The organism is Paraliobacillus sediminis, assembly GCF_003426055.1.
In genome coordinates, this window is sequence record NZ_QJSI01000001.1 from 115343 (window position 1) to 173013 (window position 57671).

General features: G+C 36.2%; 49 protein-coding genes and 1 riboswitch (1 of these 50 cut by a window edge). Of the genes, 36 read left to right on the forward strand and 13 right to left on the reverse strand.

From position 1 onward, the window contains the following. The first annotated feature begins 200 nt into the window (after nt 1-200). A riboswitch (cyclic di-GMP riboswitch) is annotated at nt 201-289 on the forward strand. A 256-nt stretch (nt 290-545) separates the two neighbouring features. After that, the gene (locus D2K60_RS00565; RefSeq protein ID WP_117169057.1) at nt 546-2627 is read left to right on the forward strand and encodes a pectate lyase family protein; all 2082 of its coding nucleotides are present in this window, start codon (nt 546-548) and stop codon (nt 2625-2627) included. Nucleotides 2628-2721: 94 nt separating this feature from the next. Here D2K60_RS00565 and D2K60_RS00570 read toward each other — a convergent pair whose 3' ends face one another. Next, nucleotides 2722-3903: an ROK family transcriptional regulator gene (locus D2K60_RS00570; RefSeq protein ID WP_162880655.1), complete on the reverse strand. Its 1182-nt coding sequence runs from the start codon at nt 3901-3903 to the stop codon at nt 2722-2724. A gap of 186 nt (nt 3904-4089) precedes the next feature. Here D2K60_RS00570 and uxaC point away from each other — a divergent pair, with 186 nt between their 5' ends. Further along, nucleotides 4090-5487: a glucuronate isomerase gene (gene uxaC, locus D2K60_RS00575; RefSeq protein ID WP_117168057.1), complete on the forward strand. Its 1398-nt coding sequence runs from the start codon at nt 4090-4092 to the stop codon at nt 5485-5487. Between the two features lie 57 nt (nt 5488-5544). Continuing rightward, a complete protein-coding gene (gene gndA, locus D2K60_RS00580) occupies nt 5545-6954 on the forward strand; it encodes an NADP-dependent phosphogluconate dehydrogenase (RefSeq protein ID WP_117168058.1) in 1410 nt (469 codons plus the stop codon). A gap of 98 nt (nt 6955-7052) precedes the next feature. Here gndA and D2K60_RS00585 read toward each other — a convergent pair whose 3' ends face one another. Beyond that, complete coding sequence (locus tag D2K60_RS00585; RefSeq protein ID WP_117168059.1) at nt 7053-8240, reverse strand: ROK family transcriptional regulator; 1188 nt, start codon at nt 8238-8240, stop codon at nt 7053-7055. A gap of 325 nt (nt 8241-8565) precedes the next feature. On the opposite strand from D2K60_RS00585, the gene larC reads away from it, so the two are divergent. The 15 genes from larC to larE (D2K60_RS00660) all read left to right on the forward strand — a co-directional run bounded on the left by larC (nt 8566) and on the right by larE (D2K60_RS00660) (nt 26616). Further along, nucleotides 8566-9453, forward strand: a complete 888-nt coding sequence (gene larC / locus D2K60_RS00590; RefSeq protein WP_117168060.1) for a nickel pincer cofactor biosynthesis protein LarC — start codon at nt 8566-8568, stop codon at nt 9451-9453. A gap of 401 nt (nt 9454-9854) precedes the next feature. Further along, on the forward strand, nt 9855-10706 hold the full coding sequence (locus tag D2K60_RS00595; RefSeq protein WP_162880656.1) for an AraC family transcriptional regulator: 852 nt from the start codon (nt 9855-9857) through the stop codon (nt 10704-10706). 15 nt (nt 10707-10721) lie between these two features. Beyond that, on the forward strand, nt 10722-11882 hold the full coding sequence (locus tag D2K60_RS00600; RefSeq protein WP_205418566.1) for a Gfo/Idh/MocA family protein: 1161 nt from the start codon (nt 10722-10724) through the stop codon (nt 11880-11882). 102 nt (nt 11883-11984) lie between these two features. Further along, nucleotides 11985-12995 carry a Gfo/Idh/MocA family protein gene (locus D2K60_RS00605; RefSeq protein ID WP_117168063.1) on the forward strand — a complete coding sequence of 337 codons (1011 nt, stop codon included), beginning with the start codon at nt 11985-11987 and terminating at the stop codon, nt 12993-12995. A 3-nt stretch (nt 12996-12998) separates the two neighbouring features. Beyond that, nucleotides 12999-13859: a sugar phosphate isomerase/epimerase family protein gene (locus D2K60_RS00610; RefSeq protein WP_117168064.1), complete on the forward strand. Its 861-nt coding sequence runs from the start codon at nt 12999-13001 to the stop codon at nt 13857-13859. Between the two features lie 59 nt (nt 13860-13918). Next, nucleotides 13919-14992 (forward strand): Gfo/Idh/MocA family protein, encoded by a 1074-nt coding sequence (locus D2K60_RS00615; protein WP_117168065.1) that lies wholly within the window; start codon nt 13919-13921, stop codon nt 14990-14992. A 264-nt stretch (nt 14993-15256) separates the two neighbouring features. Next, on the forward strand, nt 15257-16525 hold the full coding sequence (locus D2K60_RS00620; RefSeq protein ID WP_117168066.1) for a nickel pincer cofactor-dependent isomerase, group 22: 1269 nt from the start codon (nt 15257-15259) through the stop codon (nt 16523-16525). Nucleotides 16526-16544: 19 nt separating this feature from the next. Next, entirely contained in the window at nt 16545-17315 is a 771-nt protein-coding gene (locus D2K60_RS00625) for an SDR family oxidoreductase (protein WP_117168067.1), read from the forward strand. A gap of 49 nt (nt 17316-17364) precedes the next feature. Beyond that, entirely contained in the window at nt 17365-18174 is an 810-nt protein-coding gene (larE, locus tag D2K60_RS00630; protein WP_117168068.1) for an ATP-dependent sacrificial sulfur transferase LarE, read from the forward strand. Nucleotides 18175-18246: 72 nt separating this feature from the next. Next, nucleotides 18247-19719, forward strand: a complete 1473-nt coding sequence (locus D2K60_RS00635) for a gluconokinase (protein WP_338048321.1) — start codon at nt 18247-18249, stop codon at nt 19717-19719. A 232-nt stretch (nt 19720-19951) separates the two neighbouring features. Next, a complete protein-coding gene (gene larB, locus D2K60_RS00640; protein WP_117168069.1) occupies nt 19952-20704 on the forward strand; it encodes a nickel pincer cofactor biosynthesis protein LarB in 753 nt (250 codons plus the stop codon). Between the two features lie 36 nt (nt 20705-20740). Then, on the forward strand, nt 20741-21217 hold the full coding sequence (gene larC2 / locus D2K60_RS00645) for a nickel pincer cofactor biosynthesis protein LarC2 (protein WP_117168070.1): 477 nt from the start codon (nt 20741-20743) through the stop codon (nt 21215-21217). Between the two features lie 322 nt (nt 21218-21539). Further along, nucleotides 21540-23042 carry an MFS transporter gene (locus tag D2K60_RS00650; protein ID WP_117168071.1) on the forward strand — a complete coding sequence of 501 codons (1503 nt, stop codon included), beginning with the start codon at nt 21540-21542 and terminating at the stop codon, nt 23040-23042. A gap of 242 nt (nt 23043-23284) precedes the next feature. After that, nucleotides 23285-25582, forward strand: coding sequence for a glycoside hydrolase family 2 protein (locus tag D2K60_RS00655; protein ID WP_117168072.1), 2298 nt, complete (start codon nt 23285-23287; stop codon nt 25580-25582). Between the two features lie 200 nt (nt 25583-25782). Then, nucleotides 25783-26616, forward strand: a complete 834-nt coding sequence (gene larE, locus D2K60_RS00660) for an ATP-dependent sacrificial sulfur transferase LarE (protein ID WP_117168073.1) — start codon at nt 25783-25785, stop codon at nt 26614-26616. 65 nt (nt 26617-26681) lie between these two features. On the opposite strand, the gene D2K60_RS00665 is transcribed toward larE (D2K60_RS00660), so the two are convergent. Both D2K60_RS00665 and D2K60_RS00670 read right to left on the reverse strand, forming a co-directional pair. After that, on the reverse strand, nt 26682-27884 hold the full coding sequence (locus D2K60_RS00665; RefSeq protein ID WP_117168074.1) for an AraC family transcriptional regulator: 1203 nt from the start codon (nt 27882-27884) through the stop codon (nt 26682-26684). 194 nt (nt 27885-28078) lie between these two features. Continuing rightward, the gene (locus D2K60_RS00670; RefSeq protein ID WP_117168075.1) at nt 28079-28999 is read right to left on the reverse strand and encodes a DMT family transporter; all 921 of its coding nucleotides are present in this window, start codon (nt 28997-28999) and stop codon (nt 28079-28081) included. 279 nt (nt 29000-29278) lie between these two features. On the opposite strand from D2K60_RS00670, the gene D2K60_RS00675 reads away from it, so the two are divergent. Continuing rightward, nucleotides 29279-30115 carry an HAD family hydrolase gene (locus tag D2K60_RS00675; RefSeq protein WP_117168076.1) on the forward strand — a complete coding sequence of 279 codons (837 nt, stop codon included), beginning with the start codon at nt 29279-29281 and terminating at the stop codon, nt 30113-30115. Nucleotides 30116-30203: 88 nt separating this feature from the next. Here the strand turns inward: D2K60_RS00675 and D2K60_RS00680 are convergent, their stop codons facing one another. Together D2K60_RS00680 and D2K60_RS00685 are read right to left on the reverse strand one after the other, a co-directional pair. Beyond that, nucleotides 30204-30326, reverse strand: coding sequence for a DUF4023 family protein (locus D2K60_RS00680; RefSeq protein ID WP_117168077.1), 123 nt, complete (start codon nt 30324-30326; stop codon nt 30204-30206). Nucleotides 30327-30454: 128 nt separating this feature from the next. Continuing rightward, nucleotides 30455-30964 (reverse strand): DoxX family protein, encoded by a 510-nt coding sequence (locus D2K60_RS00685; RefSeq protein WP_117168078.1) that lies wholly within the window; start codon nt 30962-30964, stop codon nt 30455-30457. A gap of 298 nt (nt 30965-31262) precedes the next feature. Between D2K60_RS00685 and D2K60_RS00690 the strand changes: the two genes are divergently transcribed. The 12 genes from D2K60_RS00690 (at nt 31263) to D2K60_RS00745 (ending at nt 45727) form a co-directional block, all read left to right on the forward strand. After that, complete coding sequence (locus tag D2K60_RS00690) at nt 31263-32690, forward strand: hypothetical protein (RefSeq protein WP_117168079.1); 1428 nt, start codon at nt 31263-31265, stop codon at nt 32688-32690. 373 nt (nt 32691-33063) lie between these two features. Beyond that, entirely contained in the window at nt 33064-34848 is a 1785-nt protein-coding gene (locus D2K60_RS00695) for a glycoside hydrolase family 43 protein (RefSeq protein ID WP_240335202.1), read from the forward strand. Between the two features lie 301 nt (nt 34849-35149). Next, nucleotides 35150-35671, forward strand: a complete 522-nt coding sequence (locus tag D2K60_RS00700; RefSeq protein WP_162880658.1) for a VanZ family protein — start codon at nt 35150-35152, stop codon at nt 35669-35671. Nucleotides 35672-36078: 407 nt separating this feature from the next. Next, nucleotides 36079-37128, forward strand: coding sequence for an iron-siderophore ABC transporter substrate-binding protein (locus D2K60_RS00705; protein WP_240335203.1), 1050 nt, complete (start codon nt 36079-36081; stop codon nt 37126-37128). After that, nucleotides 37121-38161, forward strand: coding sequence for a FecCD family ABC transporter permease (locus D2K60_RS00710; protein WP_117168082.1), 1041 nt, complete (start codon nt 37121-37123; stop codon nt 38159-38161). Before D2K60_RS00705 ends, D2K60_RS00710 begins: the two co-directional genes overlap by 8 nt. Beyond that, nucleotides 38158-39189 carry a FecCD family ABC transporter permease gene (locus tag D2K60_RS00715; RefSeq protein ID WP_117168083.1) on the forward strand — a complete coding sequence of 344 codons (1032 nt, stop codon included), beginning with the start codon at nt 38158-38160 and terminating at the stop codon, nt 39187-39189. The genes D2K60_RS00710 and D2K60_RS00715 overlap by 4 nt, the downstream gene beginning before the upstream one ends. Beyond that, the gene (locus D2K60_RS00720) at nt 39189-40022 is read left to right on the forward strand and encodes an ABC transporter ATP-binding protein (protein ID WP_117168084.1); all 834 of its coding nucleotides are present in this window, start codon (nt 39189-39191) and stop codon (nt 40020-40022) included. Before D2K60_RS00715 ends, D2K60_RS00720 begins: the two co-directional genes overlap by 1 nt. A gap of 828 nt (nt 40023-40850) precedes the next feature. Continuing rightward, the gene (locus tag D2K60_RS00725; RefSeq protein WP_117168085.1) at nt 40851-42167 is read left to right on the forward strand and encodes an ABC transporter substrate-binding protein; all 1317 of its coding nucleotides are present in this window, start codon (nt 40851-40853) and stop codon (nt 42165-42167) included. A 77-nt stretch (nt 42168-42244) separates the two neighbouring features. Next, complete coding sequence (locus D2K60_RS00730) at nt 42245-43174, forward strand: carbohydrate ABC transporter permease (RefSeq protein WP_117168086.1); 930 nt, start codon at nt 42245-42247, stop codon at nt 43172-43174. Between the two features lie 15 nt (nt 43175-43189). Next, nucleotides 43190-44035 (forward strand): carbohydrate ABC transporter permease, encoded by an 846-nt coding sequence (locus D2K60_RS00735; RefSeq protein WP_117168087.1) that lies wholly within the window; start codon nt 43190-43192, stop codon nt 44033-44035. 35 nt (nt 44036-44070) lie between these two features. Continuing rightward, nucleotides 44071-45084: a LacI family DNA-binding transcriptional regulator gene (locus tag D2K60_RS00740; protein ID WP_117168088.1), complete on the forward strand. Its 1014-nt coding sequence runs from the start codon at nt 44071-44073 to the stop codon at nt 45082-45084. A 31-nt stretch (nt 45085-45115) separates the two neighbouring features. Continuing rightward, on the forward strand, nt 45116-45727 hold the full coding sequence (locus tag D2K60_RS00745) for a YesL family protein (protein WP_117168089.1): 612 nt from the start codon (nt 45116-45118) through the stop codon (nt 45725-45727). A gap of 248 nt (nt 45728-45975) precedes the next feature. On the opposite strand, the gene chbG is transcribed toward D2K60_RS00745, so the two are convergent. Both chbG and D2K60_RS00755 read right to left on the reverse strand, forming a co-directional pair. After that, nucleotides 45976-46677, reverse strand: coding sequence for a chitin disaccharide deacetylase (chbG, locus tag D2K60_RS00750; RefSeq protein ID WP_117168090.1), 702 nt, complete (start codon nt 46675-46677; stop codon nt 45976-45978). A 58-nt stretch (nt 46678-46735) separates the two neighbouring features. Next, nucleotides 46736-47464 carry a GntR family transcriptional regulator gene (locus tag D2K60_RS00755; RefSeq protein ID WP_117168091.1) on the reverse strand — a complete coding sequence of 243 codons (729 nt, stop codon included), beginning with the start codon at nt 47462-47464 and terminating at the stop codon, nt 46736-46738. 243 nt (nt 47465-47707) lie between these two features. Here D2K60_RS00755 and D2K60_RS00760 point away from each other — a divergent pair, with 243 nt between their 5' ends. From D2K60_RS00760 to D2K60_RS00775, 4 genes are read left to right on the forward strand one after another with little or no spacing between them, the layout of a single operon-like run. Continuing rightward, nucleotides 47708-49021 (forward strand): 6-phospho-beta-glucosidase, encoded by a 1314-nt coding sequence (locus D2K60_RS00760; RefSeq protein WP_117168092.1) that lies wholly within the window; start codon nt 47708-47710, stop codon nt 49019-49021. Between the two features lie 56 nt (nt 49022-49077). Beyond that, entirely contained in the window at nt 49078-50364 is a 1287-nt protein-coding gene (locus D2K60_RS00765) for a PTS sugar transporter subunit IIC (RefSeq protein WP_117168093.1), read from the forward strand. A 6-nt stretch (nt 50365-50370) separates the two neighbouring features. Next, complete coding sequence (locus D2K60_RS00770; protein ID WP_117168094.1) at nt 50371-50709, forward strand: PTS lactose/cellobiose transporter subunit IIA; 339 nt, start codon at nt 50371-50373, stop codon at nt 50707-50709. After that, on the forward strand, nt 50706-51011 hold the full coding sequence (locus D2K60_RS00775; protein ID WP_117168095.1) for a PTS sugar transporter subunit IIB: 306 nt from the start codon (nt 50706-50708) through the stop codon (nt 51009-51011). The genes D2K60_RS00770 and D2K60_RS00775 overlap by 4 nt, the downstream gene beginning before the upstream one ends. Before the next feature lie 229 nt (nt 51012-51240). On the opposite strand, the gene D2K60_RS00780 is transcribed toward D2K60_RS00775, so the two are convergent. From D2K60_RS00780 to D2K60_RS00800, 5 genes are all read right to left on the reverse strand, one after another. Further along, the gene (locus D2K60_RS00780) at nt 51241-51915 is read right to left on the reverse strand and encodes an ABC transporter ATP-binding protein (RefSeq protein ID WP_117168096.1); all 675 of its coding nucleotides are present in this window, start codon (nt 51913-51915) and stop codon (nt 51241-51243) included. Nucleotide 51916: 1 nt separating this feature from the next. Next, entirely contained in the window at nt 51917-52951 is a 1035-nt protein-coding gene (locus D2K60_RS00785) for an ABC transporter permease (protein WP_117168097.1), read from the reverse strand. Between the two features lie 93 nt (nt 52952-53044). Next, complete coding sequence (locus D2K60_RS00790) at nt 53045-54424, reverse strand: HAMP domain-containing sensor histidine kinase (RefSeq protein ID WP_117168098.1); 1380 nt, start codon at nt 54422-54424, stop codon at nt 53045-53047. Then, on the reverse strand, nt 54421-55101 hold the full coding sequence (locus tag D2K60_RS00795; protein WP_117168099.1) for a response regulator transcription factor: 681 nt from the start codon (nt 55099-55101) through the stop codon (nt 54421-54423). Before D2K60_RS00795 ends, D2K60_RS00790 begins: the two co-directional genes overlap by 4 nt. 126 nt (nt 55102-55227) lie before the next feature. Then, nucleotides 55228-55797, reverse strand: coding sequence for a TetR/AcrR family transcriptional regulator (locus tag D2K60_RS00800; RefSeq protein WP_117168100.1), 570 nt, complete (start codon nt 55795-55797; stop codon nt 55228-55230). A gap of 140 nt (nt 55798-55937) precedes the next feature. Here D2K60_RS00800 and D2K60_RS00805 point away from each other — a divergent pair, with 140 nt between their 5' ends. Next, a protein-coding gene (locus tag D2K60_RS00805; RefSeq protein ID WP_117168101.1) for an efflux RND transporter permease subunit crosses the window boundary here: on the forward strand, nt 55938-57671 show its 5' portion. The gene runs 327 nt beyond the window's last position; only the first 1734 of its 2061 coding nucleotides appear in the window; its start codon is at nt 55938-55940; the stop codon falls past the right edge of the window.

Here is a 57671-nt window from a genome sequence, read left to right on the forward strand (position 1 = left end):
AAAGTATTATCGCACTAAATTCAATATTTTTAGAATTATTAATTCAAATATTTTAGAATGAAAGAAAAATCCTCAATAAAAGCAGCTCAATATATTTATTAATAGAAATACTATACTATATTTCCAAAAAATAGTACTATCTAATTATTTACTTATTATAGAAAAATTTGTTAAAGTAAATTATACCAAGAAAAACATATTATTATATTTGGCAAACCTATTGAAAAATAGGGACGCAAAGCTACGAATCTAAGGTAAAGTAATTTTCTATGATCGTCGGGTTGCACATAATAATGACTATAGTTATTTAAACGAATGACTTGTGTTGTTTTTGTAATGCAACCTAATGACAAGAAATCGTTAGGTTTTTTGCTCTGTCGAGATGGTTTTGAAAATTGCACTTACTATGAAAGGAGAACTTAGGTTTTCGTTTAAGGAGGTGAATGGACAAGGTCTACTTATTAAGGCAGAAGTTAAGTCATATGAAAAATGCAGTCATGGTGGCAAGCTCAGGGTTTAAAAATTTAAACATTGGAGGAATTTTAATGAAGAATGTAATTACAAAGGTATTTACTCGTTTTTTATTGTATTCTTTTATACTATCGTTAGTGACAGTCGGATTCGCAAATCAGACAGTACACGCTGCAAGTCTAACTATATCTAACAGTGGGGCTTGGTTTGAAACTGCATATGTAGAGTGGTCACCTATAAGTAATACAGAAGGATATAATGTATATGTTAAACCTGCAAGTGCTCCAGATTCTCAATATGAACAAATTGACAATGATTTAATTCGTAACTACGCTTCTTATTGGAGAGCTGACGCCGTAGGTCTTGCAGCTGGAGACTATGTAATGAAAGTGGACGGGTTACTTAAAGACGGCTCTAAGGTAAGCGCTTACACTAATGAACTTTCCGTACAGGAACATGACAGATCTGGATTTGCCTTTGCAGGTAACTCACAATATGGCACAGGTTCAGGTGCTTATAATGAAGATGGAACACTTAAGGATGGAGCTCAAATTATTTATGTAACAGCAGAGACTGCTAAAACAGTTACGCATGATGTGATAATGAATAGCTCGGGTGATGTACAGACGGGTGTTGGAATAGGCGAAATTATGTCATTAAGAAAAAAGGGATATGATAAAACGCCACTTGCAATCAGATTGATTGGAAAAATTACAGATGACGATATGAGTGGACAACTGAATAGTAATGGTTATCTTGAATTGAAAGGTAATACAAGTTATGCAGAAACGAATATTACTTTAGAAGGTATTGGTGAAGATACGTATGCCTATGGATGGGGAATACTTGTAAGATATACTGGTAATCTAGAAATCAGAAACGTAGGCGTAGCGTTATTTCCTGACGATGCTATTTCACTTGATACAGGTAATATGAATGTTTGGATCCATCATAATGATCTTTTCTATGGAACTGCTGGATCTGATTCTGATCAAGCAAAAGGTGATGGTTCAACTGATCTGAAAAAAGGATCCACTTATATTACATTCTCCCATAATCATTATTGGGATGCTGGGAAAGCTTCGTTATGTGGTTTAAGTGAATCTACAGAGTTCTTTGTAACATATCATCATAACTGGTTTGATCATTCAGACTCTCGTCATCCACGAATAAGAGTAGCATCAGTGCACGTGTATAATAACTTTTTTGATGGCATATCAAAATATGGCGTTGGAACGACAACAGGTAGTTCAGCGTTTATAGAATCCAATTATTTTAGAAATGCAAAATATCCTATGATGAGTTCGTTACAAGGAACTGATATGTTAGGAAATGGAACGTTCTCTGGCGAAGATGGAGGTATGATCAAAGCATACAATAATACAATTGTTGATGCTGCGAGTCTAATTTATGCAAATTCAAATGACGGTACAGCTTCAGCTAATGCAAGTTCATTTGATGCATACCTAGCTTCTTCAAGAAACGAAACGGTACCAAGCACGTACAAAACACTAGTAGGCGGAACAACTTATAATAACTTTGATACGAGTATAGATATGGGCGTAAATCTTTCTGATATTGATGAAGTAGGTACTGTAGAACAAAATGTTACAGACGATTCTGGCCGCCTAAATAACGGGGACTTCACATGGGAATTTAATGATGCAGTTGATGATACATCATATAAGCTTAATGCAGAGCTTATGTCAAAAATAAAAAACTACAAAACAAGTCTTGTATCTGTAGGTGGTAATGCAATAGAAATACCGACTGACCCAACTCCAACGGATCCAACAGATCCCGATCCAACGGAGCCAGTAACTGGAGAGTATTCTCATAATTTCACGACTGATGGAAAGGATAGCGATTTCTATACTATCGAAGGAAATTTATCATCAAGTAAAGGAACAGTAGAATATAGCGGCTTAACACTAACGCAGAGTCTAAAAATTGAGAGTTCAACTAGTATTACGTTTACCACTGTTGAAGATGCGACATTAACTCTAGTGTTTAACACGAATGATGATGCAGAAGTTAAGATAGATGGAACAACGCATCAAATGACAGATGGGGTTGTCACTGTAGCACTTAATGCAGGCTCACATGTTATTACAAAAGATGATGTGGCAAACCTGTATTATATGGACCTAAGATAAAAGTATTAGTAATATAACAAGATAAAAAGATGTCAACTGTATGTGATAGTACAGTTGACACTTTTTTTGTCATTATCTAGCAGACTGAGATAATCTAGGTTTTTAATATATCGGAATCTAAGTAATTGTAATCATTAAAATTAATCATAGTTACCCCAAAGAAATTCTTGAGTGCCGATGCAGCTCCGCCTAGTGCAGAAGCATCTGGTCCTAACTTAGAGGCACTGATTTCTCGGTAGTTATTTATTTTTGACGTTAATTTATCTTGTATTTTACTAATGTACGGTGAATTTCCATTTATTATCGAACCACTTAAAATTATTTTCTCTGGATTAAAGATATTAATAACGTTGTTTAAACCAATAGCCAAATAGTTGAGGTAGTCGTCTAGTATAGCAAGGTAATCTTCATCCTGACTAAGATCTTTAATACCGTCTGGTAGTGAAAGAGTAGGGAACCTTTCTAGTAGTTTCTTTGATAAAACTTTTTCAGAAGCATATAATTCCCAACAACCCTTATTACCACACGCACATATACCCCCATCGGATTCAATTATCATATGTCCGATTTCACCTGCAAATCCCTGATAACCACGGTAAAATTTATTTTCACTGATAATACCTAAACCAATTCCTGAATGTAAAGTGATACAAAATAAATCAGATAAGTAATTTTCGTATACCTGTTCCGCGAAGACGGAGAAGTTAGCGTTATTATCTACGAAAACCGTTGTCTGAAATGCTTCTATTAATTTTTCAGTGATATTTATATTGGACCATTGTTGATTCGGAGTAAAAATGATGTCATTTTTATTATTAACTATACCGTGAATACTAACGCCAACTCCTACAAGTCCGATTGGCTGATAGAGTCGATTGAATTTATTGATAATAGGACTAATTGCATCAATTAACTGGTTTGTAATTTGTCCGAGTTGGTAATCTTTTAATACCATCTTGTGAAATGGTTTTCCCATTAAAGTAGTAAATATAATATTGATGTTATCCGCATCAATATCTATCCCTATGCTATATCCAGCATCACCATTAATTTCTAATAGAATGGGTTTTCTTCCTCGCGTCACCAATTCGCCTTCGCTTTTTTCTATTACAATGTTTTCATGAAGGAGATCACTAATTTGAACAGAGACAGTTGCTTTATTTAGCCCGGTTATTCTGGCTAGAGTGCTTCTTGATAAGGATTTATTCCTAATGATCTCTTCAATTAGTATCTTTCTGTTTAATTTTTTTATATAGTTTGCGTCTCCAGTATCCAAACTAATCCCCCTTTGATAGATTAATTAAAAATATTTTATAGAATTCACTTGAAAAGTAAAATGTTTACCTATATCATAATATATGAAATAGTTTGTTTGGTAAACAAAATAATTAATTTGATAGAATTAATGTAATTGAAAAACATGATTAGGTTTTAAAAATCTATTGGAAAGGGTGAATGAACGATGAAAACTTTTATAACCGAAGACTTTTTATTATATAACGAAACAGCAAAAGAGCTCTATCACAACGTTGCGAGAAAAATGCCGATTATAGATTATCATAATCACTTAAACCAAGAAGAAATTTTACAAAATAAGAATTATAAGAACATATCAGAAATTTGGCTTGCCGGCGACCATTATAAATGGAGAGCGATGCGAGCAAATGGCATTAGTGAGGAATATATAACTGGGGACAAGAGTGACTATGAAAAATTTTTAGCTTGGGCTAAGACTGTTCCTAATACAATGGGAAATCCATTATACCACTGGACACATTTAGAATTACTTAGATATTTTGGAATTGATCAAATTTTAAATGAGGAAACTGCACCAGCTATTTGGGAGGAAGCAAATCGTAAATTGGCAACTCCTGAATTGTCGGTTCGGTCAATTTTGAAAAAGGAAAATGTTGTTTTTGTTGGTACAACAGACGATCCTACTGATGATTTGCAATCGCACATTCAACTTCGAGGTGAAGAGTTCCAAACGAAAGTATCTCCTTCATTCCGACCTGATAAAGGATTAAACATTGAGAAAGCTGATTTTCTTGATTGGGTGGAAAAGTTAGCGAAAGCTACGAATAGTTCTATTGATAGTTACAATGCTTTTCTAGATGCTTTAGCACAACGTGTGGATTATTTTGACGAGATAGGCTGCCGAAGTTCTGACCATGGTATAAATGTTATGTTCTATCAAGAAGGAACAAAGGAAGAAGTAGCAACGATCTTCCAAAAACGTTTAAATGGAGAGGAGCTATCTGAAAAAGAGGTAGATCAATTCAGAACCTATACGTTAGTATCTCTAGGTGAGCTATACGCAGATAACGGTTGGGTAATGCAGTTACACATGAACCCGCTTCGTAATAATAATACGCGCATGTTTAATAAGGTTGGCCCTGACAGTGGTTTTGATTCAATTGGAGATCGTCTTCTAGCTGAGCCATTATCTAACTTTTTAGATGCATTAGAGGTAAAAGATAAATTGCCAAAAACAATCTTATATTCCCTAAACTCTAGAGATAATAATGTGTTAGCGGCAATGGCAGGAAATTATCAAAATGATGCGATACCTGGAAAGGTTCAATTCGGGACTGCATGGTGGTTCAATGACCATATCGACGGGATGGAAGACCAACTAAAAACATTAGCGAATACGGGCTTAATAAGTAACTTTATTGGCATGTTGACAGACTCTAGAAGCTTTCTTTCGTTTTCACGTCATGAATATTTCAGAAGAATACTATGTAACTTGATTGGAACTTGGGTTGAGGAAGGCAAAGTACCAAATGATAAAGAACTACTCGAAACATATATTAAAAACATCTGTTATTATAACGCCGAACGTTATTTTAATATGTAAGGAATGGCGAAATTAGATAGGTTAAATAAAAATTCAAATAAAGAGAGGAAATTAGTTATGTCAAAACAACAAATTGGTGTAGTAGGCTTAGCGGTTATGGGGAAAAACTTAGCACTAAACATTGAAAGTAGAGGTAATTCGGTTTCTGTTTTTAATCGTTCATATGCGAAAACGGAAGACTTTTTAGCTAATGAAGCGGCAGGAAAGAACTTTTTTGGTGCAAATACGATTGAAGCGTTTGTTCATTCACTTGAAAAACCACGCAAAATTTTGTTGATGGTAAAGGCTGGTGCAGCAACAGATGCAACGATTGAATCATTAAAGCCATATATTGAAAAAGGTGATATTTTAATTGATGGCGGGAACACATTCTATAAGGATACAATTAGGCGTAATCAAGAATTAGACGAAAGTGGTATTCATTTTATTGGTACCGGTGTATCAGGAGGAGAAGAAGGTGCGTTAAAAGGCCCTTCCATTATGCCTGGTGGTCAGAAGGAAGCGTATGATCTTGTGGAACCGATATTAACTGCAATTTCTGCCAAGGTTGAAGGGGATGCATGTTCTACTTATATCGGACCAAATGGAGCTGGACACTACGTAAAAATGGTTCATAATGGAATTGAATATGGCGATATGCAATTAATTTCTGAAGCATATTTTATACTGAAAAATGTTCTAGGGTTAAATGCTACTGAACTGCATGAAGTGTTCTCTGAATGGAATAAGGGAGAGCTAGACAGCTATTTGATTGAGATTACAGCTAACATCTTTACAAAAATCGATGAAGAAACTGGTAAACCATTAGTGGATGTCATATTAGATACTGCAGGACAAAAGGGTACTGGTAAATGGACTAGTCAAGATTCGCTAGATTTAGGTGTTCCGCTTCCAATTATTACTGAATCTGTATTTGCTCGTTTTATTTCTGCTATGAAAGAGGAACGTGTAAAAGCTAGTAAGATTTTAACTGGTCCAAAAACGACTAAGTTTGAGGGAAACAAAGAAGAGTTAATCGAAGCGGTACGAAAAGGACTTTATATGAGTAAAATTGTTTCTTATGCTCAAGGATTTGCGCAAATGCGTGCAGCTTCTGATGAGAATGATTGGAATCTTCGTTATGGAGATATTGCTATGATTTTCCGTGGTGGCTGTATTATCCGAGCACAATTTTTACAAAAAATTAAAGAAGCTTACGATCGTGAACCTAAGATAGCTAACCTATTATTAGATACTTATTTCAAAGATATCGCAGAAAACTATCAATTTTCATTGCGTGAAGTACTTAAAGTTGCGATTGATCATGGTATTCCGGTACCTGCTTTCTCAAGTGCAATCGCGTATTATGATAGTTATCGTACCGAGACCTTACCAGCTAACTTAATTCAAGCCCAACGTGATTATTTTGGTGCCCATACGTACCAACGTATTGATAAAGAAGGAGTCTTCCATACAAACTGGATGTAAGTTGAAGTTTATAACTTTAATCCAGTGGTATAAATACTCCCTTAAAATAAAATATCCCCCTGTTTTAACAGGGGGATATTTGACTAAATGAAGCCAAGTTATTTAGTTTCAATCGGTAGAAGTCTTTCAGAAAGCTCTAAGCTTAGTTCTGGTATTTCTAAGAAGTTTTTGATACCCAAAGCACAAGCGCCCATAACAGTTGCATTTTTACCAAGGTCTGAAATTACAAGCTCACGGTATTGACTCACTGAAGAAGTTAAATTTGCTTTGATTTCTTCAATTGCATTAGGATATAGGTGTAATAGTTCACTGTTTAGCACAATCGTTTCAGGATTATATAAGTTAATGATGTTATTGAGTCCTATAGATACGTGTTTAATAAACGTGTTCATATGTTTGGATACTTCAGGTTCATTTGTTTTAATCCAGTGTTGGATATCTTGATAATTAATATCTTTTTTATTCATTTTCTGAGATAGTAAGGAGAACAAGCTGGCTTCTGAAGCGTATAGTTCCCAACAACCCTTATTTCCACACTTACAAGGCAAGCCATCAGGGAATAACACCATGTGTCCCATTTCGCCTGCGTATCCATGGTAACCTTTAATCACTTCGCCATCCATGATGATTCCAAGACCTATTCCAGAATACATGCTGATGGTTAACAGATTATCTGAATCGTGGTGTTTGAAAATTTTCTCTGAAAATGCGGATAGATTAGCATTATTTTCAATATGTACACTAATTTCTAAGTCTTTTTCAAGGTCAGCTTTTAAGTTCTTGTTACGCCATTGATGTTGGGGAATAAAGAAAATAGTCTCATCCTTACCAACAGTACCATGGATTGCAATTACCACACTAACCATTCCATAACGCATGTTCGTACATTTGCTTTTGTAATATTTGATGTGATTAGCTATTAATTCACGAATCTCATCGTAGTTTGAGGAATTAAGTTCATAGGTATCTGAAATCAAGGGGAATCCTAATAAATCAGATAGTGTATAGGTTATTTGTTTATAATCTAAATCAATACCTAATACGCAGCCTGCTTCGCGATTAAGGGAAAGCATAATCGGCCGTCTTCCTACAACGTTATGTTCTTGTTGGGTTTCATAAACTAGCTCTGTATCTAATAATTCAGCAACCTGAACTGAAATGGTTGCTTTGTTTAAACCTGTGATCTTAGATAATTCTGCTCTAGATATCATGCCAGATGCAACAATTTTACCTAGAATAAAATTTCTGTTTAATTTTTTAATATATGCACCATCGCCAGTGACCATAGTTATCCCCCTTTGTTTTAGTAAGGTTAAATGAAATGTTAATCGTGTTTATAAAAATTAGCTTTGACAAAGGTTAGATGTGAATAACCTTGAGAGTGACTTATTAGAGACCGCCTGAAGTTTTAAAGTGTTTACAATTATAATGATATTAAAGACCATAGTAAGTGCTGAAAGGGGGTTTATTCCGCTTTAGCTCATATCATAACGTACCATCTAGTTTAAAACAACATACTTTAATTCACAACTTTAGGAAGTATTAGACTTATGTTAAGTTGAAATTGAAAAATAAAAATCACTATAATATACATGGAAAAGAGGTTACCACATGAAGACACTCTATTTTGATTGCTTCTCTGGAATCAGTGGGGACATGGTTATCGGTGCGCTTTTAGATGCAGGCGCAGATTTTAATAGGTTAGAAAAGGAATTAAAGAAACTTGAGATAGAGGAAGAGTATAGTATACAACAAAATAAAGTGGTGAAGAACGGTATTACTAGTACGAAATTTGACGTTGTGTTAAACAATCACTCGCAAAAGCATGAACATAGTCACGCTGAAGAGGATGACCACAAGCACTTGCACAGTCATGAGCATACGCATACCCATACACATTCTGATGAAGGTGATCACGAGCATACGCATGCCCATACGCATTCTGATAAAGATGATCATCAGCATACGCATCACCATCATGACCATTCTCATCGTTCTTATCAAGATATAGTAGTCATGATAAAAAATGCTGGTTTTACTGAACAGGTTGAAACGATGGCTTTGAAGATTTTTAAGAAGATTGGTGAAGCTGAAGGACATATTCACGGATTACCCTTGGAAACAGTGCATTTTCATGAAGTAGGAGCAGTGGATTCAATAATTGATATTGTCGGAGCGGCTATCTTAATGAATGATTTAGAGATAAAGGTTGTTAAATCATCATCAGTGGCGGTTGGTTCTGGAAAGATACATATTGATCATGGCGTGTATCCGGTACCGGCTCCTGCAACACTCGAAATTTTAAAAGGAGTTCCTGTTCAACAAAGTGATTTGAAAGCAGAACTAGCAACGCCTACGGGAGCAGCGATAGTGGCCGTATTAACGGAGGAGTTTGGAACCATTCCTTCTATGGAAATAAAGTCAATTGGCTATGGCGCGGGAACTAAAACCTTTCCCAATCATCCAAATGTTCTTCGAGTAATTATTGGAGAAGAATAATTTAATTCTAATTTTGAAAACATTAAATAAAGCAAAAATCGTATTCTAAAAGACTATTGTTTCTAACACAAAATATCATCAACTGTGAAGATTGAAAAGCAACAAATCTTAGGAAAAGAACTAAAGTAAAAAAGGTATATATTTATCAATTATGAAGTTATGGCAAACAAGGCTAGAAATTGATTATAACTGAATAGGAAAGCTCAATCACCCGTTCTAGTAGTGTAATCGAAACTAATAAATCGGGTGATTTTTGTTATAAAACTAATAAAATTATCTCAAAATATAAATTAAAAAGCACGCTCAGTAAATTTATCTTCCGAAGTAAACAATTTGAAGTAATGATTTTTGTATGCCAACCTTATATACTTAAAACAGCTTCACAGAAAGGAATGGCCAGTGTGAATGAACCATTAGTTGTAGGATATCGCTTTCGAGGGAATAATTTTGATATAAATTATCATAGCCATCTAGAACATTATGAGATTTACTTTTTTCATGCTGGTTCATGTCGATATTTAATTAACAATCAAATTTATGATTTGATCCCAGGGGATATTTTGTTAATGGATGGCAAGACACTTCATAAACCAAATGTTGATCCGAGCAGTGAATATGTTCGTAGTGTCGTTCATTTTTCACCAAAATGGATACAAGGTATATTAACAGAGTTAAAGAGTCTACATGTATTAGAAGTATTTGAAAAACTGCATCATTGTTTAATTCGCACCAATGAAAATGATGAATCGAAACGTTTAGAACATATTATTTGGCGACTGGCAGATCTCCAAAACAATTCTAAACGCTACAATACACAGCCAGAAGCAGAAATGAAAGTACTATTAATCGAAATGTTACTTATCGTAAATAGAATTGGTCAAGTCAATTCAAGGAAGATTTTAAGCAGTAGAACGGAAAAAGCCGAGCATGCAGAAAATATTGCGGTCTTTATTCAAAACCATTATACGGAAAAATTGACTTTAGACGGGATAGCAGCTTCACTTAACTTAAGTAAGTCATATGTCTCCCATGTATTTAAGGAAATGACAGGATTTACAGTGATGGAACACTTAATGGGATGTCGATTAACGCAAGTGAAGTACTTACTTGAAATGGAGCCGACGAAACCTTTAAAAGATGTAGCATTTGAAAGTGGTTTTGAAAGCGTTTCACATTTTAGCCGATATTTTAAAGAAAAAGTTGGTGTAACAGCGAAAGATTATCGTCAATTACGTTCACAAATAAATAATTAAAGGAGCATATATATTATGAGAAAAGTGAGACTAGGAATTATCGGTTTTGGAGCACAAGGTAGTGCCTATGCAGGGTTTATTGCAGAAGGTAGAGTTGAAAATATGGATGTAGGTGCTATTTGTGATATTGATCCAGACAAAAAAGCACTAGCAACTGAAAAATATCCAGATATACCATTTTATAATAACTACACGGACATGATTGAAAGTGGCGATGTTGATGCAATTGTTACGTGTGTGCCACATTACTTACATCCGGAAATGGGTATTGCCGCGCTTAAAGCAAATATACATGCATTAGTAGAAAAACCTGCTGGTGTCTATACAAAGCAAGTTAGGGAGCTAAATGAATTTGCCGATACTAAACCCGAATTGACCTTTGGCATTATGTTTAATCAACGGACAAATGAACTTTATCAAAAAGTGAAAGAGATTGTTGATAATGGTGAAATTGGCGCTATCCGTCGTACAAATTGGATTATTACTACATGGTGGAGACCACAAGGTTATTATGACCAAAGTGCATGGAGAGCTACTTGGGAAGGTGAAGGTGGTGGCGTTCTTGTAAACCAAGCACCACATCAACTAGATTTACTTCAATGGATTTGTGGCATGCCAAAAAAAGTTTATTCAAATGTGAAATATGGCTATCAAAGAGATATAGCGGTAGAAGATGAAGTAACGACAATACTTGACTATGGTAACGGTGCAACAGGTGTGTTTATTACATGTACACATGATGTTATGGGAACAGATCGCTTTGAAATACTAGGTGATAAAGGGAAAATTGTTGTGGACGATAGTAAGAAAGTAACGATTAAGCGCCTGAAGCAACCAGAGTCAGAGATGAGTTCAAATATGAGTATGCAAGATGTGATGGAGATCTTTATGGGCAAAGGTCCAGGAGAATTATATGATGAAGAAGTTATTGAATTTGAAAGTGTGTGGGGTGCACAACACACTGCAGTACTAAAGAACTTCGCTGCTAACATTTTAGATGGTACAGCACTTCTTGCTCCTGGTAGTGATGGAATCCATGGTGTTGCATTTGCAAACGCAATTCATCTATCTAGTTGGTTAGGTAAAGAAGTAGAGATTCCAGTAGATGAAGAGCTGTATTTGGCTGAGTTAAATAAAAAAATAGAGGAAGAAAAACGTGCTCCAATCGAAAAATAGATGAAATTTTGTTCATTTAAATAGTTAAAGGGGTTCAGTAGGTAAGCAACTATTATCTAAGAATCCCTTTACTTACTCTTATATAAAAGGGGGGTTAGTATCATGCTGAAAGTAGCAGTTGTAGGTCTTGGCGATATTTCTAACATACACCTGCCCGTGATCGAATCGAATCCCAATGTTGAACTAGTAGCTGTATGCGATACGGAAGAATCGATGAAAGATAATTGGTTAGACACAGGGACGGTGTTTTATGCGGATTATCATGAAATGTTAGCCAAAGAAAGCTTAGATTGCGTACACGTTTGTTTACCACATCACCTCCACTACTTAGTAACAAAAGCTTGTGTAGAAAAGGGCGTGCATGTTTTCCTGGAAAAGCCGTTAGATAAAGATTTGGAGAACGCTATTAAACTAGTACAGTTAGAGCAATCAAACAAGGAAGTAAAGATTTGTGTGTCACTTCAAAACCGATACAATGAGACATTTGTTACATTACAAGAACGAGTTGAAAGTGGTAAATACGGTAAAGTTACAGGCCTTAAAGGGTTAGTAACGTGGTATAGACCGAAGTCTTACTATGCTCAAAAACCATGGCGTGGGAAAATGGCGTATGCCGGTGGTGGAGTAATGATTAATCAATCCATCCATACGTTAGATTTAATGCAACTACTCGGTGGTAGGATTGAAAGAATCAGAGGATCAATCGACCAATTACTAGACTATGATATTGAGGTAGAAGATACAGCTACAGCTAATATCCAGTTTGCTAATGGTGCGAGAGGGCTATTTTTTGCAACGATAACGAATGCCGTCAACTCAAGTGTGGAACTTCAAGTACTATTAGAAAAAGGAAAGTTTACGATAAAAGACAGTGTTTTAACAGCAGTTAATCATCTTGGTCAAAAGGAAAACATTATCGAAGACAAAAAGTTATCTGGTTCAAAGTTTTATTATGGGGCAAGCCATTCAAAATTAATTAATCACTTTTATACATGTATAGAAAATGATACAGATGATTATATACATGTTAGAGATGGACTCCCATCGATGCAGATGATTGATGCAATTTGTAATTCATCTGAAACAAAACAAGAAATGACCATGGAGGTTTGAAAAATGAAAAAGGGTAAAATTGGCGTTCAAATGATGATGCTTAAAGGAAAAGTTGAAGAAATCGGAGCATATGAAACAATGAAAAAGATAAGTGAAATTGGTTATCGCGCTGTCGAAGTTTCCCAGATTCCGATGACAAGTGAAAATGTCGGCGAGTTAAAGCGAGCTAGTAAGGATTTTGATATTAAAATTGCTGCTCTTACTGCGCCTTTAGAACCAATGCTACCTGGTGCACCTGGGGAAACATTAGTTGATAACTTCGACAAAATTGTAAGGGATTGCAAGGAGTTGGATTGTAATTACCTGCGGATAGGTATGTTACCTTTAACCGTTATAGGTGATAAGGAAAAAATTATGGACTTTATTAGTAGAGCAGAAGTAATGGCCAATCGTTTAGCTGAGCATGGAATTGAATTATATTACCATACGCACCATATTGAATTTCAGAGATATGATGGGGAATATTTATTAGATCTTATCAAAAATAATACAACTAGACTTGGGTTTGAACTAGATGTTCATTGGATTCAAAGAGCAGGTGTGAATCCTGTAGAATTCATTAAGAAATATAAAGACCGTATCTCGTTATTACATTTAAAAGATTATCGAATAGGAAGTTTAGATGTTACCGATGAAGATCTTACAGACATGGGCAAATTTTTCGAGAAATTTACCAACCTGATTGAATTTGCTGAAGTTGGTGAAGGAAACCTTGATATGACAGCGATAATTGAAGCAGGACTTGAGAGTGGGGCACAATATTTCTTAGTGGAACAAGATGATACGTATGGTATGGACCCGTTTGATTGTTTGGAACTTTCTGCTAACAACTTAAGAAAATTAGGTTACGCAGATTGGTTCTAAAAAAGAAGGTAATTAATATGTGAATCTACTAATTGGATTACATCTAAGGGGGAAATAGCATGGGTAAAGATGGAATGAATTATGCGCCAAAGGGTAAACCAAATCCAGTTGTAGCAGAGGGAGAATTTGATATAGCGTCTGTTGCGCTCGACCATGGTCATATTTATGGGATGATAAATGGATTAGTAGAAGCTGGCGCAACGTTGAAATGGGTCTATGACCCGGATCAGACAAAGATAGATGAATTTGTTAAGAAATTTCCGAATGTACAGGTTGCTGCATCACTAGAGCAAGTTCTGGATGACCCATCTATTAAACTTGTTGCAGGTGCGGCTATACCATCTAAACGGAGTGCTCTAGGGAATAAAGTAATGAAAGCAGGAAAAGATTACTTTACTGATAAGACTCCTTTTACAACGACGGCTCAATTAGCAGAGACAAAACGTGTGGTCGAAAGAACTGGACAAAAATATATGGTGTACTTCAGTGAACGACTACATGTAGAAAGTGCTGTATTTGCGGGTGATCTTATCAATCAAGGTGCCATCGGACGTGTTATTCAGGTGACTGGCTTCGGTCCACATCGTTTAAATGCAGCTAGTCGGCCCGATTGGTTTTTTAATAAGGAACAATATGGTGGGATTTTATGTGATATTGGTAGCCATCAAATTGAACAATTTTTGTATTATGCAGGTTGCAAGGACGCAAAAATTTTGCATAGTAAAGTAGGGAATTATAATAATCCTGATCACCCGGAGCTAGAAGATTATGGAGACGCAACTTTAGTTGGAGATAATGGTGCAACTCAAATATTTAAAGTAGATTGGTTTACACCGGATGGATTGAGTACTTGGGGAGATGGGCGTACTTTTATTACTGGAACTGAAGGAACAATCGAGATTCGGAAGTATATCGATGTAGCACGAGAAGATACAGGTGATCACTTGTATTTAGTGAATAATGAAGGCGAAAAACACTATCAATTATCGGCTCAAGTAGGTTTTCCGTTCTTTGGAGAACTGATTAAAGATTGTATAAATCGAACAGAAAATGCAATGACCCAAGACCATGCATTTAAAGCAGCTGAGCTGTGTCTTATTGCACAAGAAAAAGCAATAGATGTGACGCGTTAAGATTTAAGAGTTATCTCCTAATGAGAGATAACTCTCTTTGTTATGTACGAGCCCACATAAAGTTAATAATTATCAAAAGTATAGCTGTATTATTTGTAAGTAATCCATTGACTCAAATAAAATATAATGATATTCTTAACTTATTAATTTGTTTACCAAACAAATTAATAAGAGCGTTACTGAAGTGGATTCTAAAAATAATATTTTAATTCAAGTGAATAGTAAAGATAATACAAAAGTAAAGAAACGGAGTGAATATTACTTATGGGTGTTATTCAAGAACTTTTAAAAGGTATTCCCGTCCCAAAAATGGCTAAAGTTAAACAGGAGTTTGATGACTATCAAGTGGACAATCTTGGTGATGTCTTACGAACAGGTTTAGACAGAGAACAAATAAAAAAAACGGTTAAACCAGGTATGGAAATTGCTGTTGCAGTAGGTAGTAGAGGGTTGGATCGTCTCGTTGAAACGACCGCTGTTACAGTAAAATTTCTGCAAGATTTAGGTGCGAATCCGTACATCGTTCCATGTATGGGAAGTCATGGTGGTGCCTCAGATGAAGGGCAAAAAGCAGTACTAGAACATCTGGGTGTTACAAAAGAGAGTGTTAATGCAGAGATTCGTTCTTCAATGGAAGTAATAAAAATTGATGCATTACCTAATGGTTTACCTATCTATATTGATAAGATTGCATCAGAGGCCGACGGTATTGTCGTTATAAACAGAGTGAAACCGCATACTGCATTTCGCGGGCCTGTTGAAAGTGGAATTATGAAGATGATTAGCATTGGTTTAGGAAAACAAAAAGGCGCAGAAGCTTGCCATCAACTAGGTTTCAAGCATATGGCCGAACATGTACCGGCGATGGCGAAAATAATTATCGAAAAAATGCCAATCCTTTTTGCTGTTGCAACTGTAGAAAATGCGTTTGATAAGGTTACAAAAATAGACGTATTGCTTCCGGATGAAATTGAAGAAAAAGAAATTGAATTACAAAAGCTTGCTAAAGAGTCTCTACCAAAGCTCTTCTTTGAAAAGATAGACGTACTTGTTATTGATGAAATAGGGAAAAACATCTCGGGTGATGGCATGGATCCTAATATTACAGGGCGCTATCCTACCCCGTATGCATATGGAGGTCCCGATGTTACAAAAATGGTTGTACTCGATTTAACAGAGAAAACGGAGGGAAATGCCAATGGTGTTGGGACAGCGGATTTCACGACGCAGCGTCTCGTTGATAAAATGGATCGCGATGCAACCTACGCGAATGGGCTTACCTCAACAGTTGTAGGACCAACGCATATATCGACAACATTACCAAATGATTATCAGGCAATACAAGCTGCAATCAAAACGTGTAATATCCTAGATTTTACGAAAGTGAAAATGGTACGTATAAAAAACACACTAGAAGTAGGTGAAATTGAAGTATCAGAATCATTGCTCGATCATGTAAATCAACATCCAAATATGACACAAGTCTCGAATATATATGAGATAAACGTAGGTAGTGACGGTAACTTGAATTAAAAAATAGGGGGAAGATAAGGTGCGTAATTTATTTGATATAACTGGCAAAACAGCAGTAGTTATTGGTGGAAATGGTGTGCTAGGAAGCTCAATGGCAAAAGGACTTGCTGCACATGGTGCCAAAGTAGCCATTGTTGGACGAAATATGGAAAAAGCAGAAGCGGTAACAAAGGAAATTCAAGCAAACGGTGGCGAGGCTAAGTCATTTCAAGCCGATGTTAGCTCTATTGAATCGATAAATAATTTGGTTGAAGAAATCCAAGCGTGGTCAGGTGGATGGGATATTGTCCTTAACGCACCTGGTACAAATAGCGCAACACCATTCTTAGAGCTAGAGATGGAAGAATGGGATCATATTATGGACGTGAACTTAAAGGGACTTGTATTCACGACACAAGCATTTGCGAAACGTATGATTGAAACAGGTAGAAAAGGAAGCTTTATCAACATTTCGTCTGTATCTTCTACAACACCGTTATCTAGAGTATTTACTTATTCTGCCTCTAAAGCAGGAGTAAATAGTGTCACACAATTTTTGGCGAAAGAGTTTGCGCCACATGGCATTCGTGTTAACGCGATCATTCCAGGATTTTTCCCAGCAGAACAAAATCGTAAAATCTTAAGTGAAGATCGAATTGAATCAATCATGAATCATACACCAATGGACCGTTTTGGTGAACCTGAGGAATTACAGGGGGCAGCAATTTACCTAGCATCTGATAAGGCTTCAGGATTTGTGACAGGTTCGCTTCTTCGTGTTGATGGTGGATTTGGTAGTATGACAATCTAACGTATCATATAGATAGATAGAAGTTCTCAGGGTGAAAGGAGATAAAGCAATGCTTCATGAAAAGTATGAAAAATTAACATCTATTCTCCGAGATATGAACAAGGTGGTTGTAGCCTTTTCAGGTGGGGTGGACAGCACTTTCTTGCTTAAGGTAGCTGTCGATACATTAGGAAAAGCTAATGTGTTAGCGGTTACTGCGGATTCTGAGACCTATCCAACGAGTGAATTAGTAGAAGCTAAAGAATTAGCTGCACTGATTGGCGCCAATCACCAAGTAGTTGAAACGTCAGAGCTTGCGATTCCGGGTTATACAGAAAATGATAAGAATCGGTGCTATTTCTGTAAAAATAGTTTGTTTGATCATTTAATACCAATTATGGCTGACAAGGGATTCCGTAACGTTATCTATGGTGTGATAGCCGACGACTTGAGTGAATATCGTCCTGGTATGAAGGCGGCAAAAGAGCAAGGAGTACGTGGCCCTTTACAAGAGGCTAATTTATTTAAAAAGGAAATAAGGCAGCTTTCACAAGAAAGAAGTTTGCCTACATGGGATAAACCATCATTTGCTTGTTTATCTTCCAGGATTGCCTATGGAGAAACGATTACCCAATCAAAACTAACAAAGGTAGATAAATCAGAAGCATACTTGAAATCGCTAGGAATTCGTCAAGTGAGAGTAAGAACGCATGAAGAAATCGCTAGAATAGAAGTAGAACCCAAAGATATGAATATCGTATTAACAAATCACGGAAATATTTCGGAAAGACTTCAAGAATTCGGATACAAATATATTACATTAGATTTGATTGGCTATAAGAGTGGTAGTATGAACAAAGTATTAGCTGCTAATTCGTAGTAAAAGGTTTTGGGCTTATGTAAAGGCCCAAAGCCTTTTTAATAGATGAAAATTGCTAAGGAGGGTACTATTTTGAAAAAATTAGTTATGGGCCTTGATATGGGTACAACAAGTGTGAAAGCAATCATATTTGATTTAGACGGAAACTTAGTTGAAGAAGCGGAAAAAATGATCACCTCTTATTATCCCAAACCGGATTGGGTTGAACAGGACCCGATTGAAATAGAACGGCAGTCACTGGCTGCGATTAAAGAAGTAGTGACAAAAGCAGATGTAAATAAAAATGAATTATTAGGGGTAGGAATTTCGTGTGCAATGCATTCACTTATTTGTGTAGATGAAGGTAATCAACCACTTTCACAAATGATCATTTGGGCAGATGGTAGAAGTAATGAACAAGCAGAGGCGCTTAACAAAACATTTGGAAAAGAAATTTATATGAAAACAGGTACTCCAATTCACCCAATGTCTCCAATGCTTAAGCTACTTTGGATGAAGGAAACGAATTATGAGCCGTATCGTAATGCTGCTTATTTTATGTCGATGAAGGATTTCTTATTGCAAAAATGGTTTGGAAAAAGAGTTATCGATTATTCAATGGCTTCTGCAACTGGGCTAATGCATGTAAATAAGCTGGAATGGGATGAAGAAGTGTTGGAATTAGTAGGTGTTAAAGTAGATCAACTTTCTAGGATTGTACCTCCAACGGAAGTACTCACAGGGATAGATGAAGCTACTGCTGCGGAGATGAATATTTCTTCAAATATACCGTTTGTAATCGGAGCTGCTGATGGTCAATTGGCAAACCTCGGCAATGGTGCGATTTCACCAGGTGAAGTGGCTGTATCTGTTGGGACAAGCGGTGCAATCAGACAATTCACCAAGGGTGCACCGATAAACGAAAAGCAGGAAACGTTTACTTATGCATTTACGGCTGATACCTCTATTATCGGTGGAGCAACCAATAATGGAGGCATTGCGCTACAGTGGTTGAAAGATCTCTTAGAGTTTGATGGAAGTCATGATGCATTTCTTGCTGGTGTAGAAAATGTTGAGGTTGGCGCTAAGGGCATTCTCTTTCTGCCATATATAAATGGGGAAAGGGCTCCATTATGGAACCAAAAAGCAAAAGGGAACTTTTTTGGACTTAGCATTGGTCATAAAAAGGAACATTTGGCTCGTGCGGTACTTGAAGGAATCACATTGAATCTATATCAAATTGGCAAATCATTAGAAGAAGTAGCAGGTAAGCCTGAAAGCATAAGTGTAAACGGTGGATTATCTAAATCACCAGTATGGGTTCAAATGATGGCTGATGTATTCGGTAAGGAAATTCACCTTTCGGATACACACCACAATGCAGCCTGGGGAGCAGCATGGACTGCTTTAGTTGGGATTGGTGAGGTTGATTCTTTTGAAGCCATTAAAGATAACATCCCAACCGGAAAATTAATTCAGCCAAATCAGAGTAATCATGAAGCATACAAAGCAATATATGAGAAGTACGAAAAGATAGCACGAGATTTATCTGTTTACTTTACTTAAAAAAAGGCTTGTTTTTTAAAAGATTGTTGATATTTAGGATAATTCATAGCCTACGACGTACCTACTATGTTGATTTCCACGGCAAATACACTTACTGTTTTAAGAATTAAGTATCTGAATATGATAGAATTGACTAATAGTAACTAAAATTTTCTTTCCGGTTTGTAAATGTATACTACAACAATAAATGAATAAGATTGGCTTTTAATATAAAAGAAATTAAGGTGAGGTAATCATGGAAGATATTCTAAAGCAAGTCCAAGCAGGGACAATAAGTGTTTCAGAAGCGAAAGAAAAGTTGGCAACATATGAGAACTTAGGATTTGCTAAGGTTGACCACCACCGAAAAAAACGGCAAGGGTTTCCAGAAATAATTTATGGTGAGGGGAAATCTACCGATCAGATTATATCCATTATTCAAGCAATAAGGGCAAAAAATAGTGATGTATTGGTGACGCGAATCTCTAAAGATAAAGCGGAAATTGCCTTAGAACAATTTCCTGAGTTTACTTATAGAGAGACTGCAGAAATCCTATTTTGGAAACAGGAAGCGATAGATCAGGATATCTCTACAAAATATATCGCTATTGTTTGTGCAGGCACATCTGACATGAGAGTAGCAGAAGAAGCGGCTGTAACAGCAGAAGCTTTAGGCTGTGAAGTGAGGAAATTTTACGATGTCGGTGTTGCTGGGATCCATCGTTTATTCGATAATATTGAAGAAATCCAGAATGCCACAGTTTCTGTTGTTATTGCTGGAATGGAAGGGGCGCTTCCAAGTGTTATAGGTGGACTCGTTGCCCACCCAGTGATTGGGGTGCCAACTAGTGTTGGTTATGGTGCCAATTTCCACGGTTTATCTGCTCTATTAACAATGATAAATTCATGTGCGTCAGGAATTAGTGTCGTTAATATTGATAATGGTTTTGGTGGAGCTTATAATGCAGCACTGATTCATCGTATAGCACAGAATAATAACAAATAATATGAAAAATACAACAGTATGAAGGGGGCTTTGTCTTTGAATTCATACCCACCTCCAAATCATGAACATATTGATGAACAGATGGTGAAAATGGAAGTAAACCTTGATGATATTCCCGGCGAATGGCTGGGGTACGTAATGGATATTTTATTCGAAGCAGGGGCGAATGATGTTTTCTACACCCCTATATATATGAAAAAAAATAGGCCTGGGGTTCTGCTACAATTACTATGTCATAAAAATAATATGGATCAAATGAAGGAAATCTTACTGAAAGAAACGACAACACTAGGCATTCGTTATTTCCCTATAACTGTACATCGTATGGAACGGAAGTTTATAAAGGTAGAAACAAAATGGGGTGCAATTACAGTTAAGCAAGGGATAAATGATGGAGAAGTCTTCCAAAGCTCACCGGAATATGAAGAGTGTAAAGCAATAGCCAAGCGCCATAATGTTCCGTTGAAAAAGGTGTATGAACAAGTTTGGCAGGCATTAGCGAAGGGAAAATGAATTTGATTTAATGCAGGTCAAAACAGAGTCTATGGTTATAAATTAAAGTACTAAAACAGAATTTTGGTTATAAAGGGGAGCTCCGAAAAAGGGGCTTCCTATTTTGTTGTATTTGTAAAAGTTACCATCTCACCAGATTGATAAATAAATCCTATAATTGCGATAATTATCCTTATATATTTTTCGTTTAACCATTACAATGTATCGTGTAAGCACTTTCATTATATATAAAACTTTGTTCGGGCTTAAACTTAGCACATCATTTTTCTTCAGTATTTATAAGTAGTAAAGAGACAAAAATAATTTACGGAAGAGGTTTAATATGGAGACAGTTAAAACTACAACAAGTGATTATAAGAATAGGGCTAAGCTTTGGCAGATTGGATTTTTTGCATTAAATAATACTGCAACAAATTTATATATGTTTATTATTGGATTTGTATCTTATTATGCAACTGGTGTCGCTGGATTAACCGTTGTCGTTGTAAGTACGGTTTTAATGACAATGAGGGTATTTGATGGAATTACTGACCCAATTATTGGATATATCATTGACAAAACCAACTCGAAGATTGGAAAGTTTAGGCCTTACATGATTATTGGAAACATTATTCTAGCGGGATCAGTGCTAATTATGTTTAATGTAACGCACCGACTTCCAGAGGAATTTCAGTTGTTGTTCTTTATTTTGATTTACGGTGTACACATCATTGGTTATACATGCCAAACAGCCTGTACAAGAGCGGCGCAAACGGTATTAACCAATGATCCGAAACAAAGACCACTCTTTTCTGCCTTTGATGCTTCATACAATCTTGTAGTATTTATTGGCGGACAAGTGCTTGTTGCTTCTTATCTTGTACCAAAGTATGGTGGCTTCAACAACGGGCTTTTCGTTGAGTTGAATACCTACGCGGTAATATTATCTGCTGTTTTCACAGTTTTAGCAGTAATTGCAATTTGGTCAAAGGATCAAACGAAATTCTTTGGTTTTGCTGAAAAAACAGTTAAAACAAAATTTAGTGATTACTGGCCAGTTATTAAAAGAAATAGACCATTGCAAATGTTAGTTATTGCAGCAAGTACGGACAAATTTGCTTTTCAGATTCTAAGACAACCAGCGGTTCCGATCATGTTTTTCGGTATTTTACTTGGTGATTATGCATTAAGTGGTACCATGTCTCTGGTTACAGTGGTTCCAACGCTAATCATTACCTATGTAGGAATTGCTTTTGCTAGAAAAACCGGTTTGAAAAAGGTATTTGTACTTGGAACTTGGGGCGCTTTAGTATTCTTTGCCCTTACATTAGGTTATTTGTTAATGATTGATACCTCGACAATTTCATTCACTAACCTAACCTTTACAACGATCCTATTTTTTAGTCTATATACCGTGGGATATTCCTTTTCTGGGTTCACAGGAAATGCTGTTATTCCGATGATTGCAGATACATCGGATTTTGAAACTCATGTGACTGGAAGGTATGTACCAGGAATGATTTCAACAATATTTTCGTTCATAGATAAAGCGGTATCATCTCTGGCTATTGCAGCTGTAGGTTTTCTGCTAGCGCTTATTGGTTTTCAGGATGAATTTCCGCAAATTGATGAACCATTAACAGATTCACTTTTTACCATGACACTAATCTTGTATTTTGGAATTCCAATAATCGGATGGATTATCTCGTTAATTGCAATGAAGTTCTATGTACTTGATGGAGATAAAATGAAACAAATTCAGCAGGAAATTGCTGAGGTTAAACAACATTATGTTGAAAAAGATGCTATACCTTCCTTATCAGATGAAGACGATAAGAAGAAATAACTTAAGCTCTGATTCCAGAGAAGCTAAGAACGTAAATTATCACTTGATACGCTAGTTTTTCTAATAAATCTGACTTTCAACTAAGGAAAGAATGCGTCTATACTAGCGTTGGAAATATACGTAGATTCCCGTGCCTACGGAAAGCGAAGTATATTTCCAGAGCGAGATGTTACACCACATTTTCTATTAACTGCGAAGATTAAGAATAAAAAACTTATTAAATAAACCTGGAGGGAATATCGATGAGAAAATTAATTAACTTTAACGAAGACTGGAAATTCATAAAGCAAGATGAAGAAAAAGCGATGGGCAAAAAATATAATGACGAAAATTGGCTAGAAGTTAATGTACCACACACATGGAATGCAATTGATGGAGCAAATGGGTTTGATTTTTATAAAGGTGCATGTTGGTACCGCAAAGAATTTGTAGTTGATACTTTAGAGGAAGATAATAGAGTGTTTATTGAATTCAACGGTTCAAATAGCATTACAGATGTGTATGTAAATGGCCATCATATGGGACAACACAAAGGTGGTTATTCCATCTTTAGATTTGATATTACAGATGTAATCGAATTTGGACAGAAGAATACAATGGCGGTAAAAGTGGACAACACGGTAGTTGATGATGTGTACCCGCAAATGGCAGACTTTACTTTCTACGGTGGGCTCTATCGTGACGTGAATCTTCTTATTACCAACCACGTGCATTTCGATTTATTGGATTATGGGTCCAAAGGTATTTATATCGTTCAAGACGATGTTTCAAGAGAAAAAGCTAAACTAACAATCAAGTCAAGATTAGTAAATAACAAAGAACAAGAGGAAAAAGTTAGACTTTGGATAGATCTTTTAGACGCAGAAGGTAACAAGGTAGCTTATGGTGTACAAGAAGTGGTATTAGCAGCAGGAGAAACAAAAGTGATCGGCGTTCCTGTAGTTATCGAAGAGCCAACATTATGGAATGGCAGAAAAGACGCTTATCTATATGAAGCAAACGTGACGATGCAGAGCTTTAACGATACGATCGATGAACTTAAAATACCGTTTGGTGTCAGATACTTCGAAGTTGATCCAGCTAAAGGATTCATCTTAAACGGAGAGCCTGTTAATTTAAATGGTGTTTCTAGACACCAAGATAGAAAAGATATGGGTTGGGCTATCACGAATAAAGAACATAAAGAAGATATGGAACTAATTAAAGAAGTAGGGGCAACATCAATTAGATTAGCGCACTATCAACACGATCAATATTTCTATGATCTGTGTGATGAAGAGGGTATGGTTGTCTGGGCTGAGATTCCGTTTATTTCGGTTATGTCAAAGAATGAACTAGAAGGAATTAATGCAAAACAACAGATGATTGAGTTAGTTCGACAAAACTTTAACCATCCATCAATTATGTTCTGGGGAATTCAAAATGAAATTCAAATTAGCGGGGAAAGACCGGAACTAAGAAAACTTGTTAAAGAATTAAATGAATTAACAAAACAAGAAGATCCTACTCGTTTAACAACAATGGCAAACGTTATGTTCGTGAAGGATAACGATGAATATAACGATGTGACTGACACGATTGGGTATAACAAATATTATGGTTGGTACAATGGAGAAGCAGAAGATTTCGCAGGATGGATCGATGGATTCCACGAGACGAACCCTAATGTAAGTATGGGAATTTCTGAATATGGAGCAGAGGGTATTTTGCAATACCACACAAATGATCCAAAAGTAAAAGATTACACGGAAGAATATCATGCACTATATCATGAAAAGGTTTGGAAAATATTCTCGGAACGTCCTTTCCTTTGGTCAACATATGTATGGAATATGTTTGACTTTGGTGCCAACATTAGAGACGAAGGTGGCGTGAAAGGAAGAAATAATAAAGGCTTAATCACATACGATAGAAAGGTTAAAAAAGATGCTTTCTATATGTATAAGGCACATTGGTCTGATGAAAAATTTGTCCATATTACAAGTAAACGATTTGTTGATCGTGCAGATGATACCATCACTGTGAAAGTTTATTCCAACTGTGAAGAAGTGACGCTTTATGCTGATGGTGCGAAGTTAGCTACCAAAACAGGTCCAGAACGTATTTTCATCTTTGAAAATGTTTCGATTAAGGATGGATTCAACGAAATTAAAGCAGTAGCTAAACAGGAGAAAACAGTATTTCAGGATATAGCGCACTTTAATAAAGTGAAGGAGCCAAATTCAAGTTACGTATCTCCAGATGAAGGTGGCGGACCAGTAGCTAATTGGTTTGAAATGCCAGACTTAGCTGATGTTGAAATCGAAGAACTAACTATAACTGATGATGTGTACTCAACAGGTAATACGTTTAGAGAGCTGTTAGCCAATCAAGAAACGAAGGCAGTTGTTGATAAATACCTGCCAGGCATTGAAGACCACTCTATGTTTGGAATGTTAGAAGGCTTTGTGGTAGAAGATTTAGCCCAATTAGCTCCAGAACAATTTAATGATAAGATGTTGTACACACTTAATAAAGAGTTGACCAAAGTTAAAAAATAATAATTAGGCATGGGCGTGGTTGTTATAATAATTCGGTTCTAACTGTAAAGTGTAAAAGTGGCTTTCATTGACACTATATAAAAGTGCTTGTAGTCTATAATTAGAAGGTATTTTAGTATTAAACCAACGAGATAGTTAAGGTTTTTTAGAAAATTATGTGCATCAAAATTTCAAAAAATATATAAAGTGAGGCGATTGACATGAATGAAGCAATCAATAAGAAGGATCAACGTCTTGGAGAAATAATTTCAGATATGCGTCGTGTGCTGATAGCCTTTTCTGGAGGCGTCGATAGTACATTACTGCTTAAGAGAGCACAACAAGAGTTAGGTGATAATGTTATAGCTGTGGTTGTATCTTCTGAGTTATTTAGAAGTGAGGAATTTGAAGCTGCTATTCAATTAGCAGAGAGTATCGGTGTTAAGGTTCATCAAACTGAAATAAAGGAATTAGAAAATCCAGATATCACTGCCAACACACCGGATAGTTGGTATCATAGTAAGAAGATGCTTTATAACCAGTTAACACAACTGGCTCAAGAGCTTGGCTATCATTATGTGTTGGATGGAATGATCATGGATGATATCGATGATTTCAGGCCTGGTCTTAAAGCAAGAACAGAAGCGGGAGTTCGTAGTGTCCTGCAAGAAGCAAGACTATATAAGGATGAGGTTCGATCGCTTTCTAAACAGCTTAACTTACCAGTTTGGAATAAGCCGGCATCATGTAGTCTAGCATCTAGAATTCCATATGGCACAACGATTGATAAATACAAAATTGATCAAGTTAACCAAGCAGAGTTGTTTATAGGCAAGTTGGGATTTAATTTAGTCCGTGTTCGCTATCATGATAACGTAGCACGTATTGAAGTGCCGTCTAAGGACATTGCAGAATTAGCAAAGTATCAAGATGAAATATACAAAAAAATCCAATCACTCGGCTTTTCTTATGTTTCGGTAGACTTAAAAGGATATCGTACCGGAAGTATGAATGAAGTTTTACCAGAGGATTCAGATAAAACAGAAGCAAGTTAGATGGTACATCTTAATAATAAATATAAAAATGCCAGCTTCGACATCGAGGCTGGCATTTCTATAGGTTAATTATTTTCGATATATTGGGATGGCGTACAACCAGTTTCTTTTTTAAAAACTCTTGCAAAGTAAGATGAATCTTCATAGCCAATTAACCAAGCAACTTCTTCAACTGAAATATTCTCATTCTTAAGTAAATATTTAGCTTCTTCGATTCGAAGCATTTGTTGATAGGCTGTAATTGTCCAATTTGTCTCCTGTTTAAATTTTCGTGATAGATGACTTGGATGCGTGAAACAGAGTGCAGCAAGCTCATTTTTATCTATTTTTTTATCGTAAAAAATCATAAGATATTCAATTGCTTTTTGTGTGACTTTAGAATATTTGTTCAGTGAATTTGAAATAATCAGGTCACTATATTCCTCAATCATCGCATCCTGGAGGCTTTGTAATTTTGATACCTGGTTTGTATTTTCAATTTGGTGTGCAAATTTTTCAGACATACGGTGTATGAGGATGGTGGGTACATTTCGTCGACCAGCTGCAGATCTTAGCAGCGTATTTAAGACAATATTTAAGTTTTTCAAGCGACGTAATGGTTGGCTCGGTAAACGTTCAGAGAAAGAAAAGATACCTTCATGAGCATATAACGTACTTAAAGCCTTTGATTTATTGCCTTGTTCAACAGCATGAATAAAGTCGCTTTCAACCTTATATCTAATTTTTATAAGGTCGCCATCTTCAACGAGAGATGGGCTTGTGCGATTAACTTGGGTAGTTTCGCTTTCTTTAATTGCTTCTATTCGTATCGGTTTGTTATCTGTTTTAATAATCTGGTCAAAAACTTGAAGAATGCTAGAGATACTATTTATTTTGTCGGAGTTTAACACTTGTATTTGATTACAGAACCTTCTCAAATCATTGCTTTGATTGTTACTTAAATTATATTTTCTACTCAATTGGTATAAATCCGGAATTAGTTCCATGTATGGACCTATAATAACCAAATAGTTTTCAGCTTCATTAAAAGTACAAGCTAAATAATGTAACCCCCACTCATTCGTGTAAGCATATAATTGATTTTCTGAAAAAGTTATTTGTTGGTAGAAATAAATTATGTCCTTCTCACCAGTACCAGGCATGAATTCTGGTATAGAATCTTTTTCGTTATAAAAAATGAAGTCAGCTTCATTTTTTATAATATAGGTGTTTAAGTTAGTAATATGATGTAGTTTCAGAGCAGCGGATACGTGGTTCGTTTGTTCCATTGTAAAATTACTCCCTTGCCTAAGTTATAGAAAGCGCTTAAAGCAAACGTTATATTTATCCTTAAAATATTATAATAATCCTCTTGGGATGTTTCATATCTATTATACTTTAAATATGAAATCGTTTGCAAATAAAGGGGGGGGCAAACGAACCAAATACTAACGCGACTATCCGGCACGTGGTTTAAGTAATGTCAGTATTTAACACGAGGCTGTTTCATTTGTGCAACAATGATTCCGATAAGGATGAGTGATGATCCTATAATGACCCCTATTGTTAGTTGTTCTTTTAACAACAAGCTGCTAAATAAAAGACCAAAAATCGGTACGAGCAATGTGGATATCGTTGCGGTCACCATATCAACAACACTCATTATCATGAACCACACTGTAAAACAAAAGGCCGAAGCAAGGACTCCTGTAAACAAGATATAGTATATACTATGAAAGTTGATCTCAATAGAATGTCCTGATTCCATTATTAGCGTAACGATAAATATACCAACAGCACCAAATAACATTTGAAAGGCGGAAGCTTGAATTTTGGGAAGTTCTTGGACCTTCAAGCGATAATAGATGTTTGATATCGCCCAGGATATGGCGGCAATAATGATTAATAGCTCCCCAAAGATGACTTCAGCGTTTTGACCGGTAAAAATATCCCACCCTAAAATGGTGAGTAAGCCAATCATACCTATTATCAGCCCAGTTGTTTTCAAGGGAGTTAATTTTTCGTCTAAAAACTTAACGGCAAGTAGGCTACTCCACATGGGCATGGAATACAAAAGAACGGAGGATTTTCCCGCACCAACAAACATTAAGGCGAACATCACCAGCAAAAAAACGACGGCCGTTTGCAAAGTACCGATAATAAAAAGAGGTTTCCAATATCGCTTTTGAGGAAGTCCCAATTTGAACAGCCAACAGATAAGTAACAGAGTGATGGCGCCGATTCCAAATCGAAACGATGAGAAAGTGAGTGGCCCCATATATTCAAGCGAAGCCTTCATCAACACCCATGCATAGCCCCATAGAATAGTGATTGTTAAAATACCACCCCATACAAGCCCTTTATTATTTACTATAGATTGGTTAGAGTTCCTTTGTTTAGTCATGTTTTCTCCCCTAATTTAAGTGTATATACTAGATTAACATAATTCTTTAAGCTGGTGTAACCATCAAATAGTTTTGAAAACTTGTTACTCATTAATGTGATAAAAATCCACGTGTAATCAAGCTTATTGGAAAAGTTACTGATAATGGTAGGTCTAGTTTATACTAGTGTTGAAATTAGAAGATAGTGAGGTTATTAGCGTTGTTATATGTTATTCTTGTACTTTATTTAAACAAAAAAACAGTAAGTGATTGGCAAAAAAATAGATAGAGGTGTAAGTATGAAAAAAGTAATTTTCATTGATGTGGATGGTACGCTGATAAATGATAATGGTGTGGTTCCAAAATCGGCTGAAGTTGCTGTTCGAAAAGCTAGGGAAAATGACCATCTTGTTTTTATATGCACGGGTAGGTCTAAAGCCGAACTATTTCCTGAAATCCTAGACATTGGTTTTGATGGTATTATCGGCTCAGCTGGTGGCTACATCGAGATGGGTGAAACAATACTGTTTCATGAGCAAGTAAAAAAAGAGGACGTTCAACATCTTGTGGCGTTTTTCACGAAACATGGAATAGACTTCTACTTGGAATCAAATGGCGGATTATTCGCCGGGGGAAACTGTAAAAAGCATATCCAAGCTATAATAGAAAATCTAATAATAGAAAAACCTGAAGCGAAAGAAGAAATTGAAAAAGGAATCCAGCCATTTCATGATATTTTAATTGAAGGTGAAGATTTATTTAGAGACGATATTAATAAGATTTCCTTTTTAGGGTCAGATATTCCGTTCGAGGTTATTAGAAAAGAATTTGAGTCAAAATTCACTGTGATACCTAGTACGGTGGAATTTTTTGGTGATAACAGTGGAGAGTTATCAATCCCTGGTATCCACAAAGCAACTGCCATTGAAAAGCTACTACAGCATTTAAAAGTAAGTAAAGATGATACTTTTGCATACGGAGACAGTTATAACGATTTAGAAATGCTTGAATTTGTTCAACACGGTATTGCGATGGGTAACGCAAAAGAAGTGGTAAAAAAAGCCGCTGATGATATTACTGATTCACATGATGAAGATGGTATTTACAATAGTTTTAAAAAGTATGGATTGATTTAAAATCATATATGGGTTTAGAAAGACAAAAAAATTTCATTCGAGTCATTTGAAATGTGGAAGTATAGAGTCATCACCCTCTATGCTTTAATTAACTATAGCTATCGTTGTATTTTTTACTAGGAAGTTTATTACTTGGGCGACCATTGCCTTGATTCTTCTTGTTTTTTTCACCCTTTCTCTGGTTTTCATTGAATTTATATGAAAGGGACAATTAATCTAGTAGAGTAAAAAGGAAAAGTGTAACCTATACAAACGTTAAGAATGGCAAAATGAAGTGAGAGAGAGATTGTAAAAAACAAAAAATGCATGGATCAATTTGATCCATGCATTTTATAGGTGTTACACTTCAGCAGTTTGACCTGCACGCGCCTCTTTTTGATTAAATAGACCTTTTAGATAAGGCATTGCATAACGGTCTAACCCGAATTTTCCAGCATTCGCTCCGGCAACAAGAACGAGGACTCCTAGTAGAATCATTTGCCCATTAGTGCTTACAGTGCCACTGAATAAGAATGAGAAGTTCATTATCAGACCCATTAGTACTGCGAAGTTAGTGAATAACCCAAGAATCAGTGCTGCCCCAACTAGGACCTCACCCCACATAACTAAGAATGAGAAGACTTCTGCATTTGGTAAAGCAACGTTTTCTAAAAATACTGCCCACCAGCCTTGTACAGCTGGGTTTTCACCAGTAGAGTTTGCAATAGCACCTTGTAGAAATCCACTAGCATCAAAACCACCACCGGTAATTTTCCCCCATCCACCAGTAATCCAGGAATAACCAATATAAATTCTAATAATTGCCAATACACCACTAATGATATTATTTTTTCTTAAAAGTTCTAACATGATAACCACTCCTATATATTATTTTTTGTTCATTACTTCACAAGATGTGGTTCAAGATATCTTGTTTGTTTTCTATATTTATATAATAACATGTTAAGAAAGTATGTAAAATATATTTGTGCATAACTTCACAATTAGTTAACAAATTTTTGACAAGTCCGTGAACGCTTGTTTTATCTGTTGACAATCGAGGTTAACTCATTTGCAAAGAGACTTTTCTTTGGGAAATCCAATACAATGGATCACGTCACCGACTAAACTCTGTATGCATAGGCTATAAGTAAAGGAGGTAAGCAACTTGGAATTAACGATTTCCCATTGGCTCTACGGTTTGTTCACATTATTAATAATTATTACAATGATTTTTCGTAAGGGTGTTGTATTTCCCACCCTACTTGGAACATTTGTGGTCGCATGGGTTTACCAAGGAAGCGTTGTTGACGGTTTTACTGCGATATTTAATGCAAACCTTGTGGCGGCTAAAGAGTTATTTAATATTTTCCTAATTATCACCTTTATGGTGGCTTTGTTGCACTCATTAAAGGATTTAGGTGCGGACATCCGTATGATTAAACCGATTGAAAAATTCATGGTTAACGGTCATGTTGCTTTTTTTGTTTTAATTGCTGTTACTTATATTATTTCATTGTTTTTCTGGCCTACACCAGCGGTTCCACTGATATGTGCATTGTTAGTCCCAGCTGCTGTTCGTTCCGGTTTACCAGTTATGGTTGCAGCGATGGCTGTTGCTCTTGCAGGTCAAGGTATGGCATTGTCATCAGACTACATTATTCAGGTTGCACCAGGTTTGTCTGCAAAAGCAGCAGGTGTTGCAACATCTAGTTTAGCAAATCAAGCGCTAATTTTATCGTTTATCACCGGAGGTATTGCAATAGCTCTAGCTTATTTCTTTAATAGGAAAGCAATTCGCTTGAAAAATGATCCTGAAATTGATAAGGAACTAGCAATGATGCAAGGGATGAAGGAGGAAGGCACAAAGAAAACGGAAAGTAAGCATCTTCCAATGTGGGGTAAGATATTCGCTGTACTAGTTCCAGTGTCAATGCTACTCGTTATGATTTTCATGGTATCAACTAAATTAACTGGTGGGCGTATGGGAGGTTTTGAAGGAGGAGATGGCGCTGCCTTTATAGGTGGAGTAGCTGTAATTCTCCTACTACTTTCAACGTTCGCTTTTGGTCAACACAGAGCTTTAGACTATATTAGTGAGCATCTTATTGAAGGTTTTGTGTTCGCATTCAAGGCAATGGGTCCAGTTATTCCAATTGCAGGTTTCTTCTTTCTAGGAAGCTCTGATTTTGCTGGTAGTATCTTATCGATTGGTGACGTCGATCCACCTGCGTTGCTGTTTGATCTAGTACAATCAAGCCAAAGTTTTTTACCGCAAAGTTCGATGTTAGCAGCATTTAGCATTCTGATAATTGGTATTATTACCGGTTTAGATGGATCTGGATTTTCTGGTTTACCTCTAACTGGCGCATTATCAGGGGCACTTGCAAATGGTACAGTTGATCCTACAACACTTGCTGCAATTGGTCAGATGGGTTCGATTTGGACTGGTGGAGGTACAATTATTGCTTGGTCTTCTCTAGTGGCTGTAGCTGGTTTTTGTGGGGTTCCAGTAATGGAGCTAGTCCGGAAAAACTTTGGTCCTGTTATGATAGGCTTGGTAGTTTCAACGCTGTTAGCAATATTGATTTTTTAGAGATATATGAACATTGAAAGGAAGCAGAGAACCGTCCCTTGCTTCCTTTCAATATTCATATACGTACAACTATGAAAATGAATAAAATTTTTGTTAAGTTTATCGGTTGTTAATGTGTTAATTATGTAGTATTCTTATTTTTAGTAGTCTTAATTGTCTTTAATGTAAACGGTTACTACTTATAAGTACATGTTTGACAGGGGCGGTGTAAGAAAGTAATAAGGATTTCATATATTAGATTTATATAGGCGAAACGAAATAGGGATTTGTCAGTGAAAGAGACTAGCACTTCTAAACATCAAGATATTTTTCGGTAAAATCATAGGTCGTTTATGTATGTGTTATCGAAAATAACGAGAGGAGAAAATAAAAAGTGAAAAGTTTAATGAAAAAATGTTCGATTGTTTTTCTTGCTATTATTCTATTAGTACCAAGTGCATTTTTTAGTGATCAGGAAGTAAGTGCAGAGGATAGTAATCCTGAACCAATAGAATTTGAACGTGCTACTGTTCATGACCCATCTATCATTAAAGCGGATGATGGCACATATTACATATTTGGTTCACATGTTGCAGCTGCTAAATCAACAGATTTAATTAATTGGAATTCAATCGTAGATGGAGAATATCAAACGCCTGAAAATAATCCGATCTACGGAGACCTATCTGAGAACCTGGCAGAGTCATTTGAGTGGGCTGGGGAAGATGATGCAGATAGTAGTGGAGGCTTTGCTGTATGGGCACCAGATATCTTTTGGAATAAAGATTATGTTTGGGATGACGGTTCAATAGGCGCTTATATGATGTACTATAGTGTATCCTCTACATACATCCGTTCAGCGATTGGTATTGCTGTATCGAAGGATATAGAAGGTCCGTTTGAGTATAGAGATACAATCATGTATTCTGGTTTCCATAACGAAGAAGCTTATGATAGTAATAGCGATGTTAATAAACACTGGGAAAATACAAATATACCTGACTTGATTGAAGATGGTGTGTTTGATGCGGTTAATCCAGATTGGTTTACTGACACTGGTGCATATAATAATGCACTATATACAAATGCTATCGATGCGAATATTCTCTACGATGAGAATGGTGACCTCTTTATGACATATGGTTCTTGGTCTGGTGGTACGTTTATTTTGGAATTAGATAAAGAAACAGGAACACCAATCTATCCTGGAGAAGATGGAACAACCGAAGACGGCAGGATGATCGATAAGTATTTTGGTACGAAAATTGCCGGCGGATATGGTAGATCTGGCGAGGGAACGTATGCTGTTTATGATGAAGAAACGGAGTATTTCTACCTTTATATTACTTATGGTGGATTATTTTCTGAAGGCGGTTACCAGATGAGACAGTTTAGATCTGAGAACATCAAAGGACCGTATGTGGATGCATCAGGAAATGAAGCTGTTTTCCCAGAGAGCTTTAATATAGGCGTAGGTAATTTTCCGGATTTAGATGATCATAAAGATATTGGTAACAAGATGATGGGGAATTTCTTATTTAAAAATGAGTCTGATGAGGCAGGTACTGGCATAGGTACTGGTTACATGGCACCTGGTCATAACTCTTATCTACAAGATGAGGAACTAGGAAAAGAGTTTATTATAACGCATACACGTTTTCCAGAACAAGGAGAAATGCATGAGGTTCGTGTACATCAAACCTTTAAAAATAGTGATGAGTGGCCTGTACCTGCACCATATCACTATGCAGGTGAAACAATTGAGACTGTTTCAGAAGCAGATGTTGATGGGAACTATAAATATATCAATCATGGAAAAGAAATTGATGGCATGTTAATTGAGTCATCATCGATAAATTTAAATAAAGATAAGACAGTTTCTGGTGCTGTAACCGGTACATGGGAGATTTATGATGATTATCGTGTGGAATTAACTGTCGAGGATGAAACATATGACGGGGTATTTATTAAGCAATATGATCCAACCGCAGAGCGGTGGGTAATGACGTTCAGTGCGATGTCAGATGATGGTGTTGTTATCTGGGGTAGCCATGATACAAGTACTGAAGAATCAGACACTGCAATAAGCCAATATATATGGTTACTATTTGGAATATTGTTGATTGTAATTGTTGGGTTTAGTTTGTTTATTGTAAGAAGGAAGAAAAACCGTAATTAAAATGGACAATATCTAAACTTATATCCATAGATTACACACAAGTAGGGACTTTTCTTTTAGGAGAAAATCGGAAGTCTTGCGAGAAAAAAGGGCACAACGAGCGGAGTTTATCTGCTTGTTGTGCCTTGTTCTGTTTATGTATGAATCCGAACCTACTAAGTGATTATTAAAATAGGCTCAAATGCTGTAATCCTGTAGCAACATAATGGGTAAGTCCATTTTTTTCTAATCCACTTTCCAATCTGTATGCTAATATGTAAAAGAGAATAGGTAAAACAAACGAAGAGAGAGGGGAATGAAAATGTTGCAAACTATCGTACAAGTAGGTACGGCAATTGGTTTACCGATCATAGTGCTATACATAATTATTAAATTCTTCACAAAATCTTTTAAGTCATTCAAAAAAGAGATAGTCAATATAATGATGCTGTTGTATACGGTTATCCTAGTTTATTTGGTTTGGCTAGATTCAGGTGTTGTGCTGACCAATCAATCCTATAATTTTATTCCCTTCAAGACTATTTCATTATATGTTAATCAATTGATAGAAGGCTTCCTACCACTAAGTGTTATTGCGATAAATTTATTAGGAAATGTAGTCGTTACTGTGCCAATAGGATTATGGCTTAGCTACAAACAGATCGCAGTTAAACGTGCAATGATTTATGCTGCAGCTGTACCGGTTATGATGGAAGTGGGTCAATTCATCTTTCATGAATTAGGTTACGTCACACGTACAGTGGATATTGATGATTGGATATTAAATTTCGCTGGGATTGTCATTGGTTATTTTGTTTTTAAATGGATATATCAAAAAAGGTAGACTAATGTACGGCTAAGTTTCATCGCTCCAAAATCATCAGTCGAGAATCTATTATTGAATAAAGCTGATGAACTTCAGACTAACTAAATTTAAAATATGCTGTTAAATTTTTATTGACAAATAGAATGAGTGTATATATCATTAGTAATGATAATCATTATCAGTTAAATAATATGCATTTCGTATTTAAAAATCATCCCCTTATTGCTGATCTTCAGGCTTGTAATCAGCGCAAGAATAACAACTCTCGTGTACACAGAGTATGCTCATGAATTGATGATCATCACTTGAGCAAAAAGATAAAGCACTTATATTAAAAATGCACTACATAATAATTTATGTCAGTTTCAGTAAAGGAAGTCAGTACTACTTAAAAAATACAAAATAGGATAAGGATGGATATACAAATGAATGCAAAACGAAAAACGTCATTAACAACTTTATTTATCGCCGCTATGAGTACGATACTACTATTTGGTTGCGCAGCAGAGGAGTCTGATTCAACAGAAACGGAGAGTGCTTCAGCTAATACAGAAGAGACCTCTGAATATCCGATTGTGATCGAGCATGCTTTCGGCGAAACTGTAATTGAAAGCAAGCCTGAACGAGTTGCTGCTATTCAATGGGGAAATCATGATGTGGCTCTTGATCTTGGCGTTGTACCTGTCGGACTCTCAGCGGCAAATTTCGGTGTTGAAGATGACAGTCAATTGTTACCTTGGACTGATGAAAAGTTTGAGGAACTTGGCGAAGATGAACCTAACATATATCAAGATACAGATGGCCTTGATTTTGAAGCGATTTCAGATTCAAACCCTGATATAATTCTTGCAGCATATTCTGGTATCACACAGGAAGACTATGATATTCTCAGTGAAATTGCTCCGGTTGTGGCCTATCAGACCGATCCTTGGATAACAACATGGCGCGAGGAAGTTATTTATAATGCAACAGGTATGGGAATGAAAGAAGAAGGTGAACAACTCATTGAGGATACCGAGAATCTAATTGAAGAAAAAGCAAATGAATATCCTGAAATTGAGGGTGTAAATGTCGTTTTTGTAGCCTTCACACCTGGTGACTTGTCTGAATTATTTGTGTACACACCTGCAGATCCTCGTGCTGGATTCTTGATGGAGCTAGGAATGGAATATCCTGAAAGTGTATTGAATGCGATTGAGGACCCAGACGCTTTCTACTTGACAGTAAGCGCTGAGAATGCGGACATGCTAAACGATGCTGATATATTAGTTACTTATGGTGATGAAGAATATAAAGCAATACAAGAAGATCCACTGCTTGGAAAAATTCCAGCGATTGAAAGAGATTCTGTTGTATTTATTGGTGCTAACACACCTTTAGCGGCAGCTGGTACCCCAACACCGCTTTCAATTGCTTATACCATTGATGAGTACCTAGAATTAATTGGGGAAGCTATAGAAAAGACCGATGAATAGGTTAGTAGATTCAAAAAAGAAATTGCTAAACCCACATGTTCCGCGGCATTTTAAAGCGGTACTGGTGATTTGTTTTGTAATGTTGGTTTTATGTGTGATTGCCTCACTGGTCTTTGGTTCTAGACCAGTGGGGTTTAATGAATTAATAGATGGTTTATTTCACCAAAATGTAGATTCCTACGGAGCAAATGTAGTTCGTAAGAGGGTTTCCCGAACTATTTTCAGTCTATTTTGTGGTGCCGCACTAGGCGTTTCTGGAGCACTTATGCAAGCGGTCACTCGTAATCCAATTGCAGACCCGAGTATACTTGGAGTGAACACAGGTGCATCATTGTTTGTTGTTTGCGGTATTGCATTCTTGAACATAACTACGGCAAATCAATATATATGGCTAGCTTTAGCAGGGGCTGCGATTACGGCGGTTTTCGTATTTGGAATTGGTTCTATGGGGCGTGGCGGAGCCACTCCTCTTAAACTTGTGTTGGCAGGAGCTGCCACAAGCGCCGCTCTTTCTTCTCTGATCACTGCCATCATGATTTCTCGCACTAATGTGATGGATGAATTTAGGTTTTGGCAAGTTGGTAGTGTTGGTGCAGCAAATTGGAGTTCCATTACTACTTTCATCCCGTTTTTGGTAATCGGGATAGTGATAGCTATTATGTCTGCTCCGGCACTAAATGCGCTGGCGCTTGGAGATGAACTGGCAAGTGGATTGGGCGTTCGAACAGGAACACTAAGGCTCATTGCGGCGGTTGGAGCTGTTCTTTTGTGTGGCGCGACTACTGCGCTAGCAGGCCCTATTGGTTTTATCGGACTTTTATCGGCTCACACGATACGCCTTATGCTTGGCCCAGACCTGCGTTTCGTTATACCCTTGTCAGCAATTTCAGGAGCAATTATTTTGACTGTCTCAGATGTAACAGGTAGACTCATTGGTAATCCTGGAGAGCTTGAAGTCGGTGTAGTTACAGCGTTTATAGGAGCTCCGTTATTAATAATATTAGCTATGAGATTGAGAGTGCGTTCATTATGAAAAATAAATCTATTGCAATTATTATGGTGGGCAGACGTCAAAGACGCCGGCGATGGATACTTGTAACCGGCCTTCTTGCGTTACTTTCAATCATTCTATGTTGCGCTATGCTGTTACTGGGGAATACTATTTATCCTATTGATGCGGTCATTCGAACACTTTTAGGTGAGCAAATGCAAGGTGTGTCTTTTGCGGTTAATACAATACGTCTGCCAAGAATGCTGGCGGGTCTATTTGCTGGTTTTGCTTTTGGTATTGCTGGAAATACATTTCAAACAATGTTGCGTAATCCGCTTGCAAGTCCGGATGTAATTGGTATTACCTCTGGCTCAAGCGCAGCAGCTGTTTTTTGCATCATCATCCTTCAAACAAACGGTGCTATTGTCTCCATTGCTTCAGTGATTGCTGGTCTTGCTACAGTTATAGTGATTTATATACTATCCAGAGGAAAGTCATTTTCAGTCGGTCGAATAATTCTTGTTGGTATTGGCGTACAGGCTATGCTTAACGCGGTAGTATCATACCTTATGCTTGTGGGGGCAGAACAAGATCTTCCTGCAGCGATTAGATGGCTTAGCGGGAGCCTTAATGGTTCTCAAATGCACGAACTTCCGCCTCTTATTATTACGGTCCTGATTTTTGCACCTATCATTATCGTGCTGAGAAAAAATCTAAGCATATTGGAGCTTGGCGAACAATCAGCGACTTCTCTTGGAGTCAATACAGATATAACTAGAATTGCGCTTATCGTAAGTTCCGTCTGCATGATTGCTCTGGCTACTGCTACTACGGGGCCGATCGCATTTGTCGCTTTTCTTTCAGGGCCAATTGCGAAAAGATTAGTCGGATTTGGCTTTTCGAGCGTAATTCCAGCCGGTCTTGTTGGTGTAAATTTGGTTTTGCTGGCAGATCTAATCGGTCAATTTGCCTTTGAAGTCAGATATCCTGTTGGTATCATAACCGGAATACTCGGAGCGCCATATCTAATATACTTGCTAATCCGAATGAATCGAAAAGGAGATTTATAATGAAATCGACACATGTTTTCAAAGGAGAAGAAATCGTTGCGGGCTATGATAATAAAGCAGTTATCCAAGGAATAAGCCTTGTGATCCCCAGTAATAAAATAAGCGTTATTATTGGGGCAAACGCCTGTGGTAAGTCTACACTTCTTAAAACAATGGCAAGACTTATCAAACCTATATCTGGCAAAATAACCCTTGATGATAAGCCGCTTAGCAAGATACCATCTAAACAATTGGCTCGTACTATAGGACTTCTTCCGCAATCTCCCATTGTCCCAGAAGGAATAACTGTCGCAGATTTAGTTGGAAGGGGAAGGTTTCCGCACCAATCGCTGTTTAGTGGATGGACAAAAAAGGATTATGAAGCGGTGGCTGAAGCTATGGAAATTATGAATATTACTGAACTTGCCAATCAGCACATTGACGAGCTTTCGGGTGGTCAGAGACAGCGTGTTTGGATTGCAATGGCTCTGGCTCAACAAACCGATATTCTATTTCTCGACGAACCGACAACCTTTTTGGATATTACCTATCAAGTTGAAATTTTGGACCTGCTGACAGACCTTAACCAAAAACATGGCACCACGATTGTAATGGTGCTTCATGATATCAATTTGTCCGCGAGATATGCAGACAATATTTTTGCGCTTCACCAAGGAAAGCTTGTGTCAGAGGGCGCTCCATCACGTGTTATTACGAGCACCTTGATCAAAGACATTTTCGAACTTTATTGCACGGTGATAACAGACCCCGTTTCGGGCTCACCATTTGTTGTCCCAATTGGACGACATCATGTTAATAAAATTGGTTGTGTAGAATTGTCAGCTTTCAACTGATTTGCTTTTGTTTGTAAATCAAAGGAGTTAGCATTATAGTATTACGTTTCAATTTGCATGAACTTGAAGTACCTAGTAGTCTATATGGATAACTATTGCTATTCATATAGACTACTAGGTATCTTTTTATGGTTAGAGTTGTCTACTGCTTGTTTAAATTAAAGCCATCGTACACTAAATAAAGCATGAGGGAGGCAGTGATATTAACGGTCTCCCTTAATGAATTTATATGTTGTTAACATGAAAGACTTTGTCCACTGCTATTTAATGCCCCAATAAATTTAACCCCAATTTTTTTACGTCATTCAAGTTGAAACAAACTGTATGCTTTAAAGAATTAATAAGTTCCCAATTTTGATGATAACCTAGACTGCAAGTAGTACAAAAACTATGAATAAAAATTAATTTTATAGAATAAAAATAGCAAAGGAAAGACTTCCTGGTTAGTTAAGTAAAATATTCTTAAATCTAAATGAAGGGAAGAGTTATTTTAAGTGTTCTTTTTACTTTTTAGGAAACCGGTTTCTTTGTTAAAGTAATTTATTTAGTTTATTTTGGAAAAAGGTATTGATTTTTTAAATAATTTGTAATAATATTCTCGTTAGAAAGCGATTACATTGCAAATAAAACACATCATTTCCCTTTTTTTAATTTAATGGGAAACCGGTTTCCCGTTAAATGTTTTTCATTTACACGGTGATCGCTTTTGTATATTTAGAAAGCATTACTAGAGAAAGTTTTTTCACTTCAATTTAGGAGGTGGAGAAGTAAAAGTATGAGGTATTGGTTTGGGTCGATTTACTACTATATAAATGGGGGTAAGTAAAGATGAAAAAATGGTTATTATTAATAGTTTTATCAATGTTAATGGTTGCACTTGTTGCATGTAGTGGCGATGGTGATTCAACTAGTGGTGATGCAGACGAGGCAACAGGAGATGATACAAATGAGACAGAAAGTAGCGGGGAAGAAAAAGTAGAATTAGCATTTCAAGTATTCGGTAGTACTGGTTATCAAGAGTTGATTGACGAATATATGGCAGAAAATACAAATGTAGAAATTACCCTTAGTGAAGGCGAAATGAATGATGTACTTAATAACTTGTTTACTTCAATTTCAGCGGGGAGTGGTTCTCCGGATATTGCGTTAATTGAAGTGGGACAAATCGAAAAGTTTAAGCAAGCGCAGGATCAATTTTATAATTTAAATGATTATGGTGCCGAAGATTTATCAGGGAATTTTCTGGATTGGAAATGGCAACAAGCACAAAGTGTAGATGGATCATTCCAAATCGGATTCCCAACAGATATTGGCCCAACAACGATGTTTTATCGTACTGACGTTATGGAAGCAGCTGGTTTACCATCAGATCGTGACGAGCTATCTGCAGAGATTGATACATGGGATGCGTATTATGATGCTGCTAAAACAGTGATGGAAAAAACAGGGAAAGTGATGACAGATTCTCCGCAAATGGTTTTTAATGCACTTAGAGATCAGCAAGAAGAGCAATATTTTAATGAAGATGATGAACTAATTGCTGAGGAAACAGTGAAAGATGCATACGATTTTACTACAAAAATGATTGAAGAAGGTCTAATTGGTCAAAATGAACTTTGGACTCCAGAGTGGGGTACTGCAATGGCAGAAGGAAGTTATGCAGTAATGCCAGGAGCTCCAGGGTGGATGGTTAATAATGTAAGGTCAAATGCGCCAGATGCAAGTGGATTATGGGATGTAGCGCAAATTCCTGAAGGTTCGGGTAACTGGGGTGGTTCCTTCTTGACTATTCCAAAAGAATCAGAACATCCAGAAGAAGCTTATGAATTTATTTCATGGTTAACAGCACCAGAACAACAACTTAAGTCATTTACAATTGCAGGTCTATTCCCATCAACACCAGATGTTTATGAGGACGAAACATTCTTGGCTGCAACGGATGAGTATTTCAATGGTGCTCCAACAGCCCAAATTTTCGCGGATGCAGCAAAAAGTGTTGTGCCTGTTTATATGGGTGTTAACTATTCGGTAGTTGATACAGAAATTAGCACAGCGCTTGCTAATGTGGCGGTAGAAGGCGCAGATCCTGAGGAAGAATGGGCCGGGGCTATGGAACGAGTTAAAACACAACTAGAAAGACAGTAAGGGATGATATTCAAGCGACCTATGGAGAGAGACATCCGTAGGTCGTTTGAAAAATCAATAGAAAGGTGAGAAAAAAAGTGGAACCGAAAATAAACACACAACAAGTTCGCAAAAAGTCACCTCTAAGAGAGAAAACAAAAGAGAGTATATCCGGTTATCTATATATATCTCCATTTTTTATACTGTTTGGTGTTTTTGGCTTGTTTCCAATGCTATTTAGTTTCTACCTCGGTTTTCAAAAATGGAATGGCCTTGGTGGATTTGGTTCAATGGAGTTTGTTGGATTTCAGAATTTTAAGTGGATTTTAACAGATCAACTGTTTTGGACCTCTTTGTCTAATACTCTAATTATGTGGGTTATGGGAACAATTCCACAGCTGCTAGTTGGTATTATTCTAGCCTATTCATTGAACTCAGTTCTTATAAAAATGAAAACATTTTTTCGAGTCTCTATCTTTATGCCATACGTTACTTCAACTGTAGCGGTTGCAATTATATTTGGTATCATGTTCAATAATCAGGATTTTGGATTATTTAATATTATTGTTGGCCTTTTCGGTATTGATCCGGTTGCATGGGGTACAAACTGGTGGGGAGTTAAAATAGCGATTTCTACCATGGTCTTCTGGCGTTGGGTTGGTTATAATACGATAATTTATCTTGCGGGTTTACAAGCAATACCAAATGATTTATATGAAGCGGCTGTTATTGATGGTGCAACAGTTAGGCAAAAAATTCAATATATTACCATTCCAATGTTACGACCAATTATCATATTAACAGTATTTACATCGACAATTGGTGCATTACAATTGTTCACTGAGCCATTAATATTTATTGGTAGAAGTTATCGAGAAGAAGGTATTACAGTTGTGCTCTATCTGTATAGAGAGGCATTTGTGAATAACTTTTTCGGAACTGCTTCAGCAGCTGCGATTATCTTGTTTATCATCATTATTCTGATTTCTAGTATTAATGTACTAATCGCTAATCGAATTGGACGATAAGGAGGAGTATAATAAATGAGTAAAAAAATTGGAAAGAAAAAATTTTCTATGGCAAAAGCGTTTATCTATTTAATATTATCGGTTGGCTCCTTCCTATCCATTTTTCCACTTTATTGGATGTTTGTAATGGCAACCAACCAGAATAGCGCTATAAACAAAGTACCTCCTGCATTTTTTCCGGGTGGTGAACTCATAACGAATTTCAAAAATGTGTTAAACACAATAGATTTTTTTGGTGCTATATGGAACTCGTTAGTTGTTTCAGTAGTTGCAACAGTTGGCGTTTTGTTCCTATGTTCATTGGCAGGTTTCGCTTTTGCCATATTTGATTTTAAAGGAAAAAATATTCTATTTATATTTGTGTTAGTAACGATGATGGTACCACCACAGCTTGGACTAATCCCACAGTACTTCATCATTACGCAATTAGATTGGTTGAATGATCTAAAGGCGATTATCATTCCAGGTCTTATTGATGCGTTTGGTATCTTTTGGATGAGACAATATATTAGTAGTAATGTTCCAAAAGAGCTAGTGGAAGCAGCTAAAATAGATGGTTGTTCTAACTTTAGAGTGTATTGGAATATTTGTATTCCTGTAATTATTCCAGCCTTTGCAACTTTAGCGATTATTCGATTTATGTACATTTGGAACGATTTTCTGTGGCCACTTGTTGTTTTAAGAGATGAATCTAGTTTCACTATTCAAGTTGCGTTACGCGGATTAATTGACAACTATGTACGTGATAATGGTATGATTCTATCAGGTACATTCTGGGCAACCGTACCGTTAATCGTTGTCTTTCTTTTATTAAATCGCTTGTTTATTGCAAGTTTAACAGAAGGGGCAGTGAAAAGTTGAGTCGGTTTGTATACTAATAGGTTAGAGGGATTTTTATGAAGCTTACGATTAAAGACATTGCAAAGATGGCAGATGTTTCACCTGGTACCGTATCCAAAGTGATTAACAATAAGGGTAGCATTAGTGCTGATACTAGATTAAAAATTATGACTATAATAGATGAAACAGGATATCAACCTAGTTTTTCTGCAAAGTCGTTGGCTACTAAAAGATCACATCTGATTGGTTTAATATATGCTGGAAAAGAAAATGTTGAATTTAATCACCCGTTCTTTAATCAAGTAATTACTGCTTTTAAGAATTCTATAGGGCAATTAGGCTATGAAATATTGATTTTTTCAAGTAATCAGTCTAGACAAGATAAAGAAGATTATTTGAAGAGATGTAAGCATTTCCAATTGGATGGTTGTTTGATTATTGCTGGTGAAAATATTGAAGAGGCAGTTCGTGAGCTTGATCAAAGCAGTATACCATGTGTAGGGGTCGATATTGCGCTATCTGGACCAAAGTCTATGTATGTTACAACAGATAATAGTAAGGTTGCTGCTAATGTAGTGGAGTATTTTTACTTGCAATTATATAGAAATGTAGCTTTTATCGGCGGACAAAATTACTCTGTTATTTCAAATATTCGTAAAGAAAGTTTTATTCGATCGATGAAAAACTTTGGGATGCCTGTGAGAGATGAATGGATTAAATATGGTGATTATTTTGAAGAGAGTGGCTATCAATGTATGAATGAAATTCTCTCTCAACGGCCCTATCCAGAAGCGGTATTTGCTGCGTCTGACATGATGGCTTTAGGTGCGATAAGGTCTATAAAACAAGCTGGGTTACGGGTTCCGGAGGATATAAAAATAATAGGTTGTGATGATATCGAAGCTTGTAGATATAGTGATCCACCGCTTGCCACAGTTAAACAGGACAAGGATAAAATGGGAAGACTTGCAGCACATATGCTAAATGATCTAATCAACGGCGATATTGAATCAAATTCAGTTATGGTTGATTCAGAACTGGTCATCCGCAAATCTTGTATGAAGGAATAGTTTAATGTCAGAAAAATAAGAGGGTATTACAATGGTAAGGTCAGATAACACATTTTTTCGAATTCTGGATATCTTTAGTCATTTTCTTTTATTAAATGCAATGTGGATCCTCGCATGTGTTCCAATAATCACTATTTTCCCTGCAACAGCAGCATTGTTTGGCGTAGGTAGAAAATGGGTGCATGAGGGAATTGATGCTGGATTATTTTCATTATTTATCAAAGAACTTAAGTCTAATTTCAAAAAGAGCTTTTTGCTGGGTATAATCTGGAGTATTGGGGGACTAATCATTTATTATGATTTCTCTATCCTATTTCAAGTAGATTTTACTGGAAAAATTATTGTTTACAGTCTATTAAGTTTTATGACGATACTATACTTATTTACAACAATCTATTTATTTTATGTTTTAGTAAATTATGAGTTAAGTTTATTGCACACAATTAAGAATGCTTTGTTTATCTCAATTAGTTATATCTTTCACACGTTACTTTGTATTGGCATCATTGGGTTTGTCGTAGCGATAACATTTCTAGCGCCGATATTTTTATTGATATTTGGGAGTATTGTAGCCTTTATACTTTGTCATGTTTTTGAGAAGTTATCGGTTAAAATAGAACGGAGTAAGGTAGCTCTAAACTAAATATTATTTTAGTTACTTTCTGTTAAGACTGTAGTTCTTATGCTGCCTTTTGAAAAGTAAAAGATGTTTCCAAGCCACTGAAAAAGTCAAAAAAGATATAATTTCCATTATTACTATGGGAATTATATCTTTTTTAGGTATTAAAAGAACAAAAAGAAGTGTCTGGATAAGATGATTCTAAAACAAAAAACCAATGAATAGAAAAATTCATGATTTAGTGGTACCTATTTGAAATTAGTTGTGCTTACTTAATCGAAAGCATCAACCCAACTTGGAACTTTAAGAGAACATAGTATTTCAAGTTCCGTTTCTCGTTTATCTAAATATGAGCTAACTTGACGTAAATCATCATCAATTACTGCAGGATGAGTCATCACTTCGACGGATTCAACATTAAGATCTTTTATTCTATCAAAAATATCTATTGACACTCCGTCATTGTAAAAGTCTAACCAAAGTACGTTTGTTAATAGAATTTCGGGATGATCAGATAGTGTTTTTACATAACGAACTGGAACTTTGTATTCACTGGCCAGCTTTGTGACAATTTCAGCTAATTGCTCCCACCCGTGAACGTGATGATGACTGTCAATATGGTCAAGTTTTAATCCTGTCGTTAAAAACTTTTCGATTTGTGCACGCCATTCACTTTCTATCTGATTAACATCGGTCTTATCAATTTGTTGTGTGGTGCTTTTATACTTAAACAAGCCACTAGGATTGATTAGTTTAGAGACATCATTACTTATAGGTTTGCCAAAGGTTAAAACAAGGTGAATGCCTACCTTTAAGAATGGATGTTTCTTTGCTTGTGCAATTGCGTAATCTACAGCCAGGCCATTCATCATTAAGGTTGTAGATCCAACAACCCCATTTGAATGTGCTTTTATGATGCCGTCTGTTACCCCTTTTGTTAAACCAAAATCATCTGCATTAAATAAAACTTTCATTTTATTCACTCATTTCCTGAAAGGTATGATTTAAGTAACACTAAACGCAATATTATTTTCATTCGCTATATGGATATTTTCGTTCGATCATAAAATTAGTTTTGTCACCACGGAAGTAAGAGCGCGAAAATTCCACTTTAACCCCTTTTTCATTTTTTGCTATTGTCTCGATGTAAAAACATGGTGATCCTAGTTCGCACTCCAAATTTCTAGAAGCAATCTCATCTGCCAAAGTAATTTCCATATACTCATTTGTTAGTGCAACATGAACCCCGAAATCATTGAGTAAAGATTCATATAAAGATGTTTCCGCATGTGTTTGGGTAATACCTGGTGCAATATCCCAAGGAATGTAAGCAATCTCATATTGAGTTGGTGCATCATTTGCCTTACGTACTCTTTCGATACGTTGGACGGGGTCGTTAAGAGATACATCTAGTGATTGCTGTAATATTTCATTAGCTGGGATAACCTTGATACTTAATAATGTAATATGCCCTTCCTTCCCTTGCAATTCTATTTGTTTAATGTATTTATCTACAGTAGAAGTCAGGATTTGGCTTACTTTTTTTTCGGCAACGTAAGTACCTTTTCCTTGTTGTCGAATTAAATAACCCTCTAATTTAAGTTGATCTAGTGCCCCCCTAACGGTTGTTCTGCTAACACCAAAATCTTCACACAGTTCATGTTCAGTTGGTATTTTATCGCCTTTTTTATATTCCAGAGTTTTAATTCGATTTAGCAACTCCTCTTTTATATATGCATGAAGCGATTGGTTTTTTTTCATGAGTCTACTCCTTTAAAACTTGTATAGTTAAATTGTACAATAAAGCACTTATTATGACAACTTTTTATAAATGTAGTAACAAATATTTTTAAATTTAAACTTGTTGTATACAAATTTAAATTTGTATGATACATTTTAATAGAAATAGCAAGTAAGCCTATTCTGAAATCCAGCATAGGTTTTAGTACATGTTATTTTTTATAATAAAAATAACAGCGCTTGCAAAAAAAGGGGGTTGATTAAATGAGTTTAAAAGTGGTTATTGTTGGCGGAGGATCTAGCTACACGCCAGAAATTATTGAAGGGATTATAAACCGTCATGAAAGTTTTCCAGTCAATGAGATTGTACTAGTGGATATTAAAGAGGGGGAAGAAAAGCTAGAAATTATTGGTCAATTGGCATTAAGAATGATAGAAAATGCTAAAAAACCAATTAAACTAACTTGGACATTAGATCGAAGAATAGCGCTACAGAATGCTGATTTTGTATCAACGCAAATACGGGTTGGAGGTTTAGGAGCACGATCAAAAGATGAGCGGATACCGCTGAGTCATGGATTTATTGGTCAAGAAACAAACGGAGCGGGTGGGGTTTTTAAAGCCTTTCGTACAATACCGGTATTACTAGAGCTTGCCAAAGATGTCCATGAAATTTGTCCCGAGGCATGGATAATCAATTTTACAAATCCAGCAGGAATTGTAACAGAAGCTCTGTTAAAACATTCACCACATAAAAAAGTGATTGGTGTGTGTAATATTCCGTTTAACATGTCTTATTCAACAGCAGAGATATTAGAAGTACCAGCGGATGATGTAAAGATTGAGTTTGTGGGAATGAATCATTTTGTTTTTGGAAGAAAGGTCTTTGTAAAAGGGGTCGATCGAACCAGAGAAGTTTTAGAAAAGCTATTTAGTGCGGGGCTAGACTATTCTCCGGCAAACATCGTTAATCTTGGATGGTCGAAGACATTCATTGAAGCAACAGGTCTTTTACCAAATCCATATCATCAATATTATTATCAAACGAGGGATGTATTGAAGAAAGATCTTAAAGCCTTCAAGGAAAACGGAACAAGATCTGAGGTTGTTCAGAAATTAGAAGCATCACTTTTTGGTATTTATAAAAATCCAAATCTACATGACAAACCCAAAGAATTAGAGGGGCGAGGAGGCGCGTTTTACAGTGATGTAGCATGTAGTTTGATGGATTCTATCTATAATAATAGAGGGGATATTCAAACGGTTAACACATTCAACAACGGCGCAATTTCAGACCTGCCAAATGATGTGGTAGTTGAAATAAATTGTGTAATTACCAAACAAGGCCCTAAACCGATTTCTATTGATCCATTACCAACATCTGTAAAAGGTTTGATTTATCAAATGAAGGCTTTTGAAGAACAAGTCATATGTGCAAGCTTATCTGGTGATTATCATGATGCATATCTAGCTTTGGTAATGAATCCATTAATGGCTGATGAGAAAAAAAGTAAGGTAGTCTTGGATGAGTTATTAGAAGCACATAAAGTTCATTTACCACAATTTAATTCATTTTAGTTAGAACCATAATAGTAGTTTTATGAAAAATCAATTTAATTGAGGGAGGAATTAGAATGAATAATAAATATATGCAAAGATTCATTGAGATTGCTGGACGTATCGGAGCTCAGCGCCACCTTGTAGCGGTACGTGATGGTTTTGTTGCGATTATGCCATTAGTGATTATCGGTTCACTAGCTATTCTGATTAATAACTTTCCACCAATGGGTGCGTTTAATTTTGTTGATTTAATGAATAACCTTTTTGGAGACGGGAATTGGCAACAAGTTGGCGGAAGTATATGGAATGGAACGTTTGCTGTATTAGGCTTATTAATAGCATTTTCAATTGCTTTTAATTTAGCGCAATCATATAGCGTAGATGGGCTGTCAGCAGGTTTGATTTCAGCATCAGGTTACATTATATTGGTCCCTGTAACAGAAGACTGGGGACTTAATTTTGCTTGGTTAGGAGCACAGGGATTATTTGTAGCAATTATTTTAGCGTTAATTCTAACTGAAATCTTCCGGTTTTTAGTTCATTCAAAATTAACAATAAAAATGCCAGAAGGTGTTCCAGATGGTGTATCAAGGTCATTTACAGCTTTAATCCCAGCAACAATTATTTTGATTTTAGTAGGTTTATTCCAAGCTTTAATTAATGTATTTGTTGGAATTAGTATATTTGAAGTTATTTTTAATGTAATCCAGGCACCTTTACAGGGCTTAGGAAATACATTGCCTGCAGCAATTGTTGTAGCTTTTTTAAATCATTTACTATGGTTTTTTGGATTACATGGTACAAATATTATAGGTTCAGTGATAGAACCCATTTATCTCCCGTTAATAGAACAAAATTTATCCCTTTTCCAAGGGGGAATGTCTGCATTTGATGTACCTTACATTGTAACAAAGCCGTTCTTAGATTCTTATGTATTTATGGGTGGATCAGGTACAACTATTGCTTTATTAATTGCAATTTTTATAGTGATAAAAAAGGATCAAAAACATCCGTATCGTGAAGTAGCAAAACTATCTGCACCGGCAGGATTGTTTAATATTAATGAACCAGTAATTTTTGGGTTACCAATCGTGTTAAATCCTGTTATGTTAATCCCGTTCATACTAATTCCTGTTACTTTAACAGTTATTTCATATATGGCGCTTTTAACTGGTATCGTTCCTAAAACAGTAGCAATTTTACCATGGACTACACCACCAATTTTAAGCGGTTATCTTGTTACAGGTGGAAGTTGGCGTGGAATTGCTTTACAAATATTCAATATTACCGTCGCTGTACTTATGTATATTCCGTTTGTAATAGCAGGCGCACGCACATTTAAAAATAGAACGGGGGAATAAATTATAATGGAATCAGTAGAAGAACTACAAATGTTATCCTTTAAAATTATTTTGCACGCTGGAAATGCTAGATCTAATGCTATGGAAGCAATTGGGCTAGCAAAGGAATATGAATTCCAATTGGCGCATAAAAAAATAGAAGAAGCAGATCAAGAGTTTGTGGAAGCGCATCATTTACAAACAAATCTTCTCCATGAGGAAGCAAATGGTAAGCAAAACGATGTAAGTATCATTCTAGTACATGCACAGGATCACTTAATGACAGCAATGACATGTAAAGATTTAGCGATTGAGATGATTGACATGTATCAAAAAATACAACAGTTGGAGGTAGGTAAATCATGAAAATCATATTAGTATGTTCAGCGGGAATGTCAACATCAATGTTAGTGAACAAAATGAAAAAATCGGCAACAGAGCGAAATATTAATGCCGAAATAAAGGCAGTAGCTGAATCGGAGTTAAAAAATAATTTGGATGGTTTGCATATTGTTTTAATCGGTCCTCAAGTTCGCTATTTAGAAAAGAAAATAAAAAAGCAAGTTGAACCTCTTGGAATTAGAGTGGACATTATAGATCAAATGGCCTATGGTTTGATTCAAGGAGACAAAGTGTTAGATCAAGCAATTACATTAAATAATAACTAGCCTTAATATGGAAGGATAAGTTTCCTTTTTAATTAATTAAATGATTGCGCTTACTTTTCGCAGATGTTAGTTAGAAAAAACAGGTGATTATTCATTTTAGAGAAATGAGAACTCTAACAACTATAAAGCTAGTTGTGGTTAAGACCGATTGTATTCAGAACTTTCATTAGGCTGTCACGTCCCGAATTTTGTTGTGATCGACAAAGCTTAGGTCGTGACAGCTTACTAGTTAGCTGATTAGTCCATCTTTTATATGAATCACATGATCCACGTAAGCAAGCATTTCTTCGTCATGGGTAACGATTAATGTAGCAACTCCACGTGTTTTAGTTAACGTACGAATTAATTTCATCACATCTTCTGATCTTTTTGAATCTAAATTTGCAGTGGGTTCATCTGCAAAAAGGATTCGTGGTTGATGAATGATTGCGCGTGCAATCGCGACACGTTGTTTCTCGCCACCCGATAAGGAAGCGGGATAAACATCTTTTCGGTGCTCAAGTTCTACTGTTTTTAATATCTTTTCAATTTCATTTTGTTTTTCCTGTTTGTTTAATTTTGTTTCGGCAACATCCAGCATTAATAGTAACTGTTCTTCCACTGAAAGAAATGGTACGAGGTGTGACGATTGAAAAACAAAACCGAATGCATTTGCTCGTATGTTGCGAATCTGCTCTTGATTTAACGTAACAATATCTTCGCCTTCAAATAGGATTTGCCCAGCTGATGCTGGTTGAAGTCCAGCTGCAATGGTAAGGAGTGTACTTTTACCAGATCCAGACGCACCTACTAGTGCAGTTATTTCCCCTTCTTGAAGTGAAAGATTAACACCTTTTAATACCTCTTCTTCCACTTCTCCATTCATAAATGATTTTCGAACGTCTTTAATTGTAAATACTGTCATATTACACATCTCCTTGTTGAATTGCTTGTAATGGGCCAACGTTTTTAATTTGTAAACCAGAAAGGGTGGCGCCAATAAATCCAATAATAAAGAAGACGATTGATAGTTGCACAGTAGTATACATGGATAAATGATAGGGCATTCCTTCAGGTGCAATAACGTTGAATAGTTGGCTTACTAAAATAGATAGAACAAGAGAAACGGTAGTAATAACTAACATCTGTGTCCACATCATCTTAAATAACGTACTTGTTTTTACACCAATTGCTTTTAAAATACCGTAGAGGCCAATTTTTTGTACATTCATCATGTAGAAAAAAATTGCAAACAACATACCACTAATAACAACTAGAAACCAAACAATCATATTTAAAGTTAATTGTTCCGCACTATAACTAGGAATGGTTTGAAGAAGCGCTTTATTAGAAAAAGATTGTAATCTACTGAAGGTCAGTTCGTCGTTAGCCTCAGGAATAAAAAGAAGCTGCATGTTCTCGACGCGATTCATTTGTTTGTAATCCTCTATATGGATATAAGCTACTGGCGAGTGGTTATATTTTTTTTGATCGACAAAGTCCTTGACCACAAATGTGCCACTAAATTGGTTGTTTGTTAAAGTATCTCCAATTTTAATCCCATCATCTTTTATTGAACGATCAAGTACAATTTCGCCGCGTTCGACGTTCACAAACAGGTTAGATGATGTAGATGTAACAAAGACAACGCCGTGCTGTTTGCTCGCTTGGTCATTTAAAAATCCTCTTTGAATGGATAAGGCCACCCCATCGGCACTTTGCGTAAGAATAGTGTCCTGTCTTTCATTGTCTATACTTGATAAATTATACGTTTCCTCTGCATCTTCATCCATATAAAATTGTCCCGCCGGTAGGTCCTTAATTAACGAGGCATTGTCATCTGATAAACCATTGGCTAAACCAGAAATAATAAAGGTTAATAAGCTAATTAAGAAGACAATGGAGCCTAATATGAGAAATTTAGTTTTGTTTTTCTTCATTTCTTTCCATGCGATGTTCATATAATCTCCTCCAAACTGTTTCATAGTTCTAGTTTAAAGCGGTTATATGAACAGAAGATGAACAAGTGATTAAAAAGAGATAAAATAAACTAATTAATAATTAGGAAATACAATGATAACAGTAGTGCCATGGTTATTTTTACTATCTATTTGTATCTGACCATTGTGTAGTTTCACGATGCTAGCGACAATTGATAAGCCAAGGCCCGTTCCATCGATTGTTCGTGTACGTGATGAATCAACACGATAAAAGCGATCAAATATGTGTGCGATATGTGCCTTATCAATTCCGATTCCAGTATCTTTAAATGCAATCGATGTGGTCTTATCCGTCTGCTCTATAGTTATATCAATCGTACCGTTTGGTTTATTATATTTAATAGCATTTGTTAATAAATTATCCCAAACAGCATAAAGTAAGGACGGATCCCCTAACATTTCTGTATCAGGTAAGGAGTAGCCAAGCGTCAGTTCTTTTTCACTAATTAACCATTGATAACTTTTAATAAGTGCTTTAATTTGCTTATCAGCATGGAAAGGTTCCTTTTTTAATATATCTTCATTGCGATCCAACGAGGCGAGTAGTAGAAGCTGTCTCGTTAGTGTTGAAAGTCGTTGTATTTCATTATTAATGATAGAAATATGATGTGCTTTATCTTCCGAACTTAAGGTCTCATTCTCTAATAAGTTGGTGTAGCCTTTAATATTAGATAGTGGGGACTGTATATCATGCGAAACATTTGAAATGAACTCTTTACGCGCATCATTCATTTGTTCTAATTTATTTGCCATCTGTAAAAAACTTTGGGAAAGCTCACCTAATTCATCATGACGTTTTACGTCGAGTTCGACATTAAAGTTTCCGTTTGATAGTGTCTTTGTTGCCTTGCTTAACTTCGTAATAGGTTTTATCAAATATTTCGCGCTAATAATTACCATAATAATGCTCAACAGAATTGCTATTATAAGCATCCAAGCAAACAATGTACGCATTTCACTAAAAAGCAGCTCAATATCAGGTCTTAAGAAAAGCGCGTAGTTTTCTCCGTTATGCGTTAAAGGTACACCAACGCTATTGGTTAATTCATTAGCAAAAAAACCTGTTACAAATGTCCCTTTTGAAAAATAAAGCATGCCGTGGAAAACGTCACCATTTAAAACACTTTCTTTTGTCGCATTGCTAAGCGTATCATCTCTAAAAGGTGATCCGAAAAAAGTGTCTGTATCATTCTGATCTACTAGGTAAAGTTGATAACCTATGTTTGAAAGGCTTTCTAAGTACGCTTCTAAATCAATCGTGGGCTGTTCGTTAACAAATGTCGCAATATCTAGAGCAATCTTAGTATTTTTTTGATCGTTGTAAGGCTTCAATTCTTGGTGATAATAAGCATTGGATATTAGAAAGGAAAGGATTCCACTTAAGAACATAATCCCAATCGTAATCACAACAAATTTTAAATAAAGTGACTTCATCTCGACTTCACCTCCAACATATAACCAATCCCGCGTACTGTTTTAATCTGAAAATCAGTGGTTAATTTTGAGAAACGTTCTCTTAACCTTTTAATGTGAACATCGACAGTACGTTCATCTCCTTGATACGCTAATCCCCAGATGTGTTCAATCAATTGATCGCGTGAGAATACTTGCATTGGGTTAGAAGCTAAGAAGTATAGTAACTCAAATTCTTTTAGAGGCAAAAGTGTCGTTCGATGCGCAATCTGTACTTCATAGCTTTTTTGGTTGATTGTGGTAGTACCAAAGCGAATAATTGACGCATCATCTTGTTTATCAAATCTTCTTAATAACGCTTGAATACGGAAGAAGAGTTCTTTTGGCTCAAATGGTTTGACTAAGTAATCATCTGTTCCTGACTTAAATCCTTCTTCTTTGTCTGCAATTTGATTTTTTGCTGTTAATAGTATTATAGGAATATCACTCTTTTTTCGAATTTCTTTCGTTAATGTATAACCATCCATAAAAGGCATCATGACATCAACAACAGCTAAGTCACATGGTGTGTGTTTCATTTTTTCTAAAGCTTCTACACCATCTTTTGCTTGGATGACACGATAGCCAGCATTGGTTAAGTTAATGGTTACAAGTTGTAAAATATTTATATCGTCATCTACAAGGAGAATGCTTGTCATTTGTTAACCTCCAATTTTACATAATAGGTATGACCTTACTGCAAAAAATACATACAAAAGCACCAAATATGATCATAGGAAATATAGCATTTACAATACGCCGGACCCGCTGTAAGTCCATCTGCCTTATTCCTGTAAAAAAGATAGTCCTTTATTTGTAAGATTATTAATGAGTTCTGCTATTTCTTTAGGAGATTTATCCATTCCGTTTTTAAGCCAGTTCTCTAACACGTGAATACTGCCACTGATTGCAAACATACTAGCGTACTCAGAAATCTCTGGATCAATTGGATAGATCGATAACCAGTTTTTTACCGTATGCTCACTAGCAACAATAATTACTCTCTTTTTAAAAGTTGAATCCCCATGCTCACCAAAGAGTGTTGTACAAACATCACTGTTTTGTGCCACATACTCAATAATTCTTTCTGTCATTTGTAACGATTCATCATCTTGGTGGTGATCATAGGCCATAAGTTTATCATTCATGTCGACAATGATTTCTTCCTCTATTTGATTAAGTAGGTCGAATTGATCGAGGTAGTGTGCGTAAAATGTGGATCTGTTTATATCTGCCAGCGCACATATTTCCTTGACTGTAACAGTGGAAATAGATTTTTGCTTTAATAATTTCATTAAGCTTTCCTTTAAAACCATTCGCGTATACTTTTTTCGTCTGTCTATTTTAGAATTCATTAAAAAAACACTCCTTTTTTATTACTTATTCAACAAAAAAAGCATTTGTGTTGTGTAAAAAACATATGATAATAAACTGTTTGTTGATAATCCAACACGGTGTCATTATAATTGTATGAAGATATGAACGCAAGAAGGGAATGGTCTCGATCGATATAGCAGCACGAATAATTAAACATAATAAAATAGTAGTTATTGCCTTTATGGTGATTGCCGCCATTTCTGCAATCTCACAGTCATTTGTGTCTGTTAATTACAATATGGTAGATTATCTGCCTGATGATGCCCCTTCTACAGAGGCAATGGAAATTATGGAGCAAGAATTCGATGGCGCAGTTCCGGATACGAGAGTCATGATTAACGATGTTACGGTTCAAGAAGCACTTCAAGTTAAAGAACAGCTTGGTGCGATTGATGGTGTAGAAGATGTAACATGGTTAGATGATGCGATTGATATAAAAACCCCGCTAGAACTTGCTGATAGGGAAACGGTAGAAGCTTATTATATAGATGATAAAGCTATTTTTTCTTTCAGTATTCGAGATGGGGATGAAGTAGCGATAACGAATAATATCTATGAATTGATTGGTGAAGAGAATGCAATGGCGGGAGCAGCACTCGATACTGCGATATCACAAGAAATGGCTGGATCTGAATCGCTTTATGCTGCGGCGTTGTTAGTACCAATTATTATATTGATTTTGGTTGTTTCAACAACTTCTTGGCTGGAACCACTTTTCTTCCTTACAGCTATTGGAGTTTCGGTTCTAATCAACTTAGGAACAAACATATTTTTTGGTGAAGTATCGTTCATTACGCAATCCGTTGCACCTATTCTGCAACTTGCGGTTTCGCTCGATTATGCGATCTTTTTATTGCATAGTTTTTCAGATTATCGGAAGAAAGTAGACGATCCCACCGAAGCGATGCGGCTTGCAATTAAGAAATCTTTTCCTGCCATCACAGCTAGTGCAGCGACGACCTTTTTTGGCTTTATGGCACTTACCTTTATGAACTTTCAGATTGGTTCTGACTTAGGATTGAATCTTGTGAAAGGTATTGTTTTAAGCTTTCTTAGTGTCATGATATTCTTGCCAGCGCTAACGGTTATGTTTTATAAATGGATTGATAAAACGCAACACAAACCATTGCTTCCAAGTATGAAGAAAATTGGCAATCGTGTTGTTAAAGTAAGAATACCTGTGTTGTTACTCGTGTTCCTACTTATCGTTCCAGCGTTTTTAGCGCAAACCCATACAACGTTTACTTACGGGGCTGGAGATCAACCAGAACAAACGCGTGCTGGTAGTGACAAAATCGAAGTAGAAGAGATCTTTGGAAAATATACCTCGATGGTGTTACTAGTCCCAGAGGGGGATGTTGCTAAAGAAGATGCGTTAGTTCAAGATTTAGAAAATTTCGGGGCTGTGACAAGTGTTCTGTCTTATGTTAATACAGTTAGCGCAGCAATTCCTCCAGAGTATCTGGACGAATCGATAACAGAGCAATTTTATTCAGAAAACTACAGTCGAATTATTCTTCATACTGACGCAGGACCTGAAGGTGAAGCCGCTTTTTCACTAGTTGAATCTGTTCAAGACACAGCTGCTACCTACTATGGTGATGATGCTTACTCCCTTGGAGAGAGTGTGACCTTATACGATATGAGAAACGTTGTCCAAGACGACAACAAACTTGTCAACTTACTGACTATAATTGCAATTGCAATCGTTCTATTGGTTACATTTAAATCAATTTCAGTTCCGCTGGTACTGCTACTTACGATTCAATCAGCTGTTTGGATTAATTTGTCTGTCCCTTACTTTACAGATACACCACTTGTTTATGTCGGATATCTAATTGTCAGCACCGTT

Coding starts and splice junctions, on each gene's coding strand:
- D2K60_RS00565 (WP_117169057.1), top strand. CDS start 546: ATGAAGAATGTAATTACAAAGGTATTTACTCGTTTTTTATTGTATTCT.
- uxaC (WP_117168057.1), top strand. CDS start 4,090: ATGAAAACTTTTATAACCGAAGACTTTTTATTATATAACGAAACAGCA.
- gndA (WP_117168058.1), top strand. CDS start 5,545: ATGTCAAAACAACAAATTGGTGTAGTAGGCTTAGCGGTTATGGGGAAA.
- D2K60_RS00585 (WP_117168059.1), bottom strand. CDS start 8,240: ATGGTCACTGGCGATGGTGCATATATTAAAAAATTAAACAGAAATTTT.
- larC (WP_117168060.1), top strand. CDS start 8,566: ATGAAGACACTCTATTTTGATTGCTTCTCTGGAATCAGTGGGGACATG.
- D2K60_RS00600 (WP_205418566.1), top strand. CDS start 10,722: ATGAGAAAAGTGAGACTAGGAATTATCGGTTTTGGAGCACAAGGTAGT.
- D2K60_RS00605 (WP_117168063.1), top strand. CDS start 11,985: ATGCTGAAAGTAGCAGTTGTAGGTCTTGGCGATATTTCTAACATACAC.
- D2K60_RS00610 (WP_117168064.1), top strand. CDS start 12,999: ATGAAAAAGGGTAAAATTGGCGTTCAAATGATGATGCTTAAAGGAAAA.
- D2K60_RS00615 (WP_117168065.1), top strand. CDS start 13,919: ATGGGTAAAGATGGAATGAATTATGCGCCAAAGGGTAAACCAAATCCA.
- D2K60_RS00620 (WP_117168066.1), top strand. CDS start 15,257: ATGGGTGTTATTCAAGAACTTTTAAAAGGTATTCCCGTCCCAAAAATG.
- larE (WP_117168068.1), top strand. CDS start 17,365: ATGCTTCATGAAAAGTATGAAAAATTAACATCTATTCTCCGAGATATG.
- D2K60_RS00650 (WP_117168071.1), top strand. CDS start 21,540: ATGGAGACAGTTAAAACTACAACAAGTGATTATAAGAATAGGGCTAAG.
- D2K60_RS00655 (WP_117168072.1), top strand. CDS start 23,285: ATGAGAAAATTAATTAACTTTAACGAAGACTGGAAATTCATAAAGCAA.
- larE (WP_117168073.1), top strand. CDS start 25,783: ATGAATGAAGCAATCAATAAGAAGGATCAACGTCTTGGAGAAATAATT.
- D2K60_RS00665 (WP_117168074.1), bottom strand. CDS start 27,884: ATGGAACAAACGAACCACGTATCCGCTGCTCTGAAACTACATCATATT.
- D2K60_RS00670 (WP_117168075.1), bottom strand. CDS start 28,999: ATGACTAAACAAAGGAACTCTAACCAATCTATAGTAAATAATAAAGGG.
- D2K60_RS00675 (WP_117168076.1), top strand. CDS start 29,279: ATGAAAAAAGTAATTTTCATTGATGTGGATGGTACGCTGATAAATGAT.
- D2K60_RS00685 (WP_117168078.1), bottom strand. CDS start 30,964: ATGTTAGAACTTTTAAGAAAAAATAATATCATTAGTGGTGTATTGGCA.
- D2K60_RS00700 (WP_162880658.1), top strand. CDS start 35,150: ATGTTGCAAACTATCGTACAAGTAGGTACGGCAATTGGTTTACCGATC.
- D2K60_RS00705 (WP_240335203.1), top strand. CDS start 36,079: ATGAATGCAAAACGAAAAACGTCATTAACAACTTTATTTATCGCCGCT.
- D2K60_RS00710 (WP_117168082.1), top strand. CDS start 37,121: ATGAATAGGTTAGTAGATTCAAAAAAGAAATTGCTAAACCCACATGTT.
- D2K60_RS00715 (WP_117168083.1), top strand. CDS start 38,158: ATGAAAAATAAATCTATTGCAATTATTATGGTGGGCAGACGTCAAAGA.
- D2K60_RS00720 (WP_117168084.1), top strand. CDS start 39,189: ATGAAATCGACACATGTTTTCAAAGGAGAAGAAATCGTTGCGGGCTAT.
- D2K60_RS00725 (WP_117168085.1), top strand. CDS start 40,851: ATGAAAAAATGGTTATTATTAATAGTTTTATCAATGTTAATGGTTGCA.
- D2K60_RS00735 (WP_117168087.1), top strand. CDS start 43,190: ATGAGTAAAAAAATTGGAAAGAAAAAATTTTCTATGGCAAAAGCGTTT.
- D2K60_RS00740 (WP_117168088.1), top strand. CDS start 44,071: ATGAAGCTTACGATTAAAGACATTGCAAAGATGGCAGATGTTTCACCT.
- D2K60_RS00745 (WP_117168089.1), top strand. CDS start 45,116: ATGGTAAGGTCAGATAACACATTTTTTCGAATTCTGGATATCTTTAGT.
- chbG (WP_117168090.1), bottom strand. CDS start 46,677: ATGAAAGTTTTATTTAATGCAGATGATTTTGGTTTAACAAAAGGGGTA.
- D2K60_RS00755 (WP_117168091.1), bottom strand. CDS start 47,464: ATGAAAAAAAACCAATCGCTTCATGCATATATAAAAGAGGAGTTGCTA.
- D2K60_RS00760 (WP_117168092.1), top strand. CDS start 47,708: ATGAGTTTAAAAGTGGTTATTGTTGGCGGAGGATCTAGCTACACGCCA.
- D2K60_RS00765 (WP_117168093.1), top strand. CDS start 49,078: ATGAATAATAAATATATGCAAAGATTCATTGAGATTGCTGGACGTATC.
- D2K60_RS00770 (WP_117168094.1), top strand. CDS start 50,371: ATGGAATCAGTAGAAGAACTACAAATGTTATCCTTTAAAATTATTTTG.
- D2K60_RS00775 (WP_117168095.1), top strand. CDS start 50,706: ATGAAAATCATATTAGTATGTTCAGCGGGAATGTCAACATCAATGTTA.
- D2K60_RS00780 (WP_117168096.1), bottom strand. CDS start 51,915: ATGACAGTATTTACAATTAAAGACGTTCGAAAATCATTTATGAATGGA.
- D2K60_RS00785 (WP_117168097.1), bottom strand. CDS start 52,951: ATGAACATCGCATGGAAAGAAATGAAGAAAAACAAAACTAAATTTCTC.
- D2K60_RS00790 (WP_117168098.1), bottom strand. CDS start 54,424: ATGAAGTCACTTTATTTAAAATTTGTTGTGATTACGATTGGGATTATG.
- D2K60_RS00795 (WP_117168099.1), bottom strand. CDS start 55,101: ATGACAAGCATTCTCCTTGTAGATGACGATATAAATATTTTACAACTT.
- D2K60_RS00800 (WP_117168100.1), bottom strand. CDS start 55,797: ATGAATTCTAAAATAGACAGACGAAAAAAGTATACGCGAATGGTTTTA.